This is a genomic window from Paenibacillus sp. Y660 (assembly GCF_057221575.1).
In genome coordinates, this window is the sequence record NZ_JBXBBJ010000027.1 from 1 (window position 1) to 57671 (window position 57671).

General features: G+C 47.2%; 40 protein-coding genes and 1 riboswitch (1 of these 41 running past the window's edge). Of the genes, 2 read left to right on the forward strand and 38 right to left on the reverse strand.

Going from position 1 to position 57671, the window contains the following annotated elements; translation table 11 throughout:
- Positions 1–135: 135 nt before the first annotated feature.
- Positions 136–423 (forward strand): hypothetical protein, encoded by a 288-nt coding sequence (locus AC2TDN_RS22135; RefSeq protein WP_484690221.1) that lies wholly within the window; start codon positions 136–138, stop codon positions 421–423.
- Between the two features lie 203 nt (positions 424–626).
- Here the strand turns inward: AC2TDN_RS22135 and AC2TDN_RS22140 are convergent, their stop codons facing one another.
- The 29 genes from AC2TDN_RS22140 to AC2TDN_RS22280 all read right to left on the reverse strand — a co-directional run bounded on the left by AC2TDN_RS22140 (position 627) and on the right by AC2TDN_RS22280 (position 41684).
- A complete protein-coding gene (locus AC2TDN_RS22140) occupies positions 627–1538 on the reverse strand; it encodes a hypothetical protein (protein WP_484690187.1) in 912 nt (303 codons plus the stop codon).
- 509 nt (positions 1539–2047) lie between these two features.
- A complete protein-coding gene (locus tag AC2TDN_RS22145) occupies positions 2048–2872 on the reverse strand; it encodes a hypothetical protein (RefSeq protein ID WP_484690188.1) in 825 nt (274 codons plus the stop codon).
- Positions 2873–3152: 280 nt separating this feature from the next.
- Positions 3153–5816, reverse strand: coding sequence for an AAA family ATPase (locus AC2TDN_RS22150; RefSeq protein ID WP_484690189.1), 2664 nt, complete (start codon positions 5814–5816; stop codon positions 3153–3155).
- Positions 5803–6345, reverse strand: a complete 543-nt coding sequence (locus AC2TDN_RS22155) for an ABC-three component system middle component 1 (protein WP_484690190.1) — start codon at positions 6343–6345, stop codon at positions 5803–5805. The genes AC2TDN_RS22150 and AC2TDN_RS22155 overlap by 14 nt, the downstream gene beginning before the upstream one ends.
- Positions 6342–7994, reverse strand: a complete 1653-nt coding sequence (locus AC2TDN_RS22160) for a dsDNA nuclease domain-containing protein (protein WP_484690191.1) — start codon at positions 7992–7994, stop codon at positions 6342–6344. The genes AC2TDN_RS22155 and AC2TDN_RS22160 overlap by 4 nt, the downstream gene beginning before the upstream one ends.
- A 678-nt stretch (positions 7995–8672) precedes the next feature.
- Entirely contained in the window at positions 8673–9374 is a 702-nt protein-coding gene (sigK, locus tag AC2TDN_RS22165; RefSeq protein WP_053374990.1) for an RNA polymerase sporulation sigma factor SigK, read from the reverse strand.
- A 204-nt stretch (positions 9375–9578) separates the two neighbouring features.
- Positions 9579–9911: a VOC family protein gene (locus AC2TDN_RS22170; protein ID WP_482069252.1), complete on the reverse strand. Its 333-nt coding sequence runs from the start codon at positions 9909–9911 to the stop codon at positions 9579–9581.
- Positions 9912–10053: 142 nt separating this feature from the next.
- Complete coding sequence (locus AC2TDN_RS22175) at positions 10054–12384, reverse strand: glycoside hydrolase family 95 protein (RefSeq protein ID WP_484690192.1); 2331 nt, start codon at positions 12382–12384, stop codon at positions 10054–10056.
- A gap of 33 nt (positions 12385–12417) precedes the next feature.
- Positions 12418–14550, reverse strand: a complete 2133-nt coding sequence (locus AC2TDN_RS22180) for a TIM-barrel domain-containing protein (RefSeq protein WP_484690193.1) — start codon at positions 14548–14550, stop codon at positions 12418–12420.
- Complete coding sequence (locus tag AC2TDN_RS22185; RefSeq protein WP_484690194.1) at positions 14547–15524, reverse strand: Gfo/Idh/MocA family protein; 978 nt, start codon at positions 15522–15524, stop codon at positions 14547–14549. The genes AC2TDN_RS22180 and AC2TDN_RS22185 overlap by 4 nt, the downstream gene beginning before the upstream one ends.
- A 3-nt stretch (positions 15525–15527) precedes the next feature.
- Positions 15528–16769 carry a glucuronate isomerase gene (locus AC2TDN_RS22190; protein WP_484690195.1) on the reverse strand — a complete coding sequence of 414 codons (1242 nt, stop codon included), beginning with the start codon at positions 16767–16769 and terminating at the stop codon, positions 15528–15530.
- A gap of 23 nt (positions 16770–16792) precedes the next feature.
- On the reverse strand, positions 16793–19006 hold the full coding sequence (locus tag AC2TDN_RS22195) for an alpha-galactosidase (RefSeq protein ID WP_484690196.1): 2214 nt from the start codon (positions 19004–19006) through the stop codon (positions 16793–16795).
- A 34-nt stretch (positions 19007–19040) separates the two neighbouring features.
- A complete protein-coding gene (locus AC2TDN_RS22200) occupies positions 19041–20615 on the reverse strand; it encodes an extracellular solute-binding protein (RefSeq protein ID WP_484690197.1) in 1575 nt (524 codons plus the stop codon).
- A gap of 11 nt (positions 20616–20626) precedes the next feature.
- Entirely contained in the window at positions 20627–22927 is a 2301-nt protein-coding gene (locus tag AC2TDN_RS22205; RefSeq protein WP_484690198.1) for a hypothetical protein, read from the reverse strand.
- A gap of 210 nt (positions 22928–23137) precedes the next feature.
- On the reverse strand, positions 23138–24961 hold the full coding sequence (locus tag AC2TDN_RS22210) for a cache domain-containing sensor histidine kinase (RefSeq protein WP_482069218.1): 1824 nt from the start codon (positions 24959–24961) through the stop codon (positions 23138–23140).
- A gap of 1 nt (position 24962) precedes the next feature.
- Positions 24963–25982, reverse strand: a complete 1020-nt coding sequence (locus tag AC2TDN_RS22215; protein WP_482069219.1) for a response regulator transcription factor — start codon at positions 25980–25982, stop codon at positions 24963–24965.
- Between the two features lie 696 nt (positions 25983–26678).
- Positions 26679–28277, reverse strand: a complete 1599-nt coding sequence (locus AC2TDN_RS22220; RefSeq protein ID WP_484690199.1) for an extracellular solute-binding protein — start codon at positions 28275–28277, stop codon at positions 26679–26681.
- Between the two features lie 156 nt (positions 28278–28433).
- Positions 28434–29303 (reverse strand): carbohydrate ABC transporter permease, encoded by an 870-nt coding sequence (locus AC2TDN_RS22225; RefSeq protein WP_482069221.1) that lies wholly within the window; start codon positions 29301–29303, stop codon positions 28434–28436.
- Positions 29304–29333: 30 nt separating this feature from the next.
- Positions 29334–30290 carry an ABC transporter permease gene (locus tag AC2TDN_RS22230; protein WP_484690200.1) on the reverse strand — a complete coding sequence of 319 codons (957 nt, stop codon included), beginning with the start codon at positions 30288–30290 and terminating at the stop codon, positions 29334–29336.
- Between the two features lie 102 nt (positions 30291–30392).
- Positions 30393–32198: a glycoside hydrolase family 36 protein gene (locus AC2TDN_RS22235; protein ID WP_484690201.1), complete on the reverse strand. Its 1806-nt coding sequence runs from the start codon at positions 32196–32198 to the stop codon at positions 30393–30395.
- A gap of 12 nt (positions 32199–32210) precedes the next feature.
- Positions 32211–32576: a cupin domain-containing protein gene (locus AC2TDN_RS22240; protein ID WP_484690202.1), complete on the reverse strand. Its 366-nt coding sequence runs from the start codon at positions 32574–32576 to the stop codon at positions 32211–32213.
- Positions 32573–33577 carry an aldo/keto reductase gene (locus AC2TDN_RS22245; protein ID WP_484690203.1) on the reverse strand — a complete coding sequence of 335 codons (1005 nt, stop codon included), beginning with the start codon at positions 33575–33577 and terminating at the stop codon, positions 32573–32575. The genes AC2TDN_RS22240 and AC2TDN_RS22245 overlap by 4 nt, the downstream gene beginning before the upstream one ends.
- On the reverse strand, positions 33574–34959 hold the full coding sequence (locus tag AC2TDN_RS22250) for a family 4 glycosyl hydrolase (RefSeq protein WP_484690204.1): 1386 nt from the start codon (positions 34957–34959) through the stop codon (positions 33574–33576). The genes AC2TDN_RS22245 and AC2TDN_RS22250 overlap by 4 nt, the downstream gene beginning before the upstream one ends.
- A gap of 1072 nt (positions 34960–36031) precedes the next feature.
- The gene (locus tag AC2TDN_RS22255) at positions 36032–36379 is read right to left on the reverse strand and encodes a hypothetical protein (RefSeq protein ID WP_482069227.1); all 348 of its coding nucleotides are present in this window, start codon (positions 36377–36379) and stop codon (positions 36032–36034) included.
- A gap of 78 nt (positions 36380–36457) precedes the next feature.
- Entirely contained in the window at positions 36458–37429 is a 972-nt protein-coding gene (locus AC2TDN_RS22260) for an ABC transporter permease (RefSeq protein ID WP_484690205.1), read from the reverse strand.
- The gene (locus AC2TDN_RS22265; protein ID WP_484690206.1) at positions 37422–38333 is read right to left on the reverse strand and encodes an ABC transporter ATP-binding protein; all 912 of its coding nucleotides are present in this window, start codon (positions 38331–38333) and stop codon (positions 37422–37424) included. The genes AC2TDN_RS22260 and AC2TDN_RS22265 overlap by 8 nt, the downstream gene beginning before the upstream one ends.
- Positions 38330–39118, reverse strand: coding sequence for an SGNH/GDSL hydrolase family protein (locus tag AC2TDN_RS22270; protein WP_484690207.1), 789 nt, complete (start codon positions 39116–39118; stop codon positions 38330–38332). The genes AC2TDN_RS22265 and AC2TDN_RS22270 overlap by 4 nt, the downstream gene beginning before the upstream one ends.
- A 28-nt stretch (positions 39119–39146) precedes the next feature.
- Positions 39147–39875, reverse strand: a complete 729-nt coding sequence (locus AC2TDN_RS22275) for a uracil-DNA glycosylase family protein (RefSeq protein ID WP_484690208.1) — start codon at positions 39873–39875, stop codon at positions 39147–39149.
- A gap of 27 nt (positions 39876–39902) precedes the next feature.
- Positions 39903–41684 carry a glycerophosphoryl diester phosphodiesterase membrane domain-containing protein gene (locus AC2TDN_RS22280; protein ID WP_484690209.1) on the reverse strand — a complete coding sequence of 594 codons (1782 nt, stop codon included), beginning with the start codon at positions 41682–41684 and terminating at the stop codon, positions 39903–39905.
- A 247-nt stretch (positions 41685–41931) separates the two neighbouring features.
- Between AC2TDN_RS22280 and AC2TDN_RS22285 the strand changes: the two genes are divergently transcribed.
- Positions 41932–43527, forward strand: a complete 1596-nt coding sequence (locus AC2TDN_RS22285; RefSeq protein ID WP_484690210.1) for an esterase/lipase family protein — start codon at positions 41932–41934, stop codon at positions 43525–43527.
- An 84-nt stretch (positions 43528–43611) separates the two neighbouring features.
- Here the strand turns inward: AC2TDN_RS22285 and AC2TDN_RS22290 are convergent, their stop codons facing one another.
- The 9 genes from AC2TDN_RS22290 to AC2TDN_RS22330 form a co-directional block, all read right to left on the reverse strand.
- Complete coding sequence (locus tag AC2TDN_RS22290) at positions 43612–45744, reverse strand: right-handed parallel beta-helix repeat-containing protein (protein WP_484690211.1); 2133 nt, start codon at positions 45742–45744, stop codon at positions 43612–43614.
- 214 nt (positions 45745–45958) lie between these two features.
- On the reverse strand, positions 45959–47482 hold the full coding sequence (locus tag AC2TDN_RS22295) for an S-layer homology domain-containing protein (protein WP_484690212.1): 1524 nt from the start codon (positions 47480–47482) through the stop codon (positions 45959–45961).
- A 73-nt stretch (positions 47483–47555) separates the two neighbouring features.
- On the reverse strand, positions 47556–51350 hold the full coding sequence (locus AC2TDN_RS22300; RefSeq protein ID WP_484690213.1) for a DUF4430 domain-containing protein: 3795 nt from the start codon (positions 51348–51350) through the stop codon (positions 47556–47558).
- Between the two features lie 152 nt (positions 51351–51502).
- Positions 51503–51692: riboswitch (cobalamin riboswitch) on the reverse strand.
- A gap of 114 nt (positions 51693–51806) precedes the next feature.
- Positions 51807–52865, reverse strand: coding sequence for a Ger(x)C family spore germination protein (locus AC2TDN_RS22305; RefSeq protein ID WP_484690214.1), 1059 nt, complete (start codon positions 52863–52865; stop codon positions 51807–51809).
- A complete protein-coding gene (locus AC2TDN_RS22310) occupies positions 52852–53931 on the reverse strand; it encodes a GerAB/ArcD/ProY family transporter (RefSeq protein ID WP_484690215.1) in 1080 nt (359 codons plus the stop codon). The genes AC2TDN_RS22305 and AC2TDN_RS22310 overlap by 14 nt, the downstream gene beginning before the upstream one ends.
- Positions 53924–55258 (reverse strand): spore germination protein, encoded by a 1335-nt coding sequence (locus tag AC2TDN_RS22315; protein ID WP_482069239.1) that lies wholly within the window; start codon positions 55256–55258, stop codon positions 53924–53926. Before AC2TDN_RS22315 ends, AC2TDN_RS22310 begins: the two co-directional genes overlap by 8 nt.
- Before the next feature lie 508 nt (positions 55259–55766).
- Positions 55767–56681 carry an NAD(P)/FAD-dependent oxidoreductase gene (locus AC2TDN_RS22320; protein ID WP_484690216.1) on the reverse strand — a complete coding sequence of 305 codons (915 nt, stop codon included), beginning with the start codon at positions 56679–56681 and terminating at the stop codon, positions 55767–55769.
- An 88-nt stretch (positions 56682–56769) separates the two neighbouring features.
- Positions 56770–57168, reverse strand: a complete 399-nt coding sequence (locus tag AC2TDN_RS22325; RefSeq protein ID WP_482069241.1) for an RrF2 family transcriptional regulator — start codon at positions 57166–57168, stop codon at positions 56770–56772.
- A gap of 195 nt (positions 57169–57363) precedes the next feature.
- Positions 57364–57671, reverse strand: the final stretch of a protein-coding gene (locus AC2TDN_RS22330) for a WD40 repeat domain-containing protein (protein ID WP_484690217.1). Its footprint extends 1066 nt past the window's final position; the window shows 308 of its 1374 coding nt (coding positions 1067–1374); the start codon falls outside the window, past its right edge — the gene reads right to left on this strand; the stop codon is at positions 57364–57366.

The window sequence follows — 57671 nt, forward strand, 5'->3', positions numbered from 1 at the left end:
AACACGACTTATGGAGGCGTCTTTTCCTTTCCTAGATTAACTTACATGGTCATTATATCGGTCAATGTCTGGACAATCTTAACCGTCAACTGACGGTCATATTAGATTAGCGGAAACACTTTAGACTTTGCTGCGATAGAGGAAACAACTACTACTACAACAAATGTACCAGCATTTTATCGTGCAGAATTACACATTGAAAATGCACCAGCAGATACATTTTTGAAGTTGGAAGGATGGTCTAAAGGAGTTGTGTACGTGAATGGATTCAATATAGGTCGATATTGGAAAGCTGGTCCACAGCAGACCCTTTACATTCCTGCACCGTTTCTACGTCAAGGCAGCAATGAAATCATCGTATTTGACATTGACGGAACTGAAAGCTTAGAGCTGCAGTTTGTTGATCAACCAGAGTTGGGATAATGCTTATTGCATGACAATCAACAACGATGTAGCGTCATTTCAGCATAAGAGATTTCTCTTCACCAAGACGAAGAGCCCTTGCGCAGCAAGGGCTCTTTGTCAGAATGTATATTCTCTTTATTCACACTGTATACACACTCCACATGTATTGAGTTGAGAGGGAGAACAACAACGCCTCAATAGGAATTGTATTTGCTCACTATCTATCTATTTACAACGAGATTTTCCAAGCCAAACTCGTGGAAAGAGTAATAAAGAAAATTAATTTTTACATTCATCAAATTCATCTCATTAGACAGTTTTGATAGCCTTTCGTTAAGCTTTTCCTTTGTTTCCTTTTCAAATGAACTCACGATAACATAAGTTAATTGTACTTCTTTATTTTTCTTTGTGATTGATTGATAATCAATTGCTTGGCTTACTTTTTCTTTTAATGAATTCTTGATTACTATTAAAGGAAATGGCAATTGTCTAAATACTTTAGTTTCAAAAATAATATCTCTTGTATCAAGTTCTAATAAACCATCTAACTCAATTATTGTTCCTGATCTACCGATGATTCTGATATATCGTTGTACCTGCTTTTGATACTGCTTTTCAATATCTTTAAAAACTAATTCTTCAGCGATTAATGCAAAATGGACAGGTTTCAGGTTATCCTTCTTCAATTCCAAGCTAATAGTCTGTTCCGATGTATCGCTAACTTTCTTTTCTTCGGTCTCAGCTTCTTGTTTAGCAATTATTGATTCGGAAGTATTGAGAATTGTCTCCATTTTGTCGGTCTCTATCTCTTTTGTTTTACTTTCTAATACTTCATCTTTAGAAATAAATTCCTTCCTATAATCAAAATAGTCCTTGTTTCCTCTTATAATCGCCGCTAAATTTTGAAGGAAATCCAATTGAGTAACAGCAGTTGCAATGATAAATATTGCTGCAAAATAACACCATGTGTTATTTGCAAAGAGACACAATCCCAGCAATAATAACAATCCTGCTAATCTTAATGCATGTTCTTTTAAAACGCCTTTTAAAGAAATGAATGAAAAGACAAAGCCAAGTAATATTGATATAGCGGATACAACTTCCCTAAAATTTTCGGGTATTATTATTTCCATAGAAAGTCTCCCTTTAGGCATCAATTTTTAGCATCCCTAAATTGTTTTATTTGGTTATAGGCGATTTCTTTAATTCAATAAATATCTCTTTATTATTTTGATATTCTTTTTTATAAAATTTTTCTGGGGTTATAATCCTAGAGGACGGTGTCTAACACGATTTTTATACGCTATTAACGGATCGGGTAGGTGGCTACCCATTAGTTGAGTAGCCGACCTCGCACACCACCGTACGTACCGTTCGGTATACGGCGGTTCCTAAGTTTTCACAGTGACTTGTCGGTAATCTGATCCTAATCATTTAATCGTGGCGTTGTTGAGGGTTCTCGAGAGGATAGGGCTATTGGACGTTCGCCAATAGCTCTTTCTTGTGTTTGCGTATTCCCGTGCCTTCTGTTCTTGAATGCAGAGTGATTTCAGTCTTTCGAATTTCGTCCTCACTCTCTTCCATGTGACGAATTTATCATTTAGACTCACTTTGAGATTGGAAAGATCATAAATATAAGTTACTACACTACTGGTTCTCTCATACACTTTCTTCCTGTAAAATAAGCATAAATTAATATTAATATAAAAACAGAAATTCCCCTGGACCAAAATTCTGTAAAAATAACTAACAGAGGCAACCCAACCGCAAAAATCAGGAATAGAATCCAGTTCAAAAAGGAATGTCTAAATCGCTTCTTAATAAACCCTTCATTAATGACAAGATATAAAACCACTAAATAAAAAATCCCAGCTAAAATTAAAGAAAAAATCAAGATCTGTTGTTTTACCGAAGGGGCTCCTATTATTGAGACAGTAAGTATTACCAACAGCATTAGAAATGCTAAATTAAAATATGTATATATCAAGGGAATACCAAATGGAGCAATCTTTGTCCTTATGTAAAAATCGATACTAGACAATATGTCTTTATCACTTTTGAAGGTTACTGAATCAATTTGCTTTAACTTAAGTCTGTATATCTCACTCTCTATCTCTTTATGAAACTCAAATAGTAAGGCTTTTTTCAAGGCTTCATCGGTTGTCTCTTTGAATTTAATATACTTTCTCAGTAAATCATAGGGCAACAGAGAAGAGGCCTTTGACATTTTTTCGGTAACAGTAAAGAGATCCGATCTTTCATTGAAATATTTGAATATCTCAAATTCTAAGTCTGAGTAAGAATCAAGAGCTTTATCAATCCGCTGCTGATTAGATTTACTGCTTTCAAGGAAATTGCTTCTTAGCTCTCTATACATCCAAAAAACTAAAATTGTAAGAATAATCGCAATAGCAGCAGTTAATGAATCAGGAAACATAGATTTTATAAATTCTATGGTATAACTCATTTTTTCACCCCTTGATTGACAGATACGTACGAAGGTAAAAGCCCACTCACTGAGCGGGTTTTAGATATGGATACAAGGGGATTTTAATCCCCTCTAGTTTGATGCACTCCTGGACAAATATAATCCTAGAACGCCTTCTTTATATTTAAATACCAATCTCTTTATCTAGTTTTCTTCAAGAAATACAACTCCCCGCTCATCATTGACAAGGATCACTTCGAATCCAGGAAAACTTCACCTTAAATCAATCACTAGTTGGGAATTTTATCAAAATCTACATTCATTTATAGCAAAACTGCTGTATTTTGCTTTGATTTAGAAAAGGACTTGTGAAATTGAAGACCTGTATCTCTTCCTTTTTGTGTTCATTTTTTTTCAAAAAGAGCTTTACAAAATCCAGATCATGCGTAGAAAAGATAATCTGTTTATTTATCTGACCTAACACGTCGCAAATAGAATATTGATTCACATCGTCCATATTTTGAATGGGATCATCGATAGCAATAAAATCAAGAGAGTTGATATTTTGTGCCTCATTAATAGCTAAAAATATGGATATTGCAAGAACATTCAGTTGGCCTGAACTGAGTATATTTTGAGCATTGCTTTCTTCATTTCCGTTATTAAAAACAACCTTGATGGACAATTTTTCGTCCGCACCATCAAATTGGATCAGATTATTGGAAGGGAGTGGATTCAGGTATCTATAGTATTTTTGTATAGGTGAGTTGTCATTATTTAAATAATCTCTTGCATCAGAATCAAAGAAATCGAATAATTGCGTCATGTGGTTATTTAGTGAAGCAGCAATTTTATCAACTTCTGCTTTCTTTCGGACATGAGCTTCTATTTTCCCTTCCAGTTCTTGAATCTGTGCTTGAATTTCATGATTTTGCTTTATAGCATATTGTATTTGTCCAATATCTTCCAATCCACTTAACTTCTTAGTATTGCGTATTATCGAATCTTGATGTTCTGATATCAATTGCTGAATTGGAACAACATATTGTTGCGACTCCACATATGGTTGTAGACGTTTGATAATAATTTCATGATCTTGAATCTCTGTATGTAACTTTTTAATATCAGCTTCTATCTTGCTTCGATACGACAAGACTCTACTATTTGCTCTATTCATTCGTACAATCGATTGCTCGACTTCTCCAGTGGTACGTGTTTTTTTAGATGACACTATATTGCCAAAATCCTTGAATTCCTCTTGCAATTTACTAAGAGAAATTATTAATTCGACTATTTTCTGTTGTAAGGCAATCTCCCCTCGTACATCACTTAATTGTTTCTCTAATTCTGCCGCGGAAGACAGACTAAGTTCTTCAGAAAACAAGGCATTATTTTTATAGTTGTTATACTCATCAACGAAACGATTTAATTCCAAATTTAGCCTGGTTATATTATTGGTATTTTCATTTATTTCTCCATCGATTTTAGTCAACTTTTTTGAAATCGTATTTCTTAATGAAATGACTTTCTCAACATAAGTAGTATCCTCTTCGAGCTTTGTTGTGTAAGACAAAATATTATGTTCGATACAGGATTCCAAGTTTTCTTCAGGAACAGAAAAACATACTGGGCATCTGTCCAGACTGTTTACAACAACATAATTCTTAATGTCCTTGATATTTTCAATCAGTTGAAGAAGTATATTATCCTTATTCTCTTGTATAATAAGAGTTAATCTTTCTGTTAGTGCGGACCATCTCTTTTTTCTTTTTCCCAGAATAACACTTCTCTTTTCGAGAAGTTCCAGGTTAACAGGTATACTTTTTTGTTGTTCTACATTTAAGGTTATCGAGGGATGAAAGGAGAATGCGAACTCTAAAGAAGAAGCTTGCTTCCTCAAAGCGTTGAGCATTTCTTTTACGATTTCTACATTTTGATTGCGTAGTCCATAAGAAGCAAGTTCATGTTCCTTTTCTTGAATCGCAATTCTTGTTTCATTATACTTCTGAATGTTGTCCTTTTCATTTTTAAGAGCATTGATTTTCTGTTCCACTCTCCTCAAGAACGCTCTTATATTTTCACCTTGAGCTTTCAAATGTTCATGAATTGCTTCTTTCTCGGAGATGTGCTGTACAATCCTATTAACCGTTTCAAAGCGTTCCAAATTCAACTCGTTGCACAATTCGATGAATGACTCCGTGTTAATTTTTTGAGTCATAGCTTGTTCTTGTGATTGCTTAATTTCAACATCCATACGGTTATCAACCACAACAATACCAACATTAAACAATTTGGAGTTGAGATCAAAAATATCCACATTCTTTTTTGCTTCTTCTTTACTCTTGATCAAGTTTTTATTTAATGTAATCTCATCATCTATCGCATTAGATTTTTTTATTAAAGAATTGTAGATTTTCTTCATGTTATCAGATTCATTTAATAGTGCTTTAAATCCCATGATATTGGCCAAGGCTCGAAACCTTTCAGAAGGGTCTTCAGAGATCACAAAATCAGTAACCTGACTTTGTGATAGTATATACGTTTGTTTGATAAGTTGACCATAATTACCGCGTCCAAAGCTGGTTTCGTCCAAAGTTCCTTGCTTTAAGAAGGTCTCTACATCAACTTGCCCCCGATACGTTTTTCCTTCACTGTCCACCAGGATCACTTGCGTATTTCCGTATTCATTTCCAGTAACAGTAAACCAACGTGTTAGTGTATTTCCTCCGAATTCGATGGAAACCGAAAGTGTCTCACTCTCTTGATAGGTACAATGCTTATTAAATATATCTCGTTTAATCTCTCCATCGCTACCATTCATCCGTGAAATCTTGCTTGTAAATCCCCATTCAATTGCATCGAAAAAAGAGCTCTTCCCAAAACCATTATCCCCGTGCAAGATTGTAATTTTTCTCGTAAGGTCGAATGAAACTTCACCATAATAATTTCTAAAGTTTTTAAGAGTTATTTTATTGATCTTCATAACGCAACTCCACCATCTTCAGTATTTTTTCTACCAATTTTTCCACTTGATCTGAATTGAGTTTATTCTGTCGTCCTTCATTCTTTTCCAGGTAATGCATGATTTCCTTTAGGTATTCATTGTTCTCCTCTATACTTACCTCATTTTTAATTGGTTTTTTTATCACTCTAAACTCATCTAAAAATGGGATCCGGTTTAGATCGATTTCATTGCTTATAGCGTATTTACGTAGTGCCTTTGTATCGCGCTCAATCTTATAGTTAGTTTCAAAATCAATATCTTGATCCACACAAAATAAAATATATGTATTCCAAACGTTGAAATTGTACTCGACTAATAGTGATCTTATTTGCAGCGAGAATGAAGTAATGGACTTCATTTCCTCTTTGTAGTGCAATCTTTTCAAAATCACATTATTTACAGAAGATTTATACAATGACGCACTCAACATTTCAATCGCTTCGCTACCATGTTCATTAAAACCATTCTGAAGTAACCGATTATGCGTTGCATTAAAAATATCCATCATCTCACCTCGCTACAAAACTTGTTCAAAATTTCTTGCATTTTTTGCGGAAAATCTGTTGTTTCATCTATTGCTTCGAAAAACGCCTCTTTCATCTCGTTACCAGGAATGACATCAACGAATAGGGTTACTTTATTTAAGGGGGTGGTATCTTCAAATCCTTCTAAAGAAATTTCTGGAATACCTCTGATTTCCTGTCTTTTAGGCTCGGTAAAATTTCTATCGGTGTAATTTTGAAATACAATTTGTAAAGTTTTATCTAATAAGTTTAGATGTTCATTAACATCTGATTGAAGTATTATCGATTCGAGTTTTTGTACACCATTCTCAAATTTATTTCTCGTTTCCAGGCTTAAAAATGAGTACAGCAGGTTAGATGCACTGCATTTTTTTGTCAATAAACTCTTGGAATCCGTAAATTCCAACAAAGAATTTCTAACAATCGTTAATATAAGCACGATGCTAAAAAAATCTTGTATCCTTCTCTCTCGATTCATTTCTCCAATTCTTGTGTATGCTGAACTTTTAATTGTTCCCTCGACATACCTATCAATTAGAGAACGAATATTCCCACCATTTTCAACCCAATTTCTAAAGTACTCCCGATAAGTGTACAATTTGTCTTTCAAGAGAGAGGACTGTCCACTATCTTCAATTTCAGATACGATTGAATCAATAACTCGACTGACTACCGTCATATTCCCATGCCTTTCAGCAATTGTATCAATGCTCGCTAAAGTTCTCTCTCTCATGTTCGCTAAGATCTCTTCCAACTTTTCCTTTGTGATGAGCAACTGATCGGTACTATTCCTGTAGGTGCATTGCGTACACAAATGACCGATTAGCTCATTCAAATCCTCAGTCCGAATACGAACTTGGTCGCCGATGTCACGAAACAACCATTTACTGAGGCTCATACACAAGTGATCTTTAAAAACCTCCAACTCATGAAGCCCCGCACCCGTATGTAAGTAAAACCTTCCTAGCAATTTATTCGGTGCTTCTCCACACTTTGTTTGATAATCATAGTTCACTCCATTTTTATCGCATACGGGTTCCATGCACTTTGACAGCAGGTGATCCGTCATCGGAACATCAATGTTATAGCCTTTGTTTCCCGAGTAGATATCAAAGTCATAGTCCCTGGTTTTTAAAAAATGATAACTCGAATACAATTGGAACTGCGTAATAAATCCGTCCTCAGACATAAGTAATTCGGCTTTGGATATCAACTTGTCAATCCAACTGTTATTTCTTCTCGCCGTTCCACCTTGTATTTGTGATCGACTGTATAATCCAGATGCCGGGCTAGCTGTGACGTCAACTTTTACTTTTTCACTGGTTTTCACTTGAATGAATCTTACTGTATTCTCTTTTCCAACAACGATGTCATCAAGGTGTTCAATAAAGATGTAGTCCCACTTTCCCTCAAGCATATCAATCATATATTCTATAGCCACCAAAAATTGATAATAAAATCCTGAAAGCGCCACAAGCCCACCTGTTTCATCTGGCAAAAAATTTGTGAGTAGCTGAGAGATATCATTGCTTGATCTGCCGACGATGTTCTCTTCCAAAAATTCGATATCCTCAGCGCTTTTCTCATCCTTTTTATCAATATAGCACCCAATGATATGATCAAATTTCTCCATCTAAATAGACTCCTTAAAATTTATGATATGCTTTCAGTAATCCCATAAATATGCATCTACCATAAATAGCAGTATTCGACATTTATAGAGAAATCCCTGCCAAAAGACCTAATTATTTGTAGAATAACATTGCCATTGGCATCAAGTCCCCATTTGCTCGATATGATGATCATCCCATTAGTACCTTTTGTCGGAATCCATTAAATAAAAAGCGAGAAGCCTATTCCCCTTCCGTCACTGAGCTTGATAGGTGCTGTAGGATCTTCTTCATGTTACTGCCTACTGATTTGTTCGCACTCCGTATAGTTACTTTGTCACGGGGCTTCAGCCTTAGAATCTCTCCAACGGTTGCCCTCGGCTACGAGGCTACTTGCTTCTTACCTAAACCGATCTCTCACCGGCTAGTTGTGCCTAGCTTTGCTAGCCGCAAAACAAATTAAAAGACCCAAGCATACTGTACGCTTGAGTCCAAATAAAACAGGTAAATGTGACTTTATTTAAGAATTCCTTATGAGCGACACATAGCACTCCACATGTGTGGAGTGTGTATACAGAAAAAAACCAAACGGAATTTCAACCATTTGGTTTCTTTTATTGATATAACATCGTGCAATAAATCCCTAACTATATCGCCATATACGATAAGATCAGATGTAATATAAGAGCTCAGATCATTTCTTATCGCTTCGCCTTATAAAACTCATGATAAAGCTTCATCAACGCCCTTTTCTCTATCCGCGACACATAACTCCGACTAATCCCTAGCTCCTTCGCAATCTCCCGCTGCGTCCGCTCATCCCCGCCATGCTCCAGCCCGAAGCGGCCGATCACAACTTCCTTCTCGCGGTCATCGAGTATATCCAAATTTTTATATATTTTGCTCTTCTCAATCTTCAGCTGCACCTTATCGACGATATCATCCGCCTCGGTGCCGAGGATATCAATCAACGTAATCTCATTGCCTTCCTTGTCCGTGCCAATCGGATCATGCAAAGATACATCCTTGCGCGTCTTCTTCAAAGACCGCAAATGCATAAGTATTTCATTCTCAATACATCGAGCTGCAAATGTAGCGAGCTTCGTCCCTTTCCCGGTTTGGAAGCTCTCGATTGCTTTAATCAGACCAATGGTCCCTATACTAATTAAATCTTCGAGATCCTCCCCGGTATTATCGAATTTTTTCACTATGTGAGCGACTAAGCGGAGATTGTGCTCAATGAGAAGGTTACGGGAACGCTGATTGCCTTCGGCCATCAGTTGCAGATGTTTGGTTTCCTCCTCTTCTTGAAGAGGCTGGGGAAAAGCATTGTTTTTGACATAAGAGACGAGCAATGAAAGCTGCTTAATGAATAGCGCTATCGCTGAGAACAATCCAGGCATTGTACCGTACACCCCCACGTTGTATTAGCTCAGATCGGAATAACCTACCTGCTTTTTCCGATTCGGGCGAACATTGAAGTCTGTTCTTTATTGTATGTGGGTAGCTGCCTAGAAGTGCATGTACGCTGAACGCAGCAAAGAAATTTACTAGTTCCTAACAGTTTTTTGCCAATGCCTAATTGATCACCATTCCACTACTAACCTTTAACTGTTTCTTTGCAGTGAGCGCGGATGCATCTGCATGAACTCGATCGGGAAGCCATCAGGGTCCTTCGTCCAGCACTGGTAATTGTGGTCTTTGCCGCGCTTTGGCTCAACGTCTACCTTGATGCCATGCTTTTTGAGGTGGTTAGCTATTTCAAATATATCGTCGACCTCAAAGCATATATGCGCCGAGCCCGCATTTTTCGGATGATGGACATAAGGGCGCTTGCCGTCATAGAACAGTTCTCGATGCTGCAAAACCAAAGCGTACCGTATTTGCACTAGAGATGATGCCCTGGGTGTTCCCTGATTCGGCGGATTATAAATCAGCACACCTATATAAGCATGTAAGCTCAGCAGAAAATACAATAGCCCTTTTCTAGCTATCAAGGGCTATTGCAAGAAATAATTCCTATTCTACGTTCATATGAAGCTGTCTGATGAGAACCGGATAGGGCTAACTAAACGAGCTCAGTCATTCGAATATCATCCCTTGCAGAACGGTTTGTCTAACAACTCGGTATGTCTTGCCCGCTTCCAGCCGGAACTTCACGATATCGGAGCTTGAACGCTCGCCTACCCGTTTATCGCCATCAAAAACAACGATGGAAGACGTTCCACATCTCAGGCAGCAATCTGTGCTCTTCTTAGCCGTAAAACGTGCTTCCTTGAGCAAGCCGTCCTCCCATTCGAGATCGACGGTCAACGCCCCTCTTGCCCGCAGCCCCGTCGCTTTGCCGCTGCTCCAAGCCAAAGGCAGCGCCGGCAGCAAAACAACCTCTCCGGCGTGCGATTGCAGCAGCAGCTCGGCTATGCCGGCCGCGCCTCCGAAGTTGCCGTCAATCTGGAACGGCGGATGTGCATCGAATAGATTGGGATAGGTCGAATGCGTCAATAGCTGACGGAGATGGGAATAGGCTTCGTCACCATCCTCGAGCCTAGCCCAAAAGTTCACGATCCATGCCCGGCTCCATCCGGTATGGCCGCCTCCGTGAGCCAATCGGCGCTCAATCGTCCGGCGCGCTGCCTCGGCTAGCTTCGGGGTGCGGCGTACATGAATCTGTTCACCGGGATGAAGCGCGAACAGCTGCGAAATATGCCGGTGTCCAATATCCGCTTCATCATAGTCCTCCAGCCATTCCATGATTTGTCCATGCTTGCCGATCTCAGGCTGCGGCAGCTTGGCAAGCGCCTGCTCCAGCTCGCTGCGAAACTTGGCCTCCGTGCCTAATATACGCAGCGCTTCTATGCAAGAGCTCCATAGCGCATGAACAATTTGGCTGTCCATCGACGGCCCCATACAAAGCGTGCCTGTTTCTCCGTTTGGTCGCACGAAGCGGTTCTCTGGCGAGAGCGATGGTCCCGTAATTAGCCTGCCTGCATCGTCCTCTGTCATATAGCCAAGGAAAAACAAAGACGCTTCCTTCATTAGCGGATAAGCGCGCCGCTTCAGAAACTCCTCGTCCAGACCATACCTGTAATGTTCCCATAGATGGAGAGACAGCCATGCTGCTCCCATCGGCCATATGGAGGAAGAAACAAGCATACCCTCAACATGCGTATCGCCCCACAAATTCGTATTGTGATGAGCGACATAGCCTTGGCAGCCATAAAGCTCGCGAGCCGTAACCCTGCCCGCAGAGAGCATGCTCTCCGCCAAATCGAACAGCGGCTCATGGCATTCCGGAAGGCCGCCGACCTCCGCTGGCCAATAATTCATCTGGGTATTGATATTAATCGTATATTTTGATTCCCACGGCGGTGTAAAGCTCGCATTCCAGATTCCTTGCAAATTGGCAGCAAGCGTTCCCGGCCGGGAGCAGGATAAGAGAAGATAGCGGCCAAATTGATAATACAATGCGAAAAGCCCCACATCATGCGCACCCTCAGCCAATCTGCGCAAACGAGCATCTGTAGCCAGCTTATCAGCTTGCTCTGCTTCTTCTTGTGCCTGAGCGCCGGAGCCGTGAAGCTCAAGCTCTACCCTTCGATAATAAGAAGAGTAATCGGTCACATGCCGCTCACGCAGCTCTGCATAGGGAAGCCGGCTTGCAGCCTGCTGTTGGTCAAGACATGCCTGCTGCGGATCGGGATGCCGGAATGAGGTATTGGCCGCGAGCAGAAGCGTAACCGCGTCTGCCCCTTCAATCGAGAGGAAATCCCCGATGACACGTACGGCTCCTCCCTCCGCAACCGCTTGAACCGCTGCGGCATATTGCACGCCGCCGGGTCCGCATTGCCCGCGCATCAGAATTGCCTGCTCACTTGCCGCCGTTGTTCCTTCATCGAAAGGTCTGCGCATCAGATTGACGCCTATCGTTAAAGTGCCAGGCATGTCTGCAGTCAATCGGACAACGAGAATCTGATCGACTGCGCTGCTGAAGTACTCCCTCTCGTAAGTAACGTTATTCCGTTCATACCGTACCCTGGTGATCGCTTCTTCCAGATCAAGCTCCCGCTCATAACTAGCAACAGCGCCTTCATGCCCCTGCGTCCACAGCAGCATTTCGCCTAGAGGCTGATAAGGATGAAGATATTTGGGGCTGGACATAAGTGCCATCCGCGCCAAATGCTCAGCTTGGCTTTGCTTGCCCTGCTGCAGCAGCTTCCGAATTTCCGGCAGGTTAGTCCGCGCTTCAGCATTATTTCCTCGAATCGAGCCGCCGTACCAAAGCGAATCCTCGTTCAACTGCACGGTCTCCTTCGCTACTCCGCCGAATACCATGCCGCCAAGCCGGCCATTGCCGATAGGCAGCGCTTCCTCCCACTTGCCTGCAGGCGCTTCGTACCATAGCCTTCGCTTCATCTTTGCTATCCCCTTCCTTATTCGTTCTCCCGACTATTCGTCCTGAAAGCCCAGCCCCATCGTGGCAAAGCGCCATTTCACACTTGAATAAGAGGCCGGAAGCTCCGTTTCGCCAGAAAGTACACCTTGAAACTCTCCGTCCTCCGACTTCGTTACAACCGCCTTCCACCAGCCGCATGCTCCGTTTTCATGATCCAAGGTTGCCCCATCATCGTCATACAGCAAGCATGATCCGGCTTCAGAACCAAAATGCACCAGCTCAAGCGGAGCCTGCTCGCCGGGACGGAGCGCATGCGGCAGCGATGCCATCATCGGAATGACCGCGCCGTCGCGCACAAACACCGGTATCGTCGCAAGGTCAGCGCGAACTCTTATTACGCCGCCCCCTTCGTACCGTTCTCCAGTCTCAAACCCGATCCACGAGCCAGAAGGCAGGAGCACCTCACGTTCGCTCTCGCCTTCAACGAGAGGAGCGACAAGCAGTGAATCCCCGATCATATATTGATCGTCCCACTGCGGTATATTCCGCTTCCCGTATGCGCCATCCGTCGTATTCAGCTTCTCCGCTTCCATCCGTTGCTCCTCGGCGCGGACGAGCTCATCTGACGTTACGACGAACGGCATCGCTTGAAAAGGAGGTATCCCTTTTTCCCGATAGCTGGCAAATGCGGTATATAAATAAGGCTGAAGGCGCATCCGCAGCTTGATGTAGCGGCGAATGATCGGTTCAACCTCGGGAAATGACCAAGGCTTCGTCCCGTCGCCCCAAGCGTTCAGCATGGCCAGCGGCGAGAAGCAGACGGTCTGCATTCTTCTTACCCAGTCCTCGGCGCTGCGCGCTCGGCGCACCTCCGGCGACCAAAGCAGCCCGCTGAAGGAAGAGTTGCAAAGCGCTCTAATAAACTGCTTGTGATCATAGAGATCCGAGTAAAGAACATAAGGCAGCGAAGAGGCGGCTGCGTTCGATGCGCGAACCAGACCATAGGTTCTCTGGTTGTCTGCGCGGTACAGGTCGTTTGTCATTTTTTGAAACATCAAGCCGTACAATTGCCGCATCTGTTCGCCGTCCAACCTAGACGGGAAGCTGGTATGCTCCGGGAACATCCAGGAATTGTTCGTCAGCTCGCTGCCGTCGCATTCGTCCAGCTTGTAGCCTGATACGCCGATCGCGACATGCTTCTCCTTATGCTGCTGCGCATACAGCTCGCGGGCTTCCGGCAGCGCGTAATCAGGGGCGAGTCCTCCCCACACGGAATAATCGCCTGAAAGCGGCTTAAGCGCACGGTATAGCTCGCTCTCTGGCGATACATAAGGATGCTCCCACAGGTTGACGCGGAAGCCATTATCCGCCAGCTCGCGAATGAAGCGCTCAGGAGCAGGGAAGCGTTCCTCATCCCACTCATACGTAACCGGGTAGCTGCGGCTGTGCCAGCCCGGCTCCAAACCGATTACGTCGCAAGGATAATCCCGGCTGCGGAATTCCATCGCTTCTGCCAGCGCCTCCTTCTCGCTGAATAAGGTTGGCACGCGATGCCAAAAGCCCAGCCCCCACTTCGGCGGCAGAGCACCGCCGCCGCAGAAGAGATTGTAGCGGCTTACAACATCGCGAAGCGCTGGGCCGCCAAAGATATAGATGTCCGCGCCTTCCTCCGGCAAGCGGATCTCCGCTTGCGATGATGGCAGCGTTGCACGCCAGCTCGCATCGCGATTGCGGTCTTTCGCATCCTCATTCCTCGTCTCGTCCAGGCGAACAGCTGAGCCGAGATGCATGGTGACCGCGCGTGCCGTATCAATAAGAACGCCGTAGCCGCGGTCGCTAACGTAAAAAGGAACCGGTGCATGCGTTTCTCCCGTATCCTGCTTCGGATCGCTGTTTACGCGAAGATACCGAGTCCGCCCGCGCTGGTTCATTCGCATGAACTGCAGTCCTGTTCCATAAAGCTTCTCATTAGATGTAAGCGGCAGCGCAAGCATGCGGCGTCCGCTTACAGATTCCTCTATTCGAACCTCTTCCCATTCAAAGGGCGGAGCCGCCTTCGCCATCAGTCCGAGCGCTTCCAGCTTCGGCTCAGCTCCGATTAAAGATAAAGGTGTAAGCGCCTGTGAATTTCCAGTAGTGGCGCGCCATACGCCAGGCGCAGCTTCCGTCCATGTTAAAGCCGTCATGGCAAGGCCCTCCCCAAGTCCGGTAATTCGATTTGCATCCTGTTACCCGATTCGCCAGACATATTCGCATAATGAACAAGAGCCTGCGTAAGCAGATAATCGTTGCCGCTTGTTTCTGCTTCACTTCCTGTTTCAAGCGAGGTTATAAACTCAGTCAAAATATCCGTTTCACCCACATCGGCGAAGTCGGAAATCAACTGGATCCCGCCCTCTTTGTAAACTCGAATTTCCTTGCCGGTCAGCACTAGCGCGCCGTCTGTTCCCTCGATTTTCCAATCGCCGCCCCATAGCGTCTCCGGGCCTCTCGAGGCGATCGTTGCCGCATAACCCGCAATTAATCCGCCCTCCATCTCAATGATCGCATTTGCATTAATAAGCGCGCCTTCCTCTTCCCAGCTTCCAATCGGATTATACAATCTCGCTTGGATGGCCTTTCCTTCCAGCCCCGTCAAATAACGCAGCATATCAAAGTGATGTACGCCTATATCATCCAAAATGCGCACAGCATACTTGCGTTGCACCTGATGAAAGCGGCGGAACTGAATATCAATCGTCGAGATTGTACCGATGATTCCCTCATCCAGCAGCTGCTTCATTTTGCGCACATAAGGAAAACGCCTGTAATTCTCTGCGATCATGAACGGAATATTCTCCTTCGCGGCTCTTGCCACGATCTCTACTGATTCCGAATAATCGAACGAGATCGGCTTCTCGCAGAGGACGGGAAGTCCCTTGTCGAATGCAGCGTGGTTCACCCGCGTATGCGCAGCCGGCGAGGTCACATTGACGAGGAAGTCAACCTGCTCGCGCGCGAGCGCCTCCTCCAAGGACGTATAGAATGGATAAGGCGCCCCTTCCAGCTTAGCCTGCATAGCGGGGTCCGCTTCAACGACAGCTGCGAGCAGCCCCCTGTCTCTTAATCTTTTGTACCAGCTAAAGCCTGCACTGCCGAGACCAACCAATATTGCCTTCATTGCTCATTCTCCTCCCGATTCCACTAGCGGAAGCGTTTGACGTTTCTCCTTCAAGGCGTAGCGCTTGGCTGCACTCCCGTACAGCCATTGCTCTGCGGTATGCAGCGCGGTATCGTAATCGATCCATCCCGATTCCAACCGCTCCCATAGAAACTCGGCGGCCAGCTTCTTCACGAGCAAAATTTTGCCAAAGCTCCATTCCATGCAGCGGGCATCGGATACGATGACAGAGCTCTTGCTTGCGGGCAGTGCCTCGAGTCTATATTGCATGCTGTCTCGGTAGGTGCTTGCGCGAAAGTTGAACCACCACATGCCGCCGATATGAACATTCGGGAAGTTCCATGCCGCCTGCACCGCATCTAAGTTATTGAGCTCCGATGCGAGCACAAGCTCAAATGGACAGCTGTATTTCTCAAATAACGCCGTCAGCTTCAAAATTCTTTCCGTATCGTTTACGGGTACGGCAGTTCCGCACCATGAGCGCTCTACGCCTAGAAATAGCTGAACGAGCAAGCCATTATGCTCAGCCGCCGCGCATACCGCATGCAGAAGCTCCATCATAATTTCGTCGCGGCTGCTTTCATGGCTAATCGCTCGGCGAATATGAGCGCTAGCTTCATACGCCGGCAGCGTCGTCATAACGCCGGGTAAGCCAGCGTCTCCGTAATCGCCCAGCAGATGACTAATCTCCGACTGGACGGCCAGAAACTCACTAGATGGATCAGCAGAACGAGCCACGCGATCTCCCCACTTGCCAAGTGCCCCGTCTATTCGCGGGATAAGTACCGCATGCTCGCGCATGCCCTCGAAGGCCGCGTGCTCCGGATGATTCACGACAAACCGGCGTATATTTAGACGATCTGCGATCTGCTGCGCCCAGCCTTCGTCTGCTCTGGAGCGCTTAACAGCGGCAATCGCTTCTTTAATGGATGCGGCATCCTTAATCTCAATCCCGTACAGCTCCCGCATAATCGAAGTAAAAGCCCAGTTCATCAGCGTGCTTCTCGTTTCCTTATAAGCATCTAAAAAAGCCGTGATGCGCTCTTCTTCCGGCAGCTTGTCGGCATCCGCTGGATAGCCGCCCGCCTGCAGCTCCCTGAACAGCCAGAAGTAATGCGCGATCTCCCAAAAGTCGCGCGCTCCCAGTCGGTCGCCAACCAGATGGGTATGCGTATCGAATACCGGCAGCTCCAATACGCGATTTATGAATTGTGCTTTAGTTCCGCCATTCCCATTCGAGCTCATGTGAACATCTCCCTCTATCTGCTTTAGCTATTGACTCGTCTTAATCGGTAAAGCTTGCTGCGGAAATCACCCTTCCAAATGGGAAGCTTTAATCCGACCCTCATCAGTTCGTCCCCGCCGAACAACTCCTCGCCTTCCTCAGGCCGATCTGCATCGTACACAAGATAGTCTTGATCGGGGCTCAGGCCGTTCAAACGAAGCTTCTTCAGCGGCGCATTTGGCTCAGACAACACTTGGAAATAAGCGACTAGCGCTTCAGAGCCATCCTCCATCACGAACATCCAAGCCGTATCGTTTCCTTGGAATGGACTTCGCAAACGGTAAAACTCACCGCTCTGGATGAGGAAGCGCATATCTTTATACAAGCTGATCTGCTGCTTCACTGCCGTTTTCTCCGCCTCTGTCAGCAAGGCTGGATTGAGCTCATAGCCGAAGTTGCCGGACATGGCGACATGACCGCGCAGCTCGATAGGCGTTGTCCGGTGCACTTGATGGTTAGGAACGGCCGATACATGAGCACCCATCGCGCTGATCGGGTAGACGATGCTCGTACCGTATTGAATTTTGAGCCGCTCGACGGCATCGGTGTTGTCGCTTGTCCATGTCTGCGGCATATAATAGAGCATGCCGGGGTCGAAGCGACCTCCGCCGCCGGAGCAGCTTTCGAACAATACATACGGGAAGGCCGCGGTGAGGCGCTCCAACACCTCGTATAAACCGAGAATGCAGCGATGCGCAGTCTCCCGCTGCCGCTCAGGAGGAAGCAGCGCCGAGCCGACTTCCGTCATATTGCGATTCATATCCCACTTCACATAAGTGATCGGGCAGCTCTGCAGGACATCCGTTATCGCCCCAACAATATAATCCCGAACATCCTGACGGGAATAGTCGAGCACCAGCTGCTGCCGTGCCTCCGTTCTGCGGCGGTCAGGCACATGCAAGCACCAGTCTGGATGGGCGCGGTACAGCTCGCTCTCCGGTGAAACCATCTCCGGCTCGAACCATATTCCGAACTGCAAGCCCAGCCTTCGCACCCGCTCGACTAGATCGGGAAGACCGTTTGGCAGCTTGCGTTTGTCAACAAACCAGTCGCCCAGCGAGCTTTTATCGTTATCCCGCTTGCCGAACCAGCCATCGTCAAGCACAAACAGCTCCGCACCGAGCTCTTTCCCCTCCTGCGCGATCTGTTCGATCTTGTCCGCGTCAAAGTCAAAGTACGTCGCTTCCCAGTTGTTGAGCAGAACCGGATGCGAGCGGTCGCGGTAAGCCCCGCGGCATAGGCGGGTACGATACAGCTTATGGTAAGTTCGCGACATGCCTCCGAGTCCTTCCGGCGAATAGACGAGCACAGTCTCCGGCGTTTGGAACGACTCTCCAGGTTCCAGAAGCCAGCAGAAGTCAAAAGAATTAATGCCCATAACGACGCGAGTCGTATGGTAGGGATCAACCTCCACCTGCGCCGTGAAGCTGCCGCTGTATACGAGGCTGAAGCCAAATGCCTCGCCTTGCTCCTCGTTCGCGTCCTTCGAGAGAAGCGCAAGGAAAGGATTCAGCGAATGGCTGCTCGCTCCCCTCCTGCTCTCGATGACCGACCCGCCTGATGCGAGCGGACGACGCTCGATATGACGCTCCCTCGCCCATGTTCCTGACAGCTGAAGCATATCGAAGTCATCATGAGGGAAGTCAATGCCCATGCTGAGCGCGCGAAGCAGCTTTATCTTTGTGCCGCTTTCGTTGATGTAGCGGACAGAACGGATTACGGCATCCAGCTCGCGGAAAATCGTGTAGGTCAGAACAGCCTTTAGTCCAATTTGAGAGTCGCTAAGGACGATATCAAGGCTTTCTGCCTCGCTTGCCTCCATCGCATAGGTAGAAGGAAGACCCTCTAGCGCGGGCTTGCCGGCATAGATACGGTGCGATTCATAGATCAGCTCGCTTACTGTCGTGCCATTCTCGAGCTGCACTTGATACGCAGGAACACGGAAATCGCTGCCGCCGAAGCCTGGCAGCTCTTGAGGAAGTGTATCGAGTGACAGGGTCAGGTCGCTTGGGTCCGTCGACGGAGAGAAGGAGCATCTGCGCCGAATAGCAAGAAGCTGTCCGGGGCTGGTGCCCCGGACTTTGCCTCCAAAGTGTACGTGTGCGAGATATTTGGACTTTATGAGCTGCATAATATAACTCGATGATCGGCTTTGCAGATGGAACGTCTGCGCTGCCTCGTCATAGACGATAGTCATGGTTTTCCTCCGTTAGTTAGTGGCTTAATATCTTTTATTTCCGATTTTCCGAGACAATGACGCCATCTCCGCTGTTGTACCGATCCGTAGCGTCCTTAATAATTTCGAGACCGCCTTTCTTTTTGTATTCCTCAATAACCTTTGGCCAATCGGAGATCGGCTCCTTGCCGTAGATCATTTTTACCATATGCTCGATAATCAGCTTCGGACCAACATCATCGCCGAGCGGAGATGCATCCGGGTATTTCGAGAATGATTCCAGTGCAGGAGAGTAGCGAACCGTTCCCAGCCCTTCTTTCGAAACGATTGTATCCAGGAAGTTCATCATGTCGCGCCCGTCCTCCGTCAGCTCCTCCCTCGCCTTGTTGTAGATCATGTCATGCACGAACCAGAACATGCTGCGGAATCGGTCCTCGTCCATCGCTTCTGACGCGGTCGGCGGGGTAAAGTTGATTTTGCCGTCGCTCTCCTTCGTATAGGTATCGCCCTCTATGCCGAATGAGAAATACGTTTCAGCCTCCGGCGTCAGCATCCATTCGAAAAATTTGATTATATTGATAGCCTTCTCCTTCGGTACTTTGCTATTGATATAGTACGAAGTGTTAATGCTGGAGTAGAGCAGATGTCCGCCTACATTTTCGGGCCCGCGCGGCGAAGGTATAATATCCAGCTTCGAATCAGGCACCGCATTTTTCAGCTTGCCGCGAACCTCTGGAAGAAGCTGAGCATTGGCCGACCACATCCCCGATCTGCCGCTTTCGTTGTTTTTGCTATAGTCGCTGGATGTCAGCGAGGCGAAGTCCTTCGGAATCAATCCCTCGTCGTACATGGTTTTGTAAGTCTCCAGCGCCTTCGACATATTCTCCACGTCAAAAAACTTCGGAACGACCTCTCCGTTTTGCAGCTCGAACTGCGAAGGCAGTACGTCGAATGCTCCCAAAATCGTATCGGCGTATTTAAAATTTTCCCTCATCTGATACGGGAACTCTACGCCATTTTTTTTCATCGCCCGCATGACGTCCACAAATTCGTCGACCGTCTTCGGTGCTGGCAAACCTGTCTTCTCAAGCAGGTCGGTGCGGATGAACAGCGCGCGGCGCGACGGATTGGACAACCAAGCCGGAATGCCGTAGATTTTGCCGTCGTAGCTCGTTTCCTGCCAGGCTTCTTCCGGCACTGCCTTCATTAAGTTAGGAGCATGCTCCTTCAGCAAGTCGTCCAGCGGCAGGAATATTCCGGACTCTACTGAACCGGACATTCCTTTAGACGTAGCACCTCCCACGTTCTGAACGACGTCAGGAATTTCGTTCGATGCAAACAGCAGCGACATTTTGCTGGCAAAGTCCTTCAGTGGGATCATCTTGATATCCATATCCGTATTCGTTAGCTCCTCGAGCTTGAGTACCCATTTCTCTGTGTTTACGTCAGCCGAGCGTTCCGCATGCTTGTTGCCGCTGGTCGCCATGGACATCGTGAATGAAGTTTTGCCTCCGGCCGGAACGCTGCCGTCACCTGCTGGCTTGTTGCCGGTCGTGTTGTCGCTTGCGCATCCCGTTGAAGCTACGGCGATTAATGCTGTAATCATTGTCACATTTAATCTACGTCTCATGCTATTCACCTCTACTTAATGTTTTTCACCGCTTGCTTGCCGAGCCGCTCTTCCAATTGCTGTTTATAAAGGCTGTCTACTTTCACATGCTTTCCTTCGTTATCCCAATAAGCATCAGCACGAGGGCGAGGATCATAAGTGGAAGGCACCAGTCCCGGAACCTTCGGTCCAACATGGCCGATTGCATAGTTTTGTGCCGTTGGCGGCTGCTGGCTCGTCAGATCGCCTTCCGTGTTCCAAGTGACATAGTTTGCACCAGACCATCCATGTCCGCTGCCAAGCCATGCCCGATCCCGAATGGAGATCAAACCTTTTACACTGTCAAAAAGCCCGCCGACCGACCAGCGGTGATGCGGCTCGCTTGTGTTGTAATCCTTGGTTGATTCGCTGTCCAAGAAGACGTTTGGACCCATAACGCGGCTGTCTAAGACAAATGCGTGCCGCGCCGTCTCCGTATAGATGCGCTGTGCCAGATTCAGCTGCCCCATGAAGTGAAAGGCATACCGTCTGCCGCCCGTTACGATGCTGACCATATCGTACATTTTGCTATCCTGTATCGTAATCCACTTTGCATTGCGGCTCACTTGGACAAGCGAATAAGACAAATGGTAGCCCGTTACATTCCGGACCCAACCGTTCTTGACACCGTTAAACACGACAAACCGCTCGGCATGGTTCTCATCAGCGTAATAAGGATCTGTCGTTCCATTGTCCATAACCGTTTCGATGATACTTTTGTCAAAATCGCTGTCAACGCGGATATGCTCGACGCCGACCTGCTCGATGCGCGCAGCATCGGTATATTTATAAATAGCGCCGCCGCCCCACTTGCGCTCAATCGCGTTTGAAATCGGCGCATCGACCGTAATCTCATTCCCGTCAATTGCGGTAATGACTCTATCGAAGTCGAGGTTGAACGACGACCATTGTGTCGCTCCGCCGCCCGGACGGTTATAGATATAATCCATCCCGATCTCATGAATCCAGCGGTCATTCCCGGCACGGCGGACAATGATCTGATCCCCGACCCGGTAGGAAGAAGCATCTGCTACGCGTAAGGTTCTCGCACTGGAAGGCACATACAGATCGGCGATATCCGCCCGCGTAGCCGTATCGATCTTCGGACCGGATGCAGCGCCGATCATAAGCAGATTTCGCTTAGTCGTGCCGGTTCCGTGAATGATCGTCCCTTTCTCGCCGTCGCCTTCGCCGCGCAGAACGATTCCGCCTGCCCGTATGTGCAGCGTGCCGCTAACTTCAAACTTTCCTTGTTTTAGCAATACCGCGCCGCGGAAGCCTTCCTCATTCGCGGGAAGCTGTTCAACACGGTCGATTGCAGCTTGAATACGCGCCGTATCGTCTCCATCGCCAGGCTCGACAACTTCCTGCACCGGAATATCGGGAAGCTTCACTCCGCCGCCTTTGTAGCCGGCGTTCGAGAAATCCATAATTTTATTGCCTTTATAGTCACTGACATAGACCATCTTGTTCTTCTTGCCTAGGAAAGCAATCTCGCTTTGTCCTTTAGAAATCTCCTTCTTATTCCACGCTGTAAAATAGTAGGAGTCATATACCGGCCCACCACCTACGCGCTCAATGGTCAAACGAAGCTCGTATACGCCTTGCTTATTCGCAATGCCAGGAAGCGACAGCTTTGTTGTATCCCCTTTTTGAAGCGAAGCCGCAGGGATTTCGCCTACAACCGTAGAGCCGTCCAAAATCAACTCTCCACTCACGTGTCCATTTATGTTGGAGAGCAGTTCTACCTCCGGATAACGATCTCCGGGCTCGATTATAGCGGGGTGGCCGATTTTTGCGACCATCCTTGCATGTGTAACCGATACGTTGGAAAAAACATACTCCTCTGCCGAGAACTCGTTCGGATCGTCCACGTCTACCCACAGATCATCCGTCTTTAATTGGGCACTCCCTGTGTTTACCTCTGCATAAATAAGTGAGGCTCCAGCCCGGCTAGCTGACAGGACTCCCGCTGAATCAATCGATACGCCAGAAGTCGAGGTTGTGAACGTTTTGGTGATGCTGCTTAGATCCACTTCCTCGTCCGATTCTATCCGGCCCTTCAGCGACAAGCTCTTGAACTCACCCTTATTCAGTCTAATTTCACCATTCGTCCCATACTCCTTGCCCTCGTCATCCACAAAATAAATTCGCTTCAAATTAGAAGGCACAGATTGCTCAGTGGAACCGTCAATAGCTGCTGCGTCCGTCGCCGAATGATTTCCGAACGGCAATAATTCCGCGAACAAGAGCAGAACCGCCAGGCTCAAACTGAATTTCCTCACTCTATTCATACTTCATTTCCCACCTTTCGCCGTTTATTGAAACGCCTTCATAATACCCCCGCTTCGTTCACATTGACATGTCATTTCTTCACATCGAAATGTGTTTTCCTATGCTGATCGGAAAATTAACGAAGCTGCGCAGCAAAAAAACGCCACTGTCCGCTTACCGTCTTCAATTGACGATTTTCGCGGCAGAGGCGTTATAACTTCATGAGAATCTTATTGCCGTTTGATCTGACGCCCCTTCGGCATAAGCATCGTAATTTTCGTGCCTTGCTGTTCCTCGCTCTCAATGCGAAGACCGAACCTATCGCCAAATACCATCTGAATGCGCCGATGCACGTTTAACACGCCTATGCCGCTTTTATGTCCGGCATCATCCTGCTCTTCGCCGTCAGCCAGTCGGTTAGCTCCGAGCTTATGACGCAGCTCAGCCAAGCGGTCGCTCTTCATGCCGCAGCCGTTATCCTCGACACTGACCCAAAAAACATCATTCTCCTCGCCGCAATCGATGCGAATGAAATGATATTCCTCCACTCCCTCGGGAAAAGCATGCTGAAAAACATTTTCCACAAGCGGCTGAAGCGTCAGGCGAACCATCGCGTGAAGCAAATATTCCGGCTTTAAAGCTACATCGATCTCGAACTCTCTGCCGATCCTGTGCTGCATGACCTTCATATAATACATAACGTGCTTCAGCTCGTTCGCAACCGTTATCTCTTCCAGATTGGTCTGAACCGAATAGCGCAGCATATATGCAAGCGCCTGCACAATTTCGGCTATATCCTCGGAATCCTGCACAGCTGCATAACAGATGATTGTCTCAAGCGTATTGTACATAAAATGCGGATTAATCTGCAGTTGAAGCGACTGGAACTCGGCACGTTGGCGCTCCATTTGAATTTCCTGATTGCTCAGCTCGACCTGGACCACCTTGTCCACCGCATCAGACAACCGTTTAACCATGTGATTATAGCGAAGCATCAGCTCCGCGATCTCATCGCGATGCTTTGGCAGCGGGATTGGCACCCAATTGCCCTTCTCTGTCTCCCGCATCCCTGATTTCAGCGTTTGAATGGGCTTAGTAATCGATTTTCCGAATCGAAATGCTAGAAAAATAGCGAGCAAAAGCGTTAATAAGCCGACAGTAAGCGTCGAATTTCGAATGTTTGTAACGGGCTTCCTCACCTCGTCCACCGGCATTGAGACAATCAGCTTCCAGCCCGAATAGTCCGATGTCCTCGCCTTGTACATTCGTTTCTCGCCCTCGGTTGCATCGAAGAAGGAACGATCTCCTGCTTGCTCGAGCTTATTGTTTACGACTTCCGGCAATAGCGTTCCTTCATTGCTCTTCTCTGGGTGGTAGATGATCTTCCCTTTGGCATCCGTAATGAATAGGTAGCCATATTTGCCTAGATCTACACCCTTCCAAAGGGCGGAGAGGTCGGCCGATCGAAGCTCAATCGCAAGCAGCCCCTTCAATTCTGGAGAGCTGTACCCGCGAATGCGGCGAACTAGCGTGACCATCTGATTTTCTTGACCGGTCAAAATGCTGCTTTTTAAAATACTCAGCTGGCCCTGCGGGCTTGTATTGCTCATGTAATAATCCCGCTGCTTGTTAATTTCCTCGGGCGTGAACGATTGTTCGTTTGCCTCGTTGAAATAGTAGACGGCGTTTCCTTTATCGCTGATCAATGAAATAGAAGCAATCTTCGGATTGCGGATGAATAACGGGTCCGCTCCTACCTCGCGTATCGTCTTGCGATAATAATAATAATCGTACTCCTCCCGATTCGCTGGCAGATCCATAAATTCCATGACATAGCGGAACGTTAGCAAGGAGACCATCGATCTTTCGTAATCCTTTAAATATAGATCGGTATGATGAACTGCGTTGCTTGCAATTTGCTCCATCTGCTTCTCAGCCATGTCGTCGAGCTCGCGGGATGAAGTCGTATAAGAAATGCCTACACCGCTTAAGGTCAGCCCGATAACAACAAGAAAATAGAAGAACAGCTTCGCATACAGGCTGCGGAATCTCATCTCATTTGATCCCCATTGCTGCCCGGTATTCGGAAGGCGTGACGCCGACAAGCTTCTTGAACGTTTTTGTAAAATGCGGATAATCGTCGTAACCGACCTCTGATGCGATGTCGACGATACGCAAATGCGGTACGGCCAGCAGCTCCTTGGATCGGTCGATCCTCCTGTTGATCCTGTATTTGACAAACGTCTCATTCGTCATTTTTTTGAACAACGAGCTGAAGTATGTCGGCGTAAGCCCCACCATCGCCGCTACCTGATCAAGCGTAATCTCTTGCGACAGCTTATTGTCGATATACGACTTTGCCTCTTCCATCGGATCGCGAAAGTTTCCGCTGCGTACCGATGCCAGTCCATCCCGTATACCGCGCAGCTCCGCTTCGAAGGCATCAAGCGCATCCTTCACGGTACCTGCTTGCAGGAAGATCAGATTCGGCTTAGGGACAAAGTTCCGAGCCTGGAAGCGCTTTAGGAGCATGTCGCAGCAATCGCCGAGCAGCTCCTTCAATCTTGCAAGCGATAAGTTCGCGGACAGGCAGTACTCCCGCCAGCGTTCGCTCAGCCCGTCCAGCTCGTCTGTCTGGAGCGACCAAATATGCTGCTCCATCAGATCCACCCATTCCATATATCGGGATGGCGCAATATACCCGGCCGACTGCTTCTTCAGCAATCTGGCGAGCACATCATGGACATCCGTTTTTGTAATCGGTTTCAATAAATAGTGCTTTACGCCGTAATCCACGCATTTCTGCGCATAGCTGAAGTCGTTGTAGCCGGAGATCACAACCGTCTTGATATGCGGATATTGCTCATGAAGGATGCGGCAAAGCTCCAGCCCGTCCAGCTTCGGCATTCGAATATCTGTCAGTACGATATCGGGCTCCGACGCCTTGATTCGTTCGAGTGCTGCTTGCCCGTTCTCGGCTGTCGATACTTTGGCGAAGGCCGGTACATATTGCTCCGTCATTTTCGAAATCCCTTTGCGAATGACGGGCTCGTCATCTACGATGAGCACATGCATAGATCGTTCCCCCTTGCTTATCGGTATATAAAATCGTTTAGTTCCAAAAAAAATAAAGCGCTTGCACTTTGCTGTTTGCTTGAATGGAATGAGTAGACGATTGCACTATCATTATCATGACGCAAAACCGTTTTTAACGAAAGGGTAATTTTTAGGGCACTTGTGTTTTTTTATGATTTTCTATTGTTAAGTGATCATAAAAAACAACTGCAAATATGTCAAGTCCAAGCTTTCTGTATCATTCGAAAATGTTTCCTTACAGCTGACTCGCGACGTTTCTCATACGCCTAACCCATGCTGTAAGCGCATATGTGCGCTTACAGCTCACCGACACACATGATTTGTTGGTTTTAAGAACATATGCGTGCTTATTGCTGCCCTTAGACGGTTCTCATACGCCTAGCCCATGCTGTAAGCGCATATATGCGCTTACAGCTCACCGACACACATGATTTGTTGGTTTTAAGAACATATGCGTGCTTATTGCTGCCCTTAGACGGTTCTCATACGCCTATTCCATGCTTTAAGCGCATATGTGTGCTTAAAGCTCCCCGTCTAGGGCGCCACCAAAAAAGCCGCGGATAAAAAAATAAGCCTCCAACTCCACTTTAACAGTGGGTTTGGAGGCTTTATCAATAGATAATATTTAGCGTAACCTTCTTGGTTCAGCCAATGCAATTCAATTCTGCTGCCCTATTATTCTTGAGCGATCATAACGGCGCCCTGCTTGTTGTTCCAGCGCTCCGTCGCCTCTTTAATAATCTCGTCGCCGCCCTTCGCCTTGTATTCCTCGATTACTTTCGGCCAGTCGGAGATCGGCTCCTTGCCATAGATCATTTTGACCATGTGGTCGATGATCAGCTTCGGTCCAACATCCGGCTGCGGTGCCGCAAGATCGGGATACTTGCTGAAGGTGCTCAGCTCCGGATAGAAGCCGATGCCCGAAAGTCCTTCCTGAGACAATACATTATCGAATGCAGCAAGTGTTGCTTTGCCATCTTCATTAAGCGCTAGTCTCAGCTTATTATATGTGGCATCGTGCACTGCCCACATCGTACCGCTTCTCCAGCTCTCTTCCTCTTGAAGCTCCTTGCTGTCCGGGAACTTGTAAGTAACAAGACCGGCTGCATCCTTCGTAAAAGTGTCTCCCTCAATCCCAAAGGTGAAGAACTCCTCTGCTTGCGGCGAAACCATCCAGTTAAAGAACTTCACGATCTCGATTGCTCTCTCTTCCTCAACGTTTTTGTTGATGTAGAACGTACGCACGACTGGCGAATAGAGGAAATAACCGCCTTTGCCTTCAGGTCCCTTCGGTGAAGGAATAATGTCAATTTTTGATTCCGGTACGGCACGCTTTACCGTAGTGCGGTAACCTGGCATACCCGATGCGTTCTGCGACCACATGCCCGGCTTGCCCGCTTCAAGGCTCTTCGTGAAGTCAGTCGATGATATCGTCGCGAACTCCTTCGGAATAAGACCTTCCTCATACATCGTCTTGTAGGCTTGAAGTGCCTTCTGCATGTTCTCCGAGTCAAAAAACTTCGGCACCACTTGACCGTCGACAAGCTCGAATTGGTCCTTGTAAGGCAGGACGTCATAAGCGCCTAGCATGATATCTGCGTACTTGAAGTTTTCGCGCATCTGATAAGGCGTCTCGACGCCAAGCTTCTTGAAGGCGCGCAGCACTTCCAGAAATTCATCGACTGTTGTTGGCGCCTTCAGGCCGGTCTTCTCAAGCAGATCGGTACGGATGTACGTGGCCCGGCGCGACGGGCTCTTCAGAAACTCAGGTATGCCGTAAATTTTGCCGTCGTAGGAAACAGTTTCCCATGCAGCCTGTGGTACAAGCTTCATCAGGTCCGGCGCGTGCTCCTTAAGAAGATCGTCCAGCGGCATGAAGACTCCGCTCTCTACAGAGCCCGACATCGACTTGCTGCCCGGGCCGCCAATACTGCCCACGACATCTGGAATGTCATTGCTTGCAAACATGACGCCAAACTTCGCGTCCTCCATGACCTTGATGTCAAGATCTACATTCGTTAGCTCCTCCAGCTTCAGTACCCACTTATCCTTGTTTAGATCCGGCACCCGTGTGTGGTAGCCTGAACTAACCGTCGTTGGCAGCAGATACGAGAATTTCGTTGGATTTTTTTTGCCCTCTTCTGTCTTCGGCTTCTCGCCAGTATCCGTTTGCTCATTTGCAGGCTTCTCCTCAGCCGGCTTGTTCCCCGAGCAACCAGCCACCAGGCTTGTTGCCAGAAGCATTGAAAGCCCCATGCCCAACCATTTTTTCATACAATAACCCCGCTCTCTCAAAATTATTATTTGCAAGCGCTTTCGTGCTGCATGGAGCAATTATAGAAACAATTCCCATAATTCTGTATGTCATAATTTAAGCCTGCATGTATTTTTCTATGGTGGTCTGATTAAACCCAGGAAACAAGCAAACCTTTACGATTTGATAGAGCCGACCAGCATACCTTGGATAAAATGTTTCTGCAGAAACGGATAGACCATCATAATGGGAAGTGTCGCGACAACGATAACCGCCATCTTAATTCCCTCGGGTGATACGATGAGCAGCAGCTCGGATGTAACATCCGATTGTCCAAGTTGATCGGTAAAGACGATTTCCCTTAAACGCACCTGCAGCGGTATCCAGCGCCGATCGCTGATATAGAATACCGCATCTGCATAACGATTCCAATGCGCGACCGCGTAAATGATTCCCATCGTCGCCATTGCCGGCTTAGATAGCGGCAGTACGATTTTCCAAAAAGTCCGAAACTCTCCGCAGCCATCGATCTTCGCCGAATCAATAAGCTCGTTCGGGAGATTCATGAAAAACGAGCGCATAATAAACAGATTGAACGCGCTGATCGCCATCGGAAGCATCAATGCCCACAGCGTATCGAGCAAGCCCAGCTGCTTCACCAATAGATAGTTCGGAATAAGCGGCGCACTGAAAACGAGTGTGAACAAGACGAGGATAAGCACTGCCTTGCGGTATAGATATTCCGGGCGAGACAACGGGTAAGCAAGCATCGCCGTCATCATCAGATTAATTAACGTACCGAACACGGTAATAGTGACACTGTTACGGAAGCCAGCCCAAATGGACGGATCCTGCAGAATAAGCTTGTAGCTGCTAAGCGTGAAGCCAATCGGCCAGAAGCTGACCTTCCCCGCGTTGATTGCGACCGCGTCGCTAAGCGACTGCGCAACGATATGAATGAGCGGCAGCACCATGCTTAATCCGATAATGCCAAGAAAGGCAATATTGAATGCGTTGAATATTTTTTGACCTCTTGTCATGATCATAACGAATTCCACCTCATTTCTCCAATAGCATTAGTACAACCCATCACCGGTTACTTTCTTGCTGAATTTATTGCCAATCATGATGAGCGCGAGTCCTACGACCGACTTAAACAAGCCGATAGCGGTCGTGTAGCTGTATTGTCGGTCGACGAGACCCGCTCGGTACACATACGTATCGATGATCTCTCCATTTTCGCTGTTCAACGGATTCAAAAACACAAAGACGCGCTCGAAGCCGAAGTCCAGAAAGTTGCCGATTTGCAGCAAAAACAAAATGACGATAGTTGGCAAAATACATGGAACTGTAATCGAGGTAACCTGCCGGACGCGGCTTGCACCATCCATCTGTGCCGCTTCATACAAGTCGGGATTGATGCCTGCGATCGCGGCAAGATAGATGATCGTCCCCCAGCCGCTGTCCTTCCAAATGCCCGATCCAATTAGGATCGTCCGGATATAGGAATTCTCGCCAAGGAAGTAGATCGAGTCGATGCCAAACAGCGACAGAATATGATTAACGATCCCTGTAGACGGGGACAACACGCCGACCACAATCCCTCCGACGATGACCCATGACAAAAAGTGAGGCATATAGACGACTGTCTGAACGATCCGCTTGTAGGCCATGATACGCAGCTCGTTCAGCAGCAGCGCCAGAATGATCGGCACCGGGAACGCGAAGCACAGATCGTATACACCGATGAGAATCGTATTTTTTAGTATCGGCAAAAATTCCGCATACTCGAACATTCGCTTAAAGTGGGCGAGACCTACCCAATCACTGCCCTTGATGCCTTTAAAAATATTGTAGTCTTGAAATGCAATGACCGACCCGAACATGGGTACATACCGGAATAATAGAAAAAATATGATGCCAGGAATCGACAGCACGTACAGCGGCCAATGCTTGCGCACAAACTTCCACTTTTGATCCGGCGACGCGAATTGATATGTAGTGCTGTTGGAGCTTTCGAGCTTGCCAGCCATGCTCTCCTCCCCTTTCCTCGTTCAATTGTTTGTTGTCCCTACCATCATAGCTGCGAAATAGGAGGGCAGCCATGGTGTAACTTAGAGACAGCTTGTGTTTTTTTACGACGATTCGATTCGAATCGCGGCAGTTCCCGACGGCGGAATCGACAGCTTGTGCAGTCCCGTCCCGAGCTCGATAAGCTGCTCGCTGACGACATTGCCGCAGCAATTTTTAATAATGACTTTCGCGCTCCCAAGCGAATCCGCCACTTCCGCGAAAATCCCTTCCTTCAACCTGCCGTTCACGATGATCCACTCCTGTGACGCTCCAGCTTCCTGCGTTCTTGCAAGCACAATAATCGCATCGTGATAGGTGGCAATGATCGTTTTGCCTCCCTTGGCTGCCTGCACAACCGGATAGAGAAGCTCTGGACTCGCAGGCGACAGATCCCCATCCAGCAGTACATCCCGATGCTCCGTCCAAAATCCGAGCCAATATCGCAGCATCCGTCGATGCTCGTCTGGCAGCGACTGCAGCGTCATCGAGATTTGCGGCACGGAGAACAGCAGATTGATCAGTTGCAGCGCCGCACTCTCCACAGGCTCCTCTGGATGCCACATCACCATATCGGCATGAGCAGCGGTATCGCCGCAAAGAAGCCGGATGTCAAGCGTGCGGACACGGTTCTGAATGCCGTCGTACGGGCAGTCGGAGGCGCGGAACATATTGCCGTATTTGCGCATGGCTGGACCGACGTATGGCTGGCGAAACTCAACCATGATGTCCGGCTTCATCGCCCTAAGCCGACTTAAAGAATCGGTCAGAAGCCGGTCGACTGCTGCTGGAATAGACTCGCAATCGCGGCCCTCCGCTATTGACGGCTGCTGCAATTCAGGGGAATAGAAGGCATCGATGAAGTCGAGCTTAAAGCCGTCCAAGTCCCAGTCCCTCACAGCATTCTCATAGGTGTTGATAATATACTCCCGCACCTCGGGATACCGCGGATCAAGCACACCGGCATTGCTGTTCTCGTTATAGCGGACAAGTTTGTCTTTGAAACGATCCCAAGCCTTGCTATGCTTGCCAACGTAAGGCACGGCATACCAGAGCACGAACTTCATGCCGAGCGCGTGTACCGCACGCACATGTTCGGCCATATCTGGAAATTTGCTTGCACAGGGCTCCCAGTCGCCTGTATAAGCATACCCTCTGCGATTATCCTCGGTCTGCCAGCCATCGTCTACGATAACAGCATCCATTCCGAGTGAACGGGCGAGCTCGCATTCCGCTTCAACGCTCGCCGCTGTTACGTTCTGATGCATGCTGTACCAAGTCGAATACATGGGACGTTTCGCTGCATCCGGCACGACGGCAGGCTTAAAGGCCGGCATCTCGCTCCACCAGCGCTGCACTTCCTTCAGACTTTCGTAATAAGGGATGTCTCTTGTGTCCACAAGCAACGCTGCCTCGTAGTATTGAAGCGGCGCAGTTGGTTCCTTGAACAGCTGCACGCTGCACTGGAATTCCGCCGTCTCCTCGCGAATGCCGCCAGCGTAGAGGGTCGTATGCAGAGCGTCCGAGAAGGCAAATGTCAGCCGGTTGTTTCCGTTTATATTGAACAGCGAATATACAGGAGCAGACGTAGCGGCATTAGCGCGCAGATTGCGCATCCAATCCGCCTTAAAGCTCTTATTCCGGTCCTGTGCAGGATGCCAGCTTACTTGAATATCATCAGCCGGATGATGCCAGCGCAGCGTCAAGACTGGCGGCTTCTGCTCCCGCTCCGCCTTCATGATGAGCCGAATCAGCTCAATGCCTTCGCCCTTGTTCTCCGAGGTTAAGGAGATATGGAATCGGTTATCCGCATTTTCCTCGCCTTCACACTCCAGCATAAATTGATGCTTTTTAGTTGATACCGTAATCAAGCCGCATTCCTCCTAGGTTTGATTGAGATGGCGATTCTCTCCGGCGTGGCACCAGACCGTAACGATCGGGTCCTCCTCGCTCGAACAAAGATGATGATCCTCCCCCGGCTCGACGATAATGATATCGCCAGCAGCAACAGGATGATGCTGACCATCAATTTCCATCGTTCCTGTTCCTTGCAAAATAATGAACGCTTCCCGGTCGCGATGAACATGATAATCTCTGCCGTCCGGACCATCATTCGTATGGCTGCGGTCACCGCGCTTAGCAAATGAAAGTCCGCCTGAGGTCAGATAAGCGCCGGGCAGCAAGTCACCTAGAAAGTGTCCAGCAGCATGATCATTCTTTGTCAGCTCGCTTAACCTAGCACGGATCATTGCGCCTGACCTCCCAGAATTCGCTCGATTTGGTTCAATTCTTCATTGCTGAAGTCAAGCTTGCTTAGCGAGCTTGCGATATCGTCGATCTGCTCTGCCTTGCTGACTCCGATCAAAGCCGATGCGACGCGGCCCTGCCGCAATACCCACGCAACCGCCATCTGGGCGAGCGACTGCCCGCGCTCCTCCGCCATCCTGTTCAGCTCGCGTGACTTCGACAGCTTCTCCTCCGTTATGTCCTCTCGCTTCAAGAAGGTGCTCGTTCCTGCCGCCCGTGAATCTGCGGGGATTTCCTTCAAGTACCGATCGGTCAGCAGCCCCCTTGCAAGCGGACTATAAGCAATCGTTCCAATGCCCTCCTGCTCCAGCGCTTCCTGCAAGCCTTGCTCCAATCTTCGCTCATACATCGAATAGTGCGACTGATGAATGAGACAAGGCGTGCCTAGACGTCGAAGAATCGCTGCTGCTTGCTTGGTCTGCTCAGGCCCATAATTGGAGATGCCCACATACAGCGCTTTCCCTTGGCGAACCGCCTGATCGAGCGCGCCCATCGTTTCCTCAAGCGGCGTTTCCGCATCAAATCGGTGCGAATAAAAAATATCGACGTATTCCATATTCATGCGCGTCAGGCTCTGATCCAAGCTCGCAAGCATGCTTTTTCTAGAGCCGCGCTCGCCATACGGACCGGGCCACATTGTGTATCCAGCCTTCGTGGCGACGATCATCTCGTCACGGTAGCCGGCGAAGTCGCGTTTCCAAATGCTGCCGAACGTCTCCTCCGCCGAGCCTGGTGGCGGACCATAATTATTTGCGAGATCAAAGTGTGTAATACCGAGATCGAAAGCGCGGTGCAAAATTTTCCTTCCGTTCTCCAGCGTATCGATACCGCCAAAATTATGCCACAGTCCAAGCGAGATGGCGGGCAGCTTCAGCCCGCTATTGCCACATCGGTTATAGGTCATCGTCTCGTAGCGATTATCGGCAGCATAATAAGTTGTCATAGATTCCACCCCTGCAAATAAGATTTGGTTTGCAACATCATCGTATCGAACAGCTGCTCCGCTTCGTTAATGCCAATCGCAACGAGCGGGTCGTTGACAAAGGCATGGAAGGCCAAGCTCTTGTCACGGTTAAGCGCTGCTTTCAGAATGGTTTCTTGATTCATCACATGCCGAAGTACAAGCGCATTCACTTCCACAGGCAGCTCGCCTGCCTGTACGGGAAGCAGGCTGTTGCCGGAGAACGCGGCATTCGTCTCCACGACCGCTCCAAGCGGAATGCCCTTCATTTGACCGACGTTCGGCAAATTCACATTGGTGACAAATGGCTGAAGGCCAAGCAGCCCCTTTAGCTGGCGAACCTCTTCCTCGCCGGACGCCTTAAGCGGCAGTTTCTCCTCGCCGCTGATCAGCCTCGCGTAATACGCGGCGGCAGCTTCGTTTTTCAGGGCGCGACTAGGCACTGTAGTGAGACCGAACATCCATGAAGCAACCGTCTCCTTATCCTTCACGTACCACGGCGGCATAAACTCGGCAAGATGTCGGTCGCCTGCAGCTGCGATCAGTCCGTATCTGCGGAACAAATCAAACTTCACGCGGTTCGCTGCAGTATATGTATTCGTCCGCCAACCGTTTTTGCTCGTCTCGAAGCCTTCTTCGTAATATTTGTCGACAAACTGTCTATACAAGGGGAACAGATCAACATTTCGGTAGGTCGCTTTATCAATCCATGTAAAATGGTTAATGCCCAGCACGTTGACCTGAATATCATCGCGCTGCACCCCATCTATGCCTTCCATATTTTGCAGCATCCGGATCAACAGACCTTGCGTTCCGAATATTTCGTGGCAGCAGCCAAACGCCTTGATTTTGGGAAACACCTCAAACAGCGTTCGCGTACACAGCGTCATCGGATTCGTGTAGTTGAATACCCAAGCATCCGGCGCATGGCGCTCGATCGCTTCCGCGAATTCCACATACATCGGTATCGTTCGCAGCGCCCGGATCAGTCCACCCGGCCCCGTCGTATCGCCGACGGGCTGATAAATGCCATATTTCTCCGGCTCATGGACGTCGACTGCCATCTCTGCGAAAGTGCCGGGAAGAATTGAGATAAAAACAAAATCCGCTCCTGTCAAAGCTTCCTTCAGCGTCTCGTACGCTTCGTATTTCCATTTCGATTTCGCATCCTCATAAGAAGATACCGAGTTTCCGAGCTTCTCGTTATTTTTCGCTTTGCTATAATCCAAATCATATAATCGGATCGTACCCGACAGCTGCTCCTCCAGCGCCAGATCCGCGATCAAGTTTTTGGCCCAATACATCGACCCGCCGCCGATATAAGCAATTTGAATCTCACTCACCTTGCCGTTTGCATACCGCATGCCGTTCCGTGCCTCCTTCAGCTAACGATTCCACCTCAGTATAGATTTCAAATATAGACTGCGGTATGGAAAAACTTTGGCTCAGTTGTCGTTTTTTACTGCGGGAACAGCAAAAGTGGCTGTCTCAAAAATAGTAAGCTCACTGGAGAGATCGTTCGCTTTGAACGGCAATGTTGGAAAACCATGAAAAATAGCGGTACAGGAGGCTATTCCTGTACCGCTATTTTTCTATTCTGGTCTATGGTTGCTTGCTTCATGAGCTTATGGGCGAGCTTACTTTTGGCAAGCCACGAAGCAGGAATCGGCGGAATCCGATTGTTCTTTATCTGCCCGAATACACTTTCATGCCAGTTCCTTTCGTGAGCCGGGAAAGGTATTGACGCTGATCCTTCTTGAAGGGTTTCACGCGGCCTTAGTGACCTATTGCCTATTGCTTCACTTTAATTCTTTATTACAATCAAGAAAAACGGTTGAGGATGCTGGTTATACGATTCACTCTCCCGTCTTAACCCTATTATGCAGCTGCACTTGCGATTGATGTGCTGGGAATGGGGCTGCGACCTCTAGTGTCAGCATTAACGGGAAAAACTCCCGTTATTTCAAGTGTTTTTGAGCGAAAGTCAGGTTTAAATGGATTTTCTCCCGTTAATTTCTCGCTTTTGACCCTTTTTCGGTGAAAATGAGCCGATTAACAGGAGTTTTTCCAGCTAAAAGATCGATCTGTCATCTCAAGAGGAAAATAGAAGGAGCTTTTCCTTCTAATTCCACAAAAATGAAATAATTTGGGGCTTCTTTTTATTTCTAACTTATGAATTAGAACAATGAGCGCTAGAATAAGCGAAAAAGCCTTTATGCTCCACTTCATATTGAATGATTGGAATAAAAAAGGACCTCGTCCCCACCTAGCAGTGGGTTAAGAGTTCCCTTCGCTTATTAATCGGTGTGTTCCCATTCCGAGCGAACATTTTTGGGACAGCCCCCTTCTTTATCTCTCTACACCATTGTTCGTACATCCTCGCCCAACAAATAGAGCTTCCACGCACAACACTGCGCATAGAAGCTCTGCCCTTGCTTACTTTTTGTCCACCTGAAGCAGCTTAACCGTCTTCGTGGAAAAGGTATCCTTCAGCTTTTCCTCCGAAATGACATTCAGCTTGACCAGGCTCGTAATTTTGGAAGCATCGGGCTTCGATAACAGCCGCCACAGCTCCGGGTCCGGCAGCGCCTCGAATAGCTTGGTGTCGTCATACTCTTTGCGCTCCTGCACGACAATTTTGACCTTGTGGCTTCCAATCTCCAATTCATTAACGCCCTGCTCTGTAAAATAAGTCATAATTTCACTGCGCAGCTCGGATAACTCCTGCTCTATCTCTTTTTGCTTTTGCTTTTGCTGATAATATCTTCGCACAGTCTTGTCCATGGCCATCACGCTCCTCTTCTACTACATGCATATGCAGAGGGATTGATTTTAAGACAAGACGTTCGAACCTCGCGCCAATTAATAGATGTCCTTCCTCATAAACACCGCAAACGAGACGAGCAGCGAGCCGACCATCCATGCTGCAAGCACCGCAAGCGAGAAGCCCAGCGTCATCCCCTCGATTGGCGGAGCCGATCCGCTGATGTAGTCCATCAATCCAAGATTGACCATAAACAAATATTTGGCCGAATCCCATGACGATACCATATTGCTTAAAATCGCCCCCGCGATCAGGCAGGCAAGCATCGTTCCCATACCCGCAGCGCTGCTTCTCATCAGGATGGACAGCATGAAGGATAAAGTTCCTACGACCAATGAAATAAACCACGCGAGTCCAAATTGCTGAATGATATACTGCCACTGCGATACGAGGCGGACGCCCGAAATGTCGAGCTCGCCTCCATGCGTGGAGAAGCCGGTCAATACGGGGGCCGACCAGCCCGCGTTGCCGAACATAATCGCAGAGATGAAGTAGGATAGCGAGCCGAACAGAAAGATGACGAGCGAAACGGATAAAATAAGGGCGATATATTTGCTGAGCAAAATGTTAAAGCGGCTCACCGGCCTTGTAAGCAGCAGCTTAATCGTTCCCATGCTCCGCTCCGATGAGACAAGATCAACCGCGATGATCATGACCAAGAGCGGCAGAAACAGCTCTGCTGAATTTTGAACGAACCCTCTAATAAAGGTTGGCGCTCCCGGCTCGGAAGGATTGACGTCATGATCCAAATAGTATTGCGATTGCTTGATCTGAATTTGAATTTGCTCGCGCCATTGCCCTGCGCTGCTCAGCCTGTTCTGCATATCGACGATTTGCTGCTGCAGCTCGGCGCGCCAATCGACCGTGCCCAATCGCTCCCTTGTCGATTCCGACTGTTTCACCTGCGCATACGAGAACATGGAGAGCAGGACGACGATAATAATCGAAATAATGATAAATCGGCGTTTGCCGATCAGCTTCGTCATTTCATTTTGAACGAGATTAATCAATCGATTCGCCTCCTGTCAGCTCAAGGAATAAGTCTTCGAGCGCCGGCAGCCTCCGATTCATCTCCAGCACGCTTACGCCCGCTTCCACGAGCCTGCGGTTCCACTCCCCCACCGAATGCTTTATGTAAGCAGTTGTAACTGTATCCTCCGCCGAGCTTATGACAGCTGTGAGCTCCTTTAAAATCGACAAGCCTAACGCTTGAGGCATCAGCCGCCACACTAGCCTCTCTTCGCTGGCCAACAGGTTGCTTACGGAATCTACTCGGATGATTTCTCCCTTGGATATAATCGCAACCCGATCGCACATCAGCTGAATTTCATGCAGCAAGTGACTGGAGACAAGCACCGTTAATCCTTCTTCCTCCGCCAAAAAACGAATAAAAGCGCGCATTTCCCGAATTCCGGACGGATCAAGTCCATTCGTAGGCTCATCCAGGATCAGGACATCCGGCTTGCCTAGCAGCGCCTGCGCTATGCCGAGCCGCTGCCGCATGCCAAGCGAATATGTGCTCTCTTTATCGTATATTCGATCCTGCATGCCGACCAAACGGACGACCTCATCGATCCGCTCCTGCGAAATGCCGTTAATCATAACGGCAAAATGGCGAAGATTATCCATTCCGCTTAAGAACGGATACAGCTCTGGATTTTCGACGATACAGCCCAAATGCCTCATTGCCTTTGTAAAATGCTTCGATATGTCCAGCCCGCAAATATGAATCGTGCCCGAGGTCGGCCTTATTAAACCAACCAGCATTCGGATCGTTGTCGTTTTGCCTGCCCCATTTGGCCCCAAGAAGCCAAATACCTCGCCGCGCTTTAGCTCGAAGCTTAAATCCTTAATAATCGTGCGCCTGCCGATCACCTTTCGAAGTCCTTGAACCGATAATGTAATGTCGCTCATCGTTGTCCTCCTGCTCCGGCAATCAATGCGGCTGCCCGCTCTGCCATCAACCGGTACCCTTTTTCATTCGGGTGAAAATGGTCCGTAAACAAATAGCTGCTTGTATTCTGCTGAAACAGATCATAGGTTGGTATGAATACAGCCTTGCTAAACTGCGCCAGCGTCTCCGCCGTTTTGGCGTTCCAGTCTCTTACGACGCTCGACATCAGCTCTCCGTTTTGCAGCTCGCTGAACGGATTGTAAAGACCTAACAAGTAAATGGCCGCTTCCTCATTCACTGCCCGAACGCCCGATATAATCGTTTTTAGGTTGGAGAGATACGCATCCTCCAGCCCCTTGATGCTGGCCTCGGAAAGATCCGAAAGCGTCTGTCCGCCAAGGAATAGGTCATTGCCGCCAATCGTCATCAGAATAACATCAGCTTGTCCAATTTGACGCTTGATCTCCTTCTCCTTCATTTGCTCCGCCAGTTGCGACGAAACAAGTCCCTTAATGCCTAAATTAATTAAGGAGATTTCCATGCCGTCCTGCTTCAACTGATCGCTCACATAGCCTACGTAGCCTTTACCCTCGATATCGCCGGTGCCTCTCGTTAACGAATCCCCCAGAGCGACGATTTTTAGCTCGTCAGATGGAATGAGCGGCTGCTCCGATGCGGACGGTAAAGATGCCGCGGATTTGGATCCGAGCAAGTAATCCTTAACCGACCAGCCTAATCCAAATAGCCATAAGAGACAGGCAAGGAAGGCGAAGGCAGTAATGAAGCGAACCTTTTTGCTGTGCATCACGTATCACTCCTCTCTGTCGCAGCCTTTAGCGGCTGAACCATTTCCAGACCTGCTGCTGCATATTAGACCTGCTAAGCTCAAATTGTTTTTTCCGGTGGCCGTTCGCTCCTGAAGGATGCGGCATATCGAACAAGCAGCGCTCGTTGCTGATCAAGCCTTTATCCACAAAGGCTTGTACCACCTCTGAAACCGACTTGCCAAGCGGAATGATCAGCGAATCCTTCACCGCCAGCAATTCCGGAAGCAGAATGCCTTCCGCATAGCGGTACAGCATCTCCGATTTTAATATAGGCGGACTATGACCCGTATAGTTTTTGCCATGCACGAACACAGGATAGCGAATGGCGGAGGTCGTATGAAGCAGATCTCTATGCTCTTCAAATAAGGACGCGCTGCCAGCAAGCCCAATGGCAGCAGGCAGCTCGATTTGATCCAGCATCTCGATCAAATTTTTTCTCATCGAGCCCGCGAAGCTGGCGAGCTTCTTCGCCCTCCGATCGATTTGATCGATCGGCACTCCCCCCAGCAGATCCTCGCGCGCGCAACGAATCGCAACCTCCATCTGGGTGAAGCCCGGCGTAATGCCAATGATCATCACCTTAGCATGCTCGTTCACATACTCGTACGGCACGTAATAAATGGACATATCCTTATGCTCTTGCAGGAGCAGCTCCTCCACGAACAGCTGCTCCTTGGACAAGCTACCAGGCGGAAGCGACATGATGTACGCTTTGTATTTTTCAATTTGAGTCATGCTTATCCGCCCCTTTGCCCCACGCTGCTATAAATTAAGCTCAACCATATTGTGTGCGCGTGAAGGATAATCGGTAATGATGCCATCGATTTCGAATTTGAGCACCTCTTTCAAATTGCGTTCGCTGTTGACCGTCCACACCCACACCTCACGGCCTTTTTTATGCGCGCGCTCTACGAGCTGCTCCGTCAGCATCACCTGCTCGATCGTATAGAAATCAACATCGAGCAGCGAGAGATCGCCAATTGCGAAATAAAGAATTTGTCCGATCTTGATGTCCGGATTCAACTTCCTAATTTGCTGCAGCGTCTGACGGTCGAAAGACTGAATATAGACATCCTGCACCATATCGAACTGTTCAATCAGGGAAACGACCTGTCCAGCCAGCTCCTCGCCGGGGCCGTAAGGCTTAAGATCAACAATAAGCTTTGCCTGCCCCTGCACTTCGGCAAGTACCTCGGCAAGCATCGGAATCCGGTCAATTTCCTCTAATACATTGCCACCCTTGCCAAGGCTCAGCGTTGCAAGCTCATCATAGGTCAGCTCGTTCACTCGCTTTGGCACGCCTGTCATCCGCTGCAAATTAAAATCATGATGCAGCACGACAACGCCATCCTTCGTCAGCTGAACGTCAATTTCGACGGCATTGATGCCCTGTTCTACCGAGCTGCGAACAGCGCGAAGCGAGTTTTCCGGTGCAGCTTGCGTATCGCCGCGGTGAGCAGACAGCAGCACATTCCATTTGACATAAACCAAATTATCATTAGCCGCATAACTGACAAAAAGCGCTAGTGCCAAATACGCGGCCAGTATCGAAGAATATAACATATGTTTGCGAGTTCTTCCTTTTAGAAATGACATGAAACGCTTCTCAATCGGCCCCGCCAAGCGGCTCTTGTATATTCGCAGCTGATCTCTTGGGAAAGAGCCCTGCTTGCGGTTGAAATGATAAAACTGCCTCGTCAAAAAAATAATATTTACCGGCACAAGCATCAGCGTGAACATATACGTAAGGACAGTCGATAACGTTAAGGAATAATGATCCGATATCGCTTTTAACACATTGATGTCAAGCCAGGATGGCAAATAGGCGACCGCCGAAATCGTCATAAAACCAAGCGAGAACACAACCGCATTCAGCAAAAACAGCTGTATAAAGATCGACAGCCGCTTGCCCTTCGTTAACAACAGACTGCTCCTAATCGCCTTGCGAATCGACTTGTCTTCGATCATGATGAAATGCAAAACAAAAATCCAACGCAATATGACGTATACCCCCGCCAAAAATAATAATCCGTATAAAGCCAGCATCATATAGGAAGAGCTCAAGATACGGCTATTGAAAAAGATCGGAACATTAAACTGCGCATACAAGGAAGAAGACAGCGGCGAATCGATAAACGGCACAAGAAACAGCAGAAAAAATAAGAGCTGAATAATACCAAATCCGAATAGCTTAGGCGTTTGCCGCAGCGTCGTTACCAGCGCATCAGCGATCAGAACGTCCTTGCCAAAATAATGCTGCTGCGCAATCGTAATGACGACGCCAAATTCGAGAAACAGCACCAGCACCGCCACTAAACAAATAGCAATTAAACCCGCTATCCCCGTGTAGCTAAGCCCAATTTTGTATACTTCTCCATTCAATACGGAACCAGAGCCGACAAGGCGGAGAATCCGGTTGAAAATATACGAAATAATCGGGATAATGACAAAGCTCGTCAGCAGCATAAACAAATATTCAAACAACAGATGTTTCTTATACGTATCTCGAAAGTCGCGGATACTTTTGCCAAATAGTTGAAGCATGGTCATTCATCCTATTCCTCATGTTTGTAAGCAAAGCATGGATCGAGGAGGCATGCGCTTGATATCCTCTTCCTTATTATAGCGTATGCCCCTACCCCCGCGTCGAATCGGCGCGACTCGAAAAAACATGCTAGCTCTTTTCAAGTGGAAGTTTGCACCAAATTAACAATTTATCCAAACCTAGTTAATTTCACCCAAACTATTCTTGTCTATGATAGCAAGGTAGTTCACTATAAGGAGGAGAATAATGAAATTGAAAAAATGGCCGTCACTGTTGTTCACGCTCATTCTCGCACTAAGTGTATTGGTTGCCCCGGTTCAAGCTGCCGCAATAACGACTCCAAACGTCAGCAGCGTTGCCGGAGCATGGAGCAAAGGAACAGATCCTGCTACAATCAATCCGTATAATCCAGTCATCCTGTTCGTACATGGCCTTAACGGAAGCGCTTCCACATGGTATCAAAATAATGATATGTACCAGTATGCTTACAATAATGGCTATCAGACCGCATTTATTAATCTGCATGATATTACCGGCACTTCCCAAAACATGTGGTCAAATGGCGAGCTTCTGGCAGCGAAAATCAAGGAGATCAGCAATCATTTTGGCAAAAAGCTCGTTATTGTCGCTCATAGTAAAGGCGGCATCGACACCCAAACCGCACTCGTTCACTACAATGCTTATCCATACGTCTCCAACGTCATTACACTTGGCAGTCCTCATAACGGCTCACAGCTTGCTGATTTAGCTTACAGCAGCTGGGCGAGCTGGCTCTCCGACTTGATCGGTTATCAAAATCCGGGAACCTACTCCATGCAAACCTCCTACATGCAATATTTCCGTTCCGTTACGAATAGTCATGCGAATGTTGGAAAAAACAAGTTTTACACCTTCGCTGGAAATGATTATGAATCAGGCGACCTCTCGCAGCTGTTTGGCGGATTATTTTTGTCCAACTATGGTGATAATGACGGCGTCGTGACGGTTAGCAGCGCTCATCTGCCGAACGGCAGAATGGTCAAAATTGGAAAGTGGAATCATACAAGCGTGAAGACAGGCGCTAAAATGTTTGCATTGATTAAGCCCTATCTAGTGCTTCAATCCGCGAAATCCGCCTATAGTCTTGATGAAGTTGCTGCCGGGAAGGAGCAAACTGTTCAAACGTTGGCTCCAAAGCGAGAGCAGCGGAACCAAACCTTCATTCGTGGCGGCCAATTTGACGGAAAAGCATCAGAGGTCTTCACAGTCGAAAATAATGTAGCCTCCGTCACAATTGACTGGATCGGCAGCAAAAAACTCGATAGTCTGAACATTATTGGACCTGACGGCTCCATCCAAAGCGCAAGTGTATCTTCAACTGCTGATAATGGCGTGCTTAACGGAGCTTGGCATCATACGGCTACGATCGCAAGACCAGCAGCAGGCGAATGGACAGCGTCAGCAGCTAGCAGCGGATCCAGCGCTTACCTGCTAACGGTTTCCTATGATACGAATGGCAAGAGAGCTGCAAAGCTTAATAAAGTTCGGGATAACAAGAAGCTGAAGCTTGACGTTGACGGCCTGAAGGATGAGAAGACAACAGTGAGGTACAAGGTTGACTTTGTGAACGGTAAGGACGATAAGTCTGGCAACTATCAACGCAAGCAAAATCAATCCAAACGTGTACAGCAGCAGGAGTCTCTATCCGCAACGGATGAGGTTGTCATTCCTGCCTCCGAAGGCAGCGGCGTCTATACCGTTACCGCAGAGATTGAAGGCGAAACCGATGAAGGCTTCAAATACCGCCGCACCATCGTAAAGTCGGTCTACATTGATGAGAATGGCAACACGTATTCGCCATAATTAGAACCGTTTAAGTGACTGTCTAAGCCACAATAGGAGAAGCCCTGACGATCAATCGTCAGGGCTTCTTCCATGAATACTCTGCTATTTTAAATTGTTGTTCTTTACGATATCATTGTTTTTAACCAGCAGCTTTGACGTGTACAGCGTGTTGTTCTCAATCGTATACGCCGGCGCTCCAGTCCCAGCATACAGCGTCGCAATGCCGATCGCAGCCATATTCGTTGTAATCGTATTGCCACTTATTGCTGCTTTAAGGACATCATGCCGCTCATTGCGCTTCCAGAGATCGTTGATTCGTATAATCTCCGTCTTATCGGACGTTATTTTATTTGCTGTAATCGTATTATTTTCCAATAGCACGTTTTGGGCCGCTTGAATACTTATCGCCTGCGTATTGCCAAGCAGCTCGAAATTCGAATTTTTGATCGTAAGATCAAGCTTTGGATGCTCGCCGAGCAAGAAGGTGCTTAGGTTCGACGGTGATTTAAAAGAGCATTTGTCAAATACATATTTGCTGCCGAGCGAAATGCTGATCGAGCCGTATTTTCCGGTTCCTTCAGCGCCTTCGAAAACACAATTGTTATACGTACCGGGAGGCAGCGACAAGCCATAGGTCGTGTTATAGCCGATTACCTTCAGATTATCAAAAATCGAGCCTTCTGCAGCTCCGCCTGACAATACCCGAAGCTTGCCTTGACCGTTAATGGTAATATCCTTGAGATGGACCGGCTTCCCCCAAACGGATAAGCCTGAATCACTCTTATTGTTGTTATTTATCGTTATATTGGATGCGCTGACGCCAAAAGCGACTTTCGCGCTAATAGCAAACATCGAATCCGTTAACGTTAGTCCGTCTATTTTAATATTAGGCCCGTCAAATGTCGTATAGGAGTCATTCATCTTGTTGTCGATAAACGTCGCGTCATGAGCAGCAATGATCCGCGAGCCGTCAAAGTGGTTGTTTTTGACAAGCGCTCCTTTAAAGGGATCGGATATCGCCAGACCAATCGCGCCTTTTGACGCAAGGTGATTGTCCTCTACAATAGCGTCGGTTCCGTCATAGAGAATGACATCGTAAGAAGCGTTATTGTAAAATTTATTGCTCTTAATCGTAATGTTGCTGTTGCGATGCCCATTTTCGCCAAAGCCGCCCTCTAGATCAATGCCTGCCTGAGGCATCGTACCCTTTATATCATGCAGCGAATTATTTGTAATCAGCACCTGATTCGCTCCGCCAACCGTTATGCCCTGTCTTCGGTTAAAAGCAAATTCCGAATTTTGAACAACCACGTTGCTTGTAACCTTTCGGTGCCAAAATTCCACATAAGCGGCTTTCTTGGTCGCCTGATCGAAGACAAGATGGAACTTGGCAGCTCCTTCCGGAATTTGAATAATATCTCTTGCCTTCACATTAGCCTTCTTCGTAATAAATGAACCGTTCGCGCTATAGAAGAAGATATCAAATGCCCTGGGCAGCTTAATGTTATTGGATAATTCAAATGAATTTTCCGTTTTGAAAATAGTATGCGAGAAGTTTAGAGGCTCCTTCGTTCTAATCTTCTTTGGATTAGAAATATTTTTTCCCTTGTCATCAAATTCGCCGTTAACAAACTGCCCTTCGTACAAATCCTTTATCATCGTTCCATATCCGCCGAGAGCTAGGCCGTCACCTGTAAAATTAATCGCTTTGACACCATCAATCGTCACATTCGTTGCGCCCTGCGTAATAATGCCATACCCGCTTTCATGTGTCCCCGCGCTGTACTTATGGTCTTTTTTGGAAAAATCATGCGTATCTTTATCCCCGACATACGTTCCGCCCCTCAGCGTTACATTTTGGACCAGATAACCCAAATACATAAGCTGGTAGCTCTCTTTGCCGTTTGTTTCCTTCTTGATTACGGCATCCATAGGCAGATCGAATATCATATTGCTAACCATATTGATGCGGCTGTTTTTATCGATCAAATATTTTCCGGGCGGGAGCGAGGTTGTCGTTTTCCCGTTTTGCGCTGCCCAATGCAGCGCACTATTAATCCCCTTGGTCGTCTCAATCGGATGGGTTCCGTCCTTATGTATGCCAAACTTTGCAAGCTCAATCAAATAGTACTCTTTTAAATCTGATGCAGCAGCAGCCGCTTGAATGCTGTCCTTAGACAGCAGCGATACCTGCATGCCAAGCAGAAATACCAACGCTAGCTTTAAAATATTCACTTTGACCTCCTCGTTTTGTCGAAATAATCAGATGCCGAGAAAGATTGAATTTCCGCCCTTTCACCAATTAAATATACCATTCTATTTATTCTTTATAAAGAACAATTAACAGAAAGTTGTTCGCTGTAAAAGAATTGGTTCCCAGCTCCTACACATTTCTATAAAAATAAGCGGAACAAGAAAGCAGCTCGCTCACTCGTTCCGCTTTATGCATTTAAGCCGCATGCAGCTGAAGCAGCTTATCGGCTACTACAGCGGCCATCTCTCTCGTCACCGCTGCTTTCGGAACAAATCTCCCGTCAGCGCCTTGCATCAGTCCGTTATGATAAACGGCATTAACATAAGCTTTTGCGCCTTCATGAATGGCATTCGCATCCTGGAAGGGCAATGGCTCTGTGCCGCCTTTGAGCTTGAACGCTTTGGCGATCATGATCGCCATGTCCTGCCTGGATACAGCCTGATTCGGCTTAAACGTATCGACCGAAATTCCTTGGATGAAGCCTAGCTCCTTCGCACGCATAATCGCTCCGTAATACCAGGCGCCCGGCAAAACATCCTTGAACACTGTAGAAGCATCATTGGAAGGTGCTTCATCCAGCAGATTAATGAGCAGCGTTGCGAATTCTGCTCTTGTCATCTGCTTTTTGGGATCAAAGCGAAGCTCTGAGCCGCTAACCCCTACCATCATTTTTGCATCGAATACCCGGTACACCGCATCATAGGCCCAAGCTGAAATATGGCTGTTATCGACAAAGCTTTGCTTCACGCCAGAATCGGCTGTGTCAGCGGATATGTTAAATAGGGATGGCTTTTGCTTAATGAATCTGTCATAAGAGACCAGCGCCATCAACGCTTGCTCTGTAGCGAGTTCATTGGCAGGCTGACCAACCGTATGCGCAAAGCCGCCATCTGCTTGACGAAAGCTGAGCAAATTCGTGAGCAGGCTGCCGCTCTTTTTCACAAAGCTGGCATCCAGCGGGCTCATGCCTGCGGAAGCAATTGCAATCATAACTTGCGAGACGCTCTCGCTGTTTGATTCGCCATACGCTGTGTAGCCTCCGTCTTCCTGCTGCTGGGCTGACAGCCATTTTACGGATTTGTCGATTGCGTTCTTCACGCTTGCTTGCTCTTTATAGGAAGAAAGTGCAGTAATCGCCATAGCAGTAATATCCAAATTGTCCTCGCCTTTTTCTGAAAGCGGAAATGCACCGCTGGGGTTTTGCTGTTTTATAAGCCAATCAACAAGCTTCACACGCGGCCATAATGCATTTGCCGGAACCTCGTAGCTGCCGCTATCCAAAGCGATCAATGCAAATATCGGTCCATTTGTCCCCTGGCTCGTCATTCTCGCATGATTATAAATGCTTTGAATGAGATTGTAGCCAGCGAAGGCTGCAGCATCCTGACCGGCTGCTCGAATAGCAAGAGCGAATCGTTCATAATCGGTTACCTTTCGGAACTCGCCATTATTCTCTTTCAAATAAGCGGTCAATTGGCTCAAATAGCTTGCCGGCACCTGATTATCGGAGCGATATAAAGCGACCGCTTCCCAATCGCTGATTGTGCCGTTCTTCATCATTTGCTCCGCAGCTGCCTTTATTTCGCTGCTGACGTCTACCCTCTCTGCCGCAGCCGTACGCTGCATCGGCAATAGCGCCGAGCAAATAACGGAGACAAATAATGCGCTGCTGAGCAATTGTTTGAACCATCTATACGTAACGGATTTAGCCTTCACCACTTAAAAACACACCCTTTCAAGAAAACAGCTGTCCCACGGCTAATGATTAGCCCAGAGACAGCTTATTGTCTAATTATGATTTCAATTCATGCAGTCGAATGATCGCAACGGCAGCCATTTCTCTTGTTACAAGAGCTTGTGGATTAAATGACCCGTTATCGCCCGTCATCAGACCTTTCTGATAAGCAACATTCACATAAGAAACGGCCCACGCCGATACGGCATCTCGATCTTTAATCGCAGCCTGCGGCGCACTGGAATCAGCCAAGCCCTTCAGCCTTACGATGACCGCAGCCATTTCCTGCCTTGTAATCGGCTCGTTAGGTGCAAACGCTGTGTCTGTCACGCCTGACATCAACCCTTTTTCTTTTGCAGCCGCTACATAACCGTAGTACCAATTTTGCTTGCCGACATCCGTAAATCCGGAATCAGCGAGCAGCGGCTCAGCTCCTGAATATTTGACCATTAGAGCAGCAAATTCAGCACGAGTCAGCTGACGCTTAGGCTCGAATGTCGGATTTGCTGTACTCGTTCCTTGCATAAAGCCAAGAGCAGTTGCTTTTGTAACCGCATCAAGCGCCCAGCTTGAAACTTTTGCTTCATCTGTATATTTCGGAGCAGTAGATGGTTCCGGCTTCTCGCCAGGCTTCTCGCCTGGTTTCTGGCCTGGTTTCTGGCCGCCTGTTTCATTTGGATCGATAGGTGCCCCAATATCTTTGCCGAGATCCTTTGTATACTGCCAGCGAACAACGTCACCATTTTTGAGCGTATAATTACCTGCGCTCACTTTAGGGAAAGTTCCGTTAACGGAATACATCCAGCCGCTGCCGCTTCCATAAGCATTATCCATTTCCTTAAGTCCGCCAATGCCCTTCACATAAATGCTGGCTCCTGAACCCGAATAATCGAGCTTCAAGCTTTTATCGTCCAGCGCACGTTTCAGAACGGTAAAAGCAGTATCGCCTGCCTGAATCGTTACGGCTGCAGGAGCAATAAAGTCTCCTTCATTTATCGATCGCTTCTCAACGGATAACGTTACCTTATCGGCAACAGGCGCAGGACCGCTGCCGCCAGGCAATGGCAATGATGTTGAAGTTGTTTTGAAGGCCAAAAATTCAGTGAAATGCTTCGTTTGAATGACTAAATCGCCATTTTGGTTATAAGCATACACCTCATCCGTATGGACGGATGAATCCGAATATTTCTTGATAGGCGTGAATACGCCTGCTTGATCTATGAAGCCAGCTTCCTTGTCGCCTTGTCCTTTAATGGTAATCGCAACATGCTGGTTAAATTGAATTTTTTCGGGACCGCCAGCTTTGATCCGAACGGCGATGGACTCTACTTTCTTATTGCCAGCTGACAAAGCCGCATCCAGCTTGTTAGTCAAGCCGGATTCAGCTGTGCTTAAATTTTTCGGAAGCTCAAGCGCTTTGTCCCAAGTCGACGTTGTTACTTCCGTAGAGGCTGGAATCTCAAGCACGGTGTTTCCGCGTGTTGCTGTTACTTTTGGCAATGCTGTCGTTTCAAAGTTAAGGGTTACATTGTTAGTGACTTGACCCTCGCCCGCTGATCCAACGACTACCTCTGTTTCGTTCTTATTGATGGCAATTGCTTGATCCGTTGTCTCACTAACAATGCGCGGTACAGCAACCGTGATTGATTCACTATCGTTGCCGCCGACAAGCGCTGCTCCAAGCGCTTTAATCGCTATAGTGCCGCCTTTTGCCGTTCCTGTAAACGAAATCGTTGTTTGGTTTCCTTCTCCATTAAGTGAGTTAACCGCAAGCTCTGTATGGCCTGTGTCAATCGTCCAATTGCTGCTAGTTGCTGCCTTACTGGTGAACTTATCTCCAACAAGCTTCACGACAATGGATGGATTCAAAGCACCACTTGCAATCTTTGATTCTGTCGAGATTGCCGGGTATGTGCTGTAATAGAAACGAACCTTATCATTTTCTTTAAGCTCATATGCGCCTGCGCCCACTTGCGGCGACTTCCCGTTCACTTCATACATCCAGCCATCCCAGCCGCCAAGGCTGCCGGCTGCTAGCCCGTCAATTGTTGACACATAAGGCCCGAAGCTGCTATTTACAATTTTGTAGCTAATCTTCGGATTGGCTTGATCAAGTCCTTGCTTTAGCGCATCTAATGCAGTAGCAGGCTTAATGGTGCTCTTAACCCTTACTGCATGTTCACCATAGACAGACCCGGTTAGATCATCTACTTGAAGCATAGCGGTGACATACACAGGTACGGGAACAGCAACGGAAATTGAATTACTTTCCGCTTGACCAATTAATGCTCCTGCTAATGCTTTGATCGTGATAGGCTCGTCCGTAGCTTTCCCTGTCAAATTGAGCTTAATCTTCTGATTGCTTTCTTTCACAATCGAACCGATTGATAGACCTGATTTCTCGGTATTGATTGACCAGTTGCCGGCTGCTACAGCGCCTTTGCTGAACTCATCCCCAACGAGTGTTATATCTACATTTGGATTTGATGAACTGTCGTCAAACACTGTTTGAGACGAAATATCAGGGTAACGGCTATAATAGAACCGAACCTCATCATTCGCTTTGAGCTTATAGGTACTCGCTCCTACAGTTGCCTCGACGCCGTTTACTTCATACATCCAGCCATCCCAGCCGCCCAGGGAGCCGGCTTCTTCTCCTGCAATCCCTTTCACATAAGGACCGTAGCTGCTGTTTACAATATCGTATGCAATGGAAGGATTCGCAGTATCCAGAGCATGCTTAAGAGCATCTAACGCCGTTGGATTTTTTATTTGTGTAACGGTTACCGGTTGCTTGGTATAAAGATCTCCCGATTTGCCATCAACCTGTACGTTGACCTGAACGTTGACCTGAACGGGCAGTTTGATTTCATCGCCAAAGCGATGCCATACGGCTTTCTGATTTTTAATATCGATTAGCGCAATAAGGCCTTGTTCCGTTGCCATAGGATCGCCATTCGTTTCGTTAGCTTTCCATTTAAATGATCCATCCTCAAGCTGAAGCAAGGAATATGTATCAAGAACGGTTTTGCCGTTGGCAGCCCAAGTATCAGACAATACATCCTCGCTAATTGCAGTCAATCCCGATACGGCAGCGGACATGCTGTTCGAATTGTCGCCGAACATTATATTTTCTTGGTTTAGCTGCTTCGTTTTTAGATAGGCTTTTATTTTTACGATAGCCTGTTGAACAGCGCTGTCACTCTGGTAGTTTCCAAGCGCAAGCAGCCCCATACCCGTCATATCTGGCTCAGAAGTGCTGCCGAAGAAAGCAAAGCCGCCATCTGACAGCTGCTTGCTAAGCAAATAGTCTACTGCCTTCTTCTTTGCTGCCGAATCCCAAGTTCCTACGTTGCTGCCGAGCTTCGCACCTGTGTCGAGCGCATGAATCGCCCACATATGCTTGTTTAGCGTACCTGCAAATGCACCCGTGCCTGAATTTTGCTGTGCTGCCAGCTCCGCATACAAATTACGATCCGTTTGCCATGCGTGAGCAGGGTCTTCTCCCATCGCGAGCAAGGAATAAATATATCGGATATGCTCGGTTCCGCCAGCATTAGGCTCCAATGCCTCGTCGCCTTTCGGCTCTAAAGTCTTCCAGCTAGGAAGCTTCCAACTGCCGTCATCAAGGTCTTGTCCTGCACCCCATAACGCAACGATTTGCCACCATGATTCTAAAGTCTGACTTTGTTTTTTATAAAGGTTAACCGTTTTGTCGATCATTCCATTTAATGAAGAATTCGCGGAATGATCTGCCGCATGACTGGCCTGCGGTGCAAATAAAGTAAATACTAATAGAAAACTAATAATGGCGGGCAAGCTTTTTTTCATGAAGTTTTTAAAAGATAGCAATGTATTCTCTCCCTCTCGTTCCTTTTTTGACAACAAAAAAACATCTTTCCGCTTTCTGGAAAGATGTTTGGGCTGTTACATTCGGAGCATGGCACAGAGATTCCCCTATTGCCGCAGCACGAATAACATCTCCCTCCCATCCTCGTGAGAAAATATAGAGCGCTTATATGGCAGGTCTCCTGGCTTCGCTTCATAGCTTCAGCTATCTCCTTCCCGTCCCATTCGAACAGTGGATTAATGATAGTCAGCTCTGCGATACAGTGGCGGGACCGCGTCGGACTTTGACCGAACTTCCCTATTAAGCTGCAATAAAATTGCAGCACCATACTAGCTAATCTATGAAATTGTAAGGTGTTGACTTGTGAATTGTATCAAATTCCTGTGAATATGACAAAGGTTCTATTTGTTTTTTTATAAGCCGTGCCCTTTGTCGCTGTTCGTTCCGATTATTCGGAATTACAGCATATTTAGAAACCCTGTACTTTCAATGGTCGCATCGACTTGAAGCTCCAGCTTAAGCTTGGGATAATATTGCGTTCGCCAATTTTTCAGCTTTGCCCTTGGTATTTTATTTCTGAAATATTGGCCTGTCCCCAAAATATCCGCTCCGCTCGCTTGAATCTTGGCAAACATCAGATCAAATCGTTTTTCCAACATGCCTTCAAGCTCATTCTTGATCATCTCACTCGTAGGCTTTCCTTTCGTCTCCAAAAAAACGACCTTTAATTTAATTTTGCTTTTCAAAATCGGCACATCGTTGCTCATCAAGCTTTTGTTCGTTATCGAATTGCTGGTGATTAGCACGCTTGCATGATTGCTGACTTCAATTGTCCCCTGCGTGCTTTCGCTATTGAAGGCGTTGAACAACAACGTCTCATCCATGCTGATCTGCGCAACCATTTTCCCATTTTTGATTACCGCTGAGCCAACATGCTGCACGACGGTGTTTGTCCCCGACCGAATGATCGGAACCGTTACATCACGCGTGTAGGAATGAATGCTTCTATATATCTCCCACACCCGAGTCAGCGCAATTTGTGGATTCCACCCAGCATTTCTCTCGAAAAAGTCATAGAGCGCCATCCCTTGAGGATCTATATTTTTCGTCACATTTGCAAAAAAATGCCCCATGTCTTCATCGCAAATCGCGATAAGCGACTTGGATGATACGTCACGCTCTCTCATAAAATCAGCGATTATGTCATCCATACCCTCCTGGGCGTATGTCTTATCTAACAGAATAACCTTCACGTGAAGCAAATCTACATGCTCCTCCAGATTCGCACTGATTTTATCCACGGCATGATTAATCGTTTTCCCTGATTCGAATACAATTTTAATTTTTGTCGTATTCCCGTTTGGTACAGGAATTTGTAAATAGACGCAGTATTCGTCGTTTTTTTTCTTTACGCCCATTACAATCGGCAATGCCCTGTGGTTGATATCTCGATTATCCCAGCATCCGCTTAGGGAGAGAATAAGGCTGATGGCGATTAGCGTTTTAAACACTCTCATCTTTATACATCCTTTTGGAACGAAGCCCTATAAATAAAATGGAAAAAGGAATCGCGAACAATACAAAAAATCGGAACATCACATTCCACAGCCTAACCGCCTGAAGGGTATCCCAATTAGAAACCAGCATGCTGCAACTATAAATGACCGCAGCTACTGCGATAACAAAATAGTTTAATTTCACTTTCGGCATGGCTCGATTTAAAATACAACTGACTTCCCACAGCAGCAAGGAGATAGTCAGCATCGTGAATGTAATTAGGCTCAGCAGCAAAAATATCGTCACTCTGTCAAACATCAACCAATTGATATGGATGGTACTGACAAGCATAACGAAAGGAAATTTAAAGGTAGAGGCGGTAGACTGTCCGAAGGTTAGAAGGGGCAGGTAGACAGACAGAAACATAAAAGGAACGAGCGCCACCAAGGTAATCATTACTTTTTTTCGGCTAAAGGAAAAATACGGCTGCACGAAACCAAGAAACAGAAAGCCTGCGGCAAATGCAGAAAAGCTGTAAAGATAAGCCTGCTTCGTAATAAATGAAAAATCGATATGAAATAACGGAAACAAGTAATGATAATCCACATTCTGAAACGATATAAAAATTGTGAATAGGATCAAAGGAAGAAATAAAAGGGCAAGCACAATTCCCGTTCGAAATATGGCATTCACCCCATTTAAGGTGATATAGGTAGAGATGACAATAAGGAGCCCAGCAATCGCCCACATAGGCGTATTCGCCAGAAAAACGAGGATAATGATATTAGCAAAAGCGCGTATAGTGATGATATCAACAAAGATCAAATAAAGGACAAGCGGCAATAAAAAAAGGGTGGCTGCCCACTTGCCGACGCCTAAGTAAATACTGATAATATCCTGTTTTGGGAAGTAGCTGAGACCCTTCATATAAGCCCATACGAGAAGCATATTAATGGCAATCCCAAAAGTAATCGGAAACCAATGTCCCTCTGTTGTGCTTGCTATAATATCAAAGGGATAGAAAAAAAACATAAATCCCAGTTGAGTCAACACGTACATTAATATGACATGATAAGATTTATCCATTTTCCCATTCACCCTTCTTCATACTAATATTCAGATATGAAATGCCAAACGTAGTAAGACTGGCTAGATACGCGCTTAGTAATACCAACCCGCCTAGTAATCCAAGAACGCCATATAAGGCACTCAAAATGACGATGACATATTTGAACAGTCGGATGGAAAGCGAATTTTGAAAGCCTACAACGGTAGAATTCGCTATCGTCGTAGCCGCAAGCACGATAATGAGCAGATTGCTTACCAATCTAGCCGTCACGACTGCCTGTCCCAAAATAATGCCTCCTACCATTGTGATCGTTGGACCAATACTCTTCGGAAGCCTTGTACTGGCCTCAATAATCAATTCCAATACGACCAGCATTAAAATAATTTCAACGATTGCCGGATAGGGCACGCCTTCGCGGCTCTGAGCAATATTAAGTGCAAGCTCTATTCGTAACACCTCAGGGTTCACCGCTACGATAGCGACATATATACCTGGCGCAAGCAGCGTTATCAATACGCCGATCACTCGCAATAGGCGGATTGCGATCGTTAATGGAATCGGATAATTCCGATCGTTCTCGAGAGAAAACATATCCCATAGCAGATTTGGGAGCACAAGCGCAAACGGCAGCCGATCAATAAATAGCACGACTCTTCCTTTTTTCAATGCGCTTGCTGCCTCTTGCGGCAATTCGGTCGTATTGAACTTAGGGATGGCGGACCATGAGGAAAAACCCATCGTTTTCGCCATGTTTTGCAAATTGTTGATTTCTCTATGCAGGTTCTTCTCAATTTGGCTCGTTACTTTGCTCACCAGCTCAGGATCAGCATTCAGGTTGTCATAAATAAGCGAAATCTTCTTCTGCTGATCGTTGCCTGCTAAATAAGATTTCACCTGAACATGCTTTGACATCATCTGTTTTCTGACCATTCCGATGTTTGTATCGATATCCTCAATGAACGAGCTAATCGGCCCTTGCAGCACGTTCTCATTCGTAGGCGATTCGATTGAACGATTCAGTACGATCGGGAACGGTTCTACTATGACGCATCTTTGTTCACTTTCGAAATAGATGATGAATTTGCCCCCGACGAATAAGGCGTAGGCTTCGCTGGCATCCATCTCTCTTATTTCGCCGAGCAATGACATAATATCCGCAACGGATTGGGGAGCAAGATCGGCGTTGTCCATATTTTTTCGAAGCGATATTTTTGTACTCACCAAATTAATTAGCGAAGTGAAACCCATCATAACGACGGGCACCCCGCAAACTTCGTCCGGTTGTATGAGGAAATCGTCATTTCCGCCAAGCTTCTCCTTCACTTCCTGCAAAAAAGAATCCATAGGCCGCTTCTCCTTATGTACAATTATTCCATCTTACGATTGTCCCCTCCCCGTAGCTTTATATACAACAAAAGGAGTGCCCTCTTAATAAGGACACTCCTTTTTCAGCTTATCGGTGAATGGCAAAAGGATAACCAGCATGACCTGCTATTCGCACGCTAACTTTCACTTTTCACACATGAATGACCTGCAATTCGCACGCTACAGTGTAGTATGTGCAATGTAATCTCCGATTTGGTTGCAGCATCTTTGCTACGCTGCAGTTTATGCAATAGAATCGCCTATTTCCTCCCCATTTGCCACTTTAAAGACTGATTCTGCTGCAATTCTGCAATGTAGCTTCGTCCACCAACCGAATGCAGACTTCCACCGTACGCACTAGCAAAAACAGCTCAGCATGGCCTCAACGACAACAAGCGTCATCTGCTGGCTCGCGTTCCATTCCAAATTGAGCTACTGCAGACGATGGCGTCTTCGCGCTTTCCGGCTAGCTTAGCTTACCTCCATACTACCTGACTGTATTTTGGATCCAAGCCTCTTCATTCAGTTCGTTGTTAATGCCCACACCAGCCAATGAGCCCAAAGAAGCAGCTATAATGGCTTGATGAAGCTGCGATGCTGCATCACCGGCACTAAAGACGCCTGGAACGTTCGTTTTACCGAAATGATCGACGATGACAGTCCCTGTTTCCGTGATCTGGCAGCCTATTGCTTGCGGAAGGTTTGACCCGGCAATAAGCTTCGATCTAAAAAATAGGCCTGTGCATGAGATTCTTGTACCATCCTCTAGAACAACATGCTGCACCATGCCTTCGTTAGATTCGATAGAATGGATCGGTGAGTCGAATATAGGTACGTTATGTTGATGCAGTTCCTCACGTTGTTCGTCCGTCAATTCATCTGGTCCGTTAGTACAGATTGTAAAGCGATTCGTCCATCCAGAAATCATTTTGGCCAAGTGCAGCGCATCCGCTCCCTTGACAATTAAGACAAGCGGCTGCTCCCTTAGTTCCCAGCCATCACAATACGGGCATATAAAGGCGCTTTTACCATATGCATCTGCCAGCCCCTTAATATCTAACGGGAGGTCCTTCATTCCTACTGCAAAGAGCAGTTTTTTGCTTCGATAGCACTGTCCTTGTGCAGTCTTAATTTGAAAATCCCCATCGTTTCCGGTGATCGATACGGCTGTATCCGCCACAAAATAAATGGATGGATATGAACTAATCTCTTCCTTCGCAATTCTTCTAAATTCGCTTGGACTTATATGATCTCTGGTAAGAAAGCCATGCGTGTGGCGAGTAACCCCATTTCGTGGACGCCCTTCATCAATAACTACCACATTTTTTCTTGCCCTGCCTAACACAAGCGCAGCATTTAGACCTGCTGGTCCTCCTCCGATAATAGCACAATCGTGAGTCATTATCATTCTCCCTTTCGCTTTGCAATATTTTATTAGAGATATAATAGATTCATTATATCTTTAATAACGCTAAAAAAAGGACGGAACATTACTCCGTCTTGAATAATTTCGCCACATCCGCTATCTTTTTGTTGTCCAAAAATTGCTCCATCTGACGTTCAGCGTCGATAACAACCTGTTGGATTAGACATTCGCTTCCGTGATTCAGGCTGCATTCGAACAACGAAGCAGTCCCTTCGATCGCACGGATGACATCGAGAAAGGATATATCCTCCTGCATCCGTCTGAGACGATATCCACCGTTAGCACCGGGCGCAGACTGAATCAATCCAGCCTTGACAAGCTTCGTCATCATTTTGGACAGATAGGTTTGCGAAACGCCCAGCTTTTCAGCAAGCAATTGTACGCCGACAGGCTTATCAGGTGCCGCTGTTACCAAATAGAGCATCGCATGAAGCGCATAGTCGGTCGCCTGAGAATATTTCATAAAGCACCTCCATTAACGACTTTGTGAATCCATAATAACTCTAATATATTTAAAAGGCAAGCCTAGATTCCTTACAATTACTCATTGCTCGGTATCTGAGCAGCCTTGTCATTGCATTATTCAGCACTTTGGTTTAATAAAATGAGCAGGCCAACCCGCTGATTATTAAAAAAACCAACCATCAATGATGGTTGGCTAAAGGAAAGACAGACGCTTGCCAATTTGGCGGATGTGGTTGACGTCGGCCCAAAGGATAAAGTAATTGTAAAACGATTCCCCGATTTGGACAGGACGGGGATATCTCACGATGAGGGCGGCCTGTTTGTTCATCTCCGCTGGTTGGTCGGCCGATGGGAAAATGAAGCAAGCCTCCCGATTTTCTATCGTCATCATGACAATCCGAGGAGAAGAGCCGTAAGGCATCAATGGATGAAAAGCTTCGGAGCTGCATACATCGGCAATTCGGTCGCCCGCTGAAATCGCGGATACCTGAAAGAAACCAC

What these genes read in the sequence shown, in the direction of transcription:
- AC2TDN_RS22265 (WP_484690206.1), bottom strand. Translation starts at nt 38,333, where the DNA reads ATGAGCGACATTACATTATCGGTTCAAGGACTTCGAAAGGTGATCGGC.
- AC2TDN_RS22200 (WP_484690197.1), bottom strand. Translation starts at nt 20,615, where the DNA reads ATGAGACGTAGATTAAATGTGACAATGATTACAGCATTAATCGCCGTA.
- AC2TDN_RS22175 (WP_484690192.1), bottom strand. Translation starts at nt 12,384, where the DNA reads ATGAAGCGAAGGCTATGGTACGAAGCGCCTGCAGGCAAGTGGGAGGAA.
- AC2TDN_RS22255 (WP_482069227.1), bottom strand. Translation starts at nt 36,379, where the DNA reads ATGGACAAGACTGTGCGAAGATATTATCAGCAAAAGCAAAAGCAAAAA.
- AC2TDN_RS22280 (WP_484690209.1), bottom strand. Translation starts at nt 41,684, where the DNA reads ATGCTTCAACTATTTGGCAAAAGTATCCGCGACTTTCGAGATACGTAT.
- AC2TDN_RS22230 (WP_484690200.1), bottom strand. Translation starts at nt 30,290, where the DNA reads ATGGCTGGCAAGCTCGAAAGCTCCAACAGCACTACATATCAATTCGCG.
- AC2TDN_RS22325 (WP_482069241.1), bottom strand. Translation starts at nt 57,168, where the DNA reads ATGAAATATTCTCAGGCGACCGACTATGCGCTTCATGCGATGCTCTAT.
- AC2TDN_RS22220 (WP_484690199.1), bottom strand. Translation starts at nt 28,277, where the DNA reads ATGAAAAAATGGTTGGGCATGGGGCTTTCAATGCTTCTGGCAACAAGC.
- sigK (WP_053374990.1), bottom strand. Translation starts at nt 9,374, where the DNA reads ATGCCTGGATTGTTCTCAGCGATAGCGCTATTCATTAAGCAGCTTTCA.
- AC2TDN_RS22285 (WP_484690210.1), top strand. Translation starts at nt 41,932, where the DNA reads ATGAAATTGAAAAAATGGCCGTCACTGTTGTTCACGCTCATTCTCGCA.
- AC2TDN_RS22305 (WP_484690214.1), bottom strand. Translation starts at nt 52,865, where the DNA reads ATGAGAGTGTTTAAAACGCTAATCGCCATCAGCCTTATTCTCTCCCTA.
- AC2TDN_RS22315 (WP_482069239.1), bottom strand. Translation starts at nt 55,258, where the DNA reads ATGGATTCTTTTTTGCAGGAAGTGAAGGAGAAGCTTGGCGGAAATGAC.
- AC2TDN_RS22205 (WP_484690198.1), bottom strand. Translation starts at nt 22,927, where the DNA reads ATGAATAGAGTGAGGAAATTCAGTTTGAGCCTGGCGGTTCTGCTCTTG.
- AC2TDN_RS22250 (WP_484690204.1), bottom strand. Translation starts at nt 34,959, where the DNA reads ATGCGGTATGCAAACGGCAAGGTGAGTGAGATTCAAATTGCTTATATC.
- AC2TDN_RS22310 (WP_484690215.1), bottom strand. Translation starts at nt 53,931, where the DNA reads ATGGATAAATCTTATCATGTCATATTAATGTACGTGTTGACTCAACTG.
- AC2TDN_RS22275 (WP_484690208.1), bottom strand. Translation starts at nt 39,875, where the DNA reads ATGACTCAAATTGAAAAATACAAAGCGTACATCATGTCGCTTCCGCCT.
- AC2TDN_RS22155 (WP_484690190.1), bottom strand. Translation starts at nt 6,345, where the DNA reads ATGATGGATATTTTTAATGCAACGCATAATCGGTTACTTCAGAATGGT.
- AC2TDN_RS22240 (WP_484690202.1), bottom strand. Translation starts at nt 32,576, where the DNA reads ATGATCCGTGCTAGGTTAAGCGAGCTGACAAAGAATGATCATGCTGCT.
- AC2TDN_RS22210 (WP_482069218.1), bottom strand. Translation starts at nt 24,961, where the DNA reads ATGAGATTCCGCAGCCTGTATGCGAAGCTGTTCTTCTATTTTCTTGTT.
- AC2TDN_RS22190 (WP_484690195.1), bottom strand. Translation starts at nt 16,769, where the DNA reads ATGAGCTCGAATGGGAATGGCGGAACTAAAGCACAATTCATAAATCGC.
- AC2TDN_RS22180 (WP_484690193.1), bottom strand. Translation starts at nt 14,550, where the DNA reads ATGACGGCTTTAACATGGACGGAAGCTGCGCCTGGCGTATGGCGCGCC.
- AC2TDN_RS22150 (WP_484690189.1), bottom strand. Translation starts at nt 5,816, where the DNA reads ATGAAGATCAATAAAATAACTCTTAAAAACTTTAGAAATTATTATGGT.
- AC2TDN_RS22270 (WP_484690207.1), bottom strand. Translation starts at nt 39,118, where the DNA reads ATGCACAGCAAAAAGGTTCGCTTCATTACTGCCTTCGCCTTCCTTGCC.
- AC2TDN_RS22215 (WP_482069219.1), bottom strand. Translation starts at nt 25,982, where the DNA reads ATGCATGTGCTCATCGTAGATGACGAGCCCGTCATTCGCAAAGGGATT.
- AC2TDN_RS22160 (WP_484690191.1), bottom strand. Translation starts at nt 7,994, where the DNA reads ATGGAGAAATTTGATCATATCATTGGGTGCTATATTGATAAAAAGGAT.
- AC2TDN_RS22245 (WP_484690203.1), bottom strand. Translation starts at nt 33,577, where the DNA reads ATGACAACTTATTATGCTGCCGATAATCGCTACGAGACGATGACCTAT.
- AC2TDN_RS22225 (WP_482069221.1), bottom strand. Translation starts at nt 29,303, where the DNA reads ATGATCATGACAAGAGGTCAAAAAATATTCAACGCATTCAATATTGCC.
- AC2TDN_RS22140 (WP_484690187.1), bottom strand. Translation starts at nt 1,538, where the DNA reads ATGGAAATAATAATACCCGAAAATTTTAGGGAAGTTGTATCCGCTATA.
- AC2TDN_RS22185 (WP_484690194.1), bottom strand. Translation starts at nt 15,524, where the DNA reads ATGAAGGCAATATTGGTTGGTCTCGGCAGTGCAGGCTTTAGCTGGTAC.
- AC2TDN_RS22320 (WP_484690216.1), bottom strand. Translation starts at nt 56,681, where the DNA reads ATGACTCACGATTGTGCTATTATCGGAGGAGGACCAGCAGGTCTAAAT.
- AC2TDN_RS22145 (WP_484690188.1), bottom strand. Translation starts at nt 2,872, where the DNA reads ATGAGTTATACCATAGAATTTATAAAATCTATGTTTCCTGATTCATTA.
- AC2TDN_RS22195 (WP_484690196.1), bottom strand. Translation starts at nt 19,006, where the DNA reads ATGACTATCGTCTATGACGAGGCAGCGCAGACGTTCCATCTGCAAAGC.